The organism is Paenibacillus sp. FSL R5-0810 (genome assembly GCF_038002285.1).
In the GTDB taxonomy this organism is placed as follows: domain Bacteria; phylum Bacillota; class Bacilli; order Paenibacillales; family Paenibacillaceae; genus Paenibacillus_AQ; species Paenibacillus_AQ lactis.
The window spans coordinates 3,347,301-3,404,971 of the sequence record NZ_JBBOCF010000001.1 but is presented as its reverse complement, the minus strand read 5'-3'; the positions used below and the strand labels follow the sequence as shown (position 1 = coordinate 3,404,971).

46 protein-coding genes, 2 tRNA genes and 1 other annotated feature (2 of these 49 cut by a window edge) are annotated in these 57,671 nt (G+C 53.7%); of the genes, 42 read left to right on the top strand and 6 right to left on the bottom strand.

Features of this window, described 5'->3' with window-relative positions:
- From MKX76_RS15425 to MKX76_RS15415, 3 genes are all read left to right on the top strand, one after another.
- Positions 1 to 1,439, top strand: partial view of a proline--tRNA ligase gene (locus tag MKX76_RS15425; RefSeq protein WP_341034106.1) — the 3' portion only. The gene continues 280 nt to the left of window position 1, outside the view; only the last 1,439 of its 1,719 coding nucleotides appear in the window; its start codon lies off the left edge, out of view; it ends in the stop codon at positions 1,437 to 1,439.
- A gap of 230 nt (positions 1,440 to 1,669) precedes the next feature.
- A complete protein-coding gene (locus MKX76_RS15420) occupies positions 1,670 to 2,686 on the top strand; it encodes an MBL fold metallo-hydrolase (protein ID WP_340901226.1) in 1,017 nt (338 codons plus the stop codon).
- 251 nt (positions 2,687 to 2,937) lie between these two features.
- A complete protein-coding gene (locus MKX76_RS15415; RefSeq protein WP_341034105.1) occupies positions 2,938 to 5,370 on the top strand; it encodes a glycogen/starch/alpha-glucan phosphorylase in 2,433 nt (810 codons plus the stop codon).
- A gap of 447 nt (positions 5,371 to 5,817) precedes the next feature.
- Here MKX76_RS15415 and MKX76_RS15410 read toward each other — a convergent pair whose 3' ends face one another.
- The gene (locus MKX76_RS15410) at positions 5,818 to 6,381 is read right to left on the bottom strand and encodes a phosphatidylglycerophosphatase A family protein (protein ID WP_007130766.1); all 564 of its coding nucleotides are present in this window, start codon (positions 6,379 to 6,381) and stop codon (positions 5,818 to 5,820) included.
- Positions 6,382 to 6,597: 216 nt separating this feature from the next.
- Between MKX76_RS15410 and MKX76_RS15405 the strand changes: the two genes are divergently transcribed.
- The 3 genes from MKX76_RS15405 to MKX76_RS15395 all read left to right on the top strand — a co-directional run bounded on the left by MKX76_RS15405 (position 6,598) and on the right by MKX76_RS15395 (position 9,171).
- Positions 6,598 to 7,653, top strand: coding sequence for a GerMN domain-containing protein (locus MKX76_RS15405; protein WP_341034104.1), 1,056 nt, complete (start codon positions 6,598 to 6,600; stop codon positions 7,651 to 7,653).
- Between the two features lie 122 nt (positions 7,654 to 7,775).
- The gene (gene rph, locus MKX76_RS15400; protein WP_007130764.1) at positions 7,776 to 8,534 is read left to right on the top strand and encodes a ribonuclease PH; all 759 of its coding nucleotides are present in this window, start codon (positions 7,776 to 7,778) and stop codon (positions 8,532 to 8,534) included.
- Positions 8,535 to 8,538: 4 nt separating this feature from the next.
- Complete coding sequence (locus tag MKX76_RS15395; protein ID WP_007130763.1) at positions 8,539 to 9,171, top strand: XTP/dITP diphosphatase; 633 nt, start codon at positions 8,539 to 8,541, stop codon at positions 9,169 to 9,171.
- A gap of 70 nt (positions 9,172 to 9,241) precedes the next feature.
- On the opposite strand, the gene asnB is transcribed toward MKX76_RS15395, so the two are convergent.
- Entirely contained in the window at positions 9,242 to 11,086 is a 1,845-nt protein-coding gene (gene asnB, locus MKX76_RS15390) for an asparagine synthase (glutamine-hydrolyzing) (protein ID WP_341034102.1), read from the bottom strand.
- Between the two features lie 164 nt (positions 11,087 to 11,250).
- Between asnB and MKX76_RS15385 the strand changes: the two genes are divergently transcribed.
- The 3 genes from MKX76_RS15385 (at position 11,251) to MKX76_RS15375 (ending at position 13,831) form a co-directional block, all read left to right on the top strand.
- Positions 11,251 to 11,568, top strand: coding sequence for a hypothetical protein (locus tag MKX76_RS15385; RefSeq protein WP_007130761.1), 318 nt, complete (start codon positions 11,251 to 11,253; stop codon positions 11,566 to 11,568).
- Positions 11,569 to 11,625: 57 nt separating this feature from the next.
- Positions 11,626 to 11,991, top strand: a complete 366-nt coding sequence (locus tag MKX76_RS15380) for a hypothetical protein (RefSeq protein ID WP_007130760.1) — start codon at positions 11,626 to 11,628, stop codon at positions 11,989 to 11,991.
- A 358-nt stretch (positions 11,992 to 12,349) separates the two neighbouring features.
- A complete protein-coding gene (locus MKX76_RS15375; protein WP_341034101.1) occupies positions 12,350 to 13,831 on the top strand; it encodes a stalk domain-containing protein in 1,482 nt (493 codons plus the stop codon).
- An 82-nt stretch (positions 13,832 to 13,913) separates the two neighbouring features.
- Here the strand turns inward: MKX76_RS15375 and MKX76_RS15370 are convergent, their stop codons facing one another.
- A complete protein-coding gene (locus MKX76_RS15370) occupies positions 13,914 to 14,210 on the bottom strand; it encodes a DUF4870 domain-containing protein (RefSeq protein WP_007130758.1) in 297 nt (98 codons plus the stop codon).
- Between the two features lie 154 nt (positions 14,211 to 14,364).
- Between MKX76_RS15370 and MKX76_RS15365 the strand changes: the two genes are divergently transcribed.
- The 3 genes from MKX76_RS15365 to MKX76_RS15355 all read left to right on the top strand — a co-directional run bounded on the left by MKX76_RS15365 (position 14,365) and on the right by MKX76_RS15355 (position 16,661).
- Positions 14,365 to 14,438 (top strand) — tRNA-Arg (locus MKX76_RS15365).
- A gap of 512 nt (positions 14,439 to 14,950) precedes the next feature.
- A complete protein-coding gene (locus MKX76_RS15360; RefSeq protein ID WP_341034100.1) occupies positions 14,951 to 15,964 on the top strand; it encodes a S66 family peptidase in 1,014 nt (337 codons plus the stop codon).
- A 253-nt stretch (positions 15,965 to 16,217) separates the two neighbouring features.
- Positions 16,218 to 16,661: a hypothetical protein gene (locus tag MKX76_RS15355; RefSeq protein WP_341034099.1), complete on the top strand. Its 444-nt coding sequence runs from the start codon at positions 16,218 to 16,220 to the stop codon at positions 16,659 to 16,661.
- Between the two features lie 141 nt (positions 16,662 to 16,802).
- Here MKX76_RS15355 and MKX76_RS15350 read toward each other — a convergent pair whose 3' ends face one another.
- The 3 genes from MKX76_RS15350 to MKX76_RS15340 form a co-directional block, all read right to left on the bottom strand.
- Positions 16,803 to 18,668 (bottom strand): arginine--tRNA ligase, encoded by a 1,866-nt coding sequence (locus MKX76_RS15350; protein ID WP_341034098.1) that lies wholly within the window; start codon positions 18,666 to 18,668, stop codon positions 16,803 to 16,805.
- Positions 18,669 to 18,733: 65 nt separating this feature from the next.
- Positions 18,734 to 18,960: a binding site (T-box leader), on the bottom strand.
- Between the two features lie 55 nt (positions 18,961 to 19,015).
- The gene (locus tag MKX76_RS15345; RefSeq protein WP_007130754.1) at positions 19,016 to 19,444 is read right to left on the bottom strand and encodes an EamA family transporter; all 429 of its coding nucleotides are present in this window, start codon (positions 19,442 to 19,444) and stop codon (positions 19,016 to 19,018) included.
- 179 nt (positions 19,445 to 19,623) lie between these two features.
- Positions 19,624 to 19,697: transfer RNA gene (locus MKX76_RS15340), tRNA-Arg, on the bottom strand.
- Positions 19,698 to 20,057: 360 nt separating this feature from the next.
- On the opposite strand from MKX76_RS15340, the gene MKX76_RS15335 reads away from it, so the two are divergent.
- From MKX76_RS15335 to minC, 30 genes are all read left to right on the top strand, one after another.
- Positions 20,058 to 20,897, top strand: coding sequence for a hypothetical protein (locus MKX76_RS15335; protein ID WP_213616078.1), 840 nt, complete (start codon positions 20,058 to 20,060; stop codon positions 20,895 to 20,897).
- A 145-nt stretch (positions 20,898 to 21,042) separates the two neighbouring features.
- Entirely contained in the window at positions 21,043 to 22,380 is a 1,338-nt protein-coding gene (gene tig / locus MKX76_RS15330) for a trigger factor (RefSeq protein WP_341034097.1), read from the top strand.
- Positions 22,381 to 22,652: 272 nt separating this feature from the next.
- On the top strand, positions 22,653 to 23,243 hold the full coding sequence (clpP, locus tag MKX76_RS15325; protein WP_007130751.1) for an ATP-dependent Clp endopeptidase proteolytic subunit ClpP: 591 nt from the start codon (positions 22,653 to 22,655) through the stop codon (positions 23,241 to 23,243).
- Between the two features lie 14 nt (positions 23,244 to 23,257).
- Positions 23,258 to 24,526, top strand: a complete 1,269-nt coding sequence (clpX, locus tag MKX76_RS15320; RefSeq protein ID WP_007130750.1) for an ATP-dependent protease ATP-binding subunit ClpX — start codon at positions 23,258 to 23,260, stop codon at positions 24,524 to 24,526.
- Positions 24,527 to 24,641: 115 nt separating this feature from the next.
- Entirely contained in the window at positions 24,642 to 25,751 is a 1,110-nt protein-coding gene (ispG, locus tag MKX76_RS15315) for a flavodoxin-dependent (E)-4-hydroxy-3-methylbut-2-enyl-diphosphate synthase (RefSeq protein ID WP_028407009.1), read from the top strand.
- Positions 25,752 to 27,895: 2,144 nt separating this feature from the next.
- On the top strand, positions 27,896 to 29,605 hold the full coding sequence (gene lonB, locus MKX76_RS15310; RefSeq protein ID WP_285852581.1) for an ATP-dependent protease LonB: 1,710 nt from the start codon (positions 27,896 to 27,898) through the stop codon (positions 29,603 to 29,605).
- 84 nt (positions 29,606 to 29,689) lie between these two features.
- Positions 29,690 to 32,026 carry an endopeptidase La gene (gene lon, locus MKX76_RS15305; RefSeq protein ID WP_007130747.1) on the top strand — a complete coding sequence of 779 codons (2,337 nt, stop codon included), beginning with the start codon at positions 29,690 to 29,692 and terminating at the stop codon, positions 32,024 to 32,026.
- A 19-nt stretch (positions 32,027 to 32,045) separates the two neighbouring features.
- On the top strand, positions 32,046 to 32,696 hold the full coding sequence (gene yihA, locus MKX76_RS15300; protein WP_007130746.1) for a ribosome biogenesis GTP-binding protein YihA/YsxC: 651 nt from the start codon (positions 32,046 to 32,048) through the stop codon (positions 32,694 to 32,696).
- Positions 32,697 to 32,909: 213 nt separating this feature from the next.
- Complete coding sequence (locus MKX76_RS15295; RefSeq protein WP_007130745.1) at positions 32,910 to 33,500, top strand: hypothetical protein; 591 nt, start codon at positions 32,910 to 32,912, stop codon at positions 33,498 to 33,500.
- A gap of 307 nt (positions 33,501 to 33,807) precedes the next feature.
- A complete protein-coding gene (gene speD / locus MKX76_RS15290; RefSeq protein WP_007130744.1) occupies positions 33,808 to 34,206 on the top strand; it encodes an adenosylmethionine decarboxylase in 399 nt (132 codons plus the stop codon).
- A 305-nt stretch (positions 34,207 to 34,511) separates the two neighbouring features.
- Positions 34,512 to 35,915, top strand: coding sequence for a glutamyl-tRNA reductase (gene hemA, locus MKX76_RS15285; protein ID WP_007130743.1), 1,404 nt, complete (start codon positions 34,512 to 34,514; stop codon positions 35,913 to 35,915).
- 18 nt (positions 35,916 to 35,933) lie between these two features.
- Positions 35,934 to 36,767, top strand: a complete 834-nt coding sequence (gene ccsA, locus MKX76_RS15280) for a cytochrome c biogenesis protein CcsA (protein ID WP_007130742.1) — start codon at positions 35,934 to 35,936, stop codon at positions 36,765 to 36,767.
- 3 nt (positions 36,768 to 36,770) lie between these two features.
- A complete protein-coding gene (locus tag MKX76_RS15275; protein WP_341034096.1) occupies positions 36,771 to 37,430 on the top strand; it encodes a precorrin-2 dehydrogenase/sirohydrochlorin ferrochelatase family protein in 660 nt (219 codons plus the stop codon).
- A gap of 2 nt (positions 37,431 to 37,432) precedes the next feature.
- Entirely contained in the window at positions 37,433 to 38,386 is a 954-nt protein-coding gene (gene hemC / locus MKX76_RS15270) for a hydroxymethylbilane synthase (protein WP_007130740.1), read from the top strand.
- Positions 38,387 to 38,390: 4 nt separating this feature from the next.
- On the top strand, positions 38,391 to 39,947 hold the full coding sequence (cobA, locus tag MKX76_RS15265; protein WP_028406587.1) for a uroporphyrinogen-III C-methyltransferase: 1,557 nt from the start codon (positions 38,391 to 38,393) through the stop codon (positions 39,945 to 39,947).
- A 121-nt stretch (positions 39,948 to 40,068) separates the two neighbouring features.
- Entirely contained in the window at positions 40,069 to 41,064 is a 996-nt protein-coding gene (gene hemB, locus MKX76_RS15260) for a porphobilinogen synthase (protein WP_340901201.1), read from the top strand.
- Positions 41,065 to 41,102: 38 nt separating this feature from the next.
- Positions 41,103 to 42,398: a glutamate-1-semialdehyde 2,1-aminomutase gene (hemL, locus tag MKX76_RS15255; protein ID WP_028406586.1), complete on the top strand. Its 1,296-nt coding sequence runs from the start codon at positions 41,103 to 41,105 to the stop codon at positions 42,396 to 42,398.
- The gene (locus tag MKX76_RS15250) at positions 42,395 to 43,300 is read left to right on the top strand and encodes an RluA family pseudouridine synthase (protein ID WP_340901196.1); all 906 of its coding nucleotides are present in this window, start codon (positions 42,395 to 42,397) and stop codon (positions 43,298 to 43,300) included. The genes hemL and MKX76_RS15250 overlap by 4 nt, the downstream gene beginning before the upstream one ends.
- A 244-nt stretch (positions 43,301 to 43,544) precedes the next feature.
- Positions 43,545 to 44,933 (top strand): LysM peptidoglycan-binding domain-containing protein, encoded by a 1,389-nt coding sequence (locus tag MKX76_RS15245; RefSeq protein ID WP_341034095.1) that lies wholly within the window; start codon positions 43,545 to 43,547, stop codon positions 44,931 to 44,933.
- 623 nt (positions 44,934 to 45,556) lie between these two features.
- Complete coding sequence (locus MKX76_RS15240; protein WP_007130734.1) at positions 45,557 to 48,226, top strand: valine--tRNA ligase; 2,670 nt, start codon at positions 45,557 to 45,559, stop codon at positions 48,224 to 48,226.
- 7 nt (positions 48,227 to 48,233) lie between these two features.
- A complete protein-coding gene (locus tag MKX76_RS15235) occupies positions 48,234 to 49,637 on the top strand; it encodes a bifunctional folylpolyglutamate synthase/dihydrofolate synthase (RefSeq protein ID WP_245256068.1) in 1,404 nt (467 codons plus the stop codon).
- Positions 49,638 to 49,643: 6 nt separating this feature from the next.
- Positions 49,644 to 51,017, top strand: coding sequence for a UDP-N-acetylmuramate--L-alanine ligase (gene murC, locus MKX76_RS15230; protein WP_028406582.1), 1,374 nt, complete (start codon positions 49,644 to 49,646; stop codon positions 51,015 to 51,017).
- 206 nt (positions 51,018 to 51,223) lie between these two features.
- Positions 51,224 to 52,657: an SPOR domain-containing protein gene (locus tag MKX76_RS15225; protein ID WP_341034092.1), complete on the top strand. Its 1,434-nt coding sequence runs from the start codon at positions 51,224 to 51,226 to the stop codon at positions 52,655 to 52,657.
- A gap of 127 nt (positions 52,658 to 52,784) precedes the next feature.
- Positions 52,785 to 53,027, top strand: a complete 243-nt coding sequence (locus tag MKX76_RS15220; RefSeq protein ID WP_007130730.1) for a DUF4321 domain-containing protein — start codon at positions 52,785 to 52,787, stop codon at positions 53,025 to 53,027.
- 25 nt (positions 53,028 to 53,052) lie between these two features.
- Positions 53,053 to 53,664: a Maf family protein gene (locus MKX76_RS15215; RefSeq protein WP_341034091.1), complete on the top strand. Its 612-nt coding sequence runs from the start codon at positions 53,053 to 53,055 to the stop codon at positions 53,662 to 53,664.
- 88 nt (positions 53,665 to 53,752) lie between these two features.
- The gene (gene radC, locus MKX76_RS15210; protein WP_007130728.1) at positions 53,753 to 54,442 is read left to right on the top strand and encodes a RadC family protein; all 690 of its coding nucleotides are present in this window, start codon (positions 53,753 to 53,755) and stop codon (positions 54,440 to 54,442) included.
- A 38-nt stretch (positions 54,443 to 54,480) separates the two neighbouring features.
- Positions 54,481 to 55,515 carry a rod shape-determining protein gene (locus tag MKX76_RS15205; RefSeq protein ID WP_007130727.1) on the top strand — a complete coding sequence of 345 codons (1,035 nt, stop codon included), beginning with the start codon at positions 54,481 to 54,483 and terminating at the stop codon, positions 55,513 to 55,515.
- A gap of 56 nt (positions 55,516 to 55,571) precedes the next feature.
- Positions 55,572 to 56,447: a rod shape-determining protein MreC gene (gene mreC, locus MKX76_RS15200; protein WP_007130726.1), complete on the top strand. Its 876-nt coding sequence runs from the start codon at positions 55,572 to 55,574 to the stop codon at positions 56,445 to 56,447.
- Complete coding sequence (gene mreD / locus MKX76_RS15195) at positions 56,444 to 56,974, top strand: rod shape-determining protein MreD (protein ID WP_007130725.1); 531 nt, start codon at positions 56,444 to 56,446, stop codon at positions 56,972 to 56,974. The genes mreC and mreD overlap by 4 nt, the downstream gene beginning before the upstream one ends.
- An 84-nt stretch (positions 56,975 to 57,058) precedes the next feature.
- A protein-coding gene (gene minC, locus MKX76_RS15190; protein WP_007130724.1) for a septum site-determining protein MinC crosses the window boundary here: on the top strand, positions 57,059 to 57,671 show its 5' portion. The gene runs 50 nt beyond the window's last position; only the first 613 of its 663 coding nucleotides appear in the window; the start codon lies at positions 57,059 to 57,061; the stop codon falls past the right edge of the window.

Genomic DNA, 57,671 nt, shown 5'->3' with positions numbered 1-57,671 from the left:
TCCGGCTGCATGATCGCCATGAACGCGAGTTTGTACTCGGACCGACGCATGAGGAGGTCATCACCTCGATCGTGCGCCAGGAAATCGCTTCGTACCGCTCGCTTCCGGTGAATTTATACCAGATTCAGACGAAATACCGCGACGAGCGCCGGCCGCGATTCGGCCTGCTTCGGGGACGGGAATTCTTGATGAAGGACGCATATTCCTTCGACAAGGACTGGGAAGGCCTCGATCGATCGTACCGGATCATGTACGAAACGTATGAGCGCATCTTCAAGCGCTGCGGCCTGAAGTTCCGGGCGGTTGAAGCCGATACGGGGGCGATGGGCGGACAAGGGGAGACCCATGAATTTATGGCGCTTGCCGATATCGGGGAGGATACCATCGTCTCCTGCAGCGTATGCAGCTATGCCGCCAATCTGGAGCGGGCTGAGATGAAGTATCCCGCGAATGCCCCTGACGCGGAGATTGAGGGCCGGAACGCTTTGAAACCGGTGCTGGTTCGGACGCCGAACGTTCGGACGATCGCGGAGCTCACCGCTTTTATGGGGATCGCCCCTGAACAGGTGATCAAGACGTTGATCTACCGAGCCGACGATGAACTGGTCGGGGTGCTCGTCCGAGGCGACAGGGAAGTGAATGAGCTAAAAGTGAAGGGATACCTAAAGGCCGAGAGCGTGGAGCTGGCAGGCGCAGAAGAGGTGGCGGAGGCTACGGGAGCTCCGATCGGATATGCCGGCCCTGTCGGGCTATCGCTGAAGCTGTTGGTCGACCGTGACGTTGCCGCAATTTCCGAGGGAGTCACGGGTGCCAATCAAGCCGATGCCCATCTTACGGGCGTCCGTCCCGGCCGGGATTTTCCGCTTGCGCATACTGGCGATTTCCGCAATGCGACCGAGGGGGATGCGTGTCCCCGCTGCGGCGGACGGCTGCAGTTTCATCGCGGCATCGAGCTCGGGCATGTCTTCAAGCTTGGCACCAAATACAGCGCGTCCATGAACGCGATGTTCCTGGACGCGGACGGGAGACAGAAGCCGCTGATTATGGGCTGCTACGGAATCGGCGTGTCCCGCGTCATGGCAGCGGTCGCCGAGCAGCGCATTTCCGGCGGACGGCTCGTCTGGCCGATGGCGATCGCTCCGTTTAAGGTGCACATTATCCCGATAGCGGTCAAGGATGAAGCCCAGATGCGTCTCGCCGAACAGCTGTACCATGAGCTTGCAAACGCCGGTCTTGAACCGCTGCTGGATGACCGCGATGAGCGGGCCGGCGTCAAGTTCAAGGATGCCGATCTGGCAGGCGCGCCGCTGCGGTTGATCATTGGCCGCGGGGCCGCCTCCGGCGAGGTGGAGTGGATGGGCGAGGACGGGATTAAGCTTCCATTGAAGGCGGATGAGGCCGTTCGCCGGGCAAGGGAGACTGCTGCCTCCAGCAGGTAAAGCTGATCTCCAATCCCTGACAGCAAATAGATGTACATCAGATGATTCAAATTGCGTGGCTGCACATCGGCCCGTATCCTTCAGCGGGCCGAGACGATCAAGGGAAGCGCACCTTTAAATTGCTTGGGTTCATGCGATGGTAAGCCCAAGCTTGTGTCCATGTTGGGAACGGGCTTATGATGGTAGGGATAGGAGTCGAAGCGACAGACCGATGGAGGTTTTTTATCTGTATGAATAACAATCGCAAGGGAGACCATCCGGATATTTGCCGTTTGGATGAGCACGAGCTGATTCAAGTCAAAATTACGCTGGCCAATCCGCTTCGCTGGGTGAACAGCTACGTACTGCAGGGGGAAGAAGGGGTTACCATCCTGGACCCGGGCCCGCGTACGGCTGACTCGGAGCAGGAGTGGCTGAACGCCCTCTCCAGTCTGAGTATCGGCTTCGGGGACATCGCTAGCGTGGTGCTGACCCATCATCACCCCGATCATTACGGATTGGCCGGCTGGTTCCAAGAACGGTCCGGGGCTGACGTGTGGATGTCGCAGCGGGCCCATGAGGAGGCCGGGCTGATGTGGGGGACGAACTCGAGCATGGATCGGGTGCTCCCTGCGTATTTCCGCCGTCACGGCATGCCGGAGGCGAGGCTTGCGGAGCTGCCGGGGCATTTGAACAGCTTCTTTCCCCAGGTGACCCCCCAGCCGAAGGTGTCTTTTCTTCATAAAGGGGTGCCGCTGCGCATGGGAGGCCGCTTATGGCTGCCGATCGAGACGGCCGGTCATGCGCCGGGCCACCTCTCATTCTTCCACGAAGACAGCGGGTCCCTGTTATGCGGCGATGCCGTGCTCCCGCAAATATCGCCTAACGTGAGCCTGCTGCCGGGAAGCGATCCCCGGCCGCTGGCTTCGTTCCTTGCAGGGCTGCGCTGCCTGCGGGAACTGCATGTCCGGACGGCGTATCCCGGACACCGTCACCCGTTCACGCATTTCCGTGAACGGATTGATGCGCTCCTCCTTCACCATGAGGAGCGGCTGAGTGACATCGCCGGCATGCTTGGCGCTGCCGGGCGACTCACCGCCTTCGAGGTATGCACCGCCCTCTTCGGCGATAAGCTCGGCATCCATCAGCTGCGCTTCGCCATGTGCGAAGCGCTTGCCCATCTTGCCGAGCTCGTATCCCGCGGCCACGCGGAGCAGCTGGATGCAGGGGATGGCACAAGCTATTTCGCTGTGCGGAAGCGCCCCTGATCCAGAGCGATTAACGTGTCCGTTTGCCAAGACCGCCCGTTTACGACTGTTGCTCAAGCTGTCGTAGACAGGGCGGTTATTCATGTTCTGGCGGCAAATATTCCATTGCTCTGAAAATTCCCTTGCTCGCGGGGTTTATCAGTCAGAGTTAGGCTTACTCCGCATATACACGCATATATATAGGTACGGTCGCCGCAATTGCATAAGCCTTCCGCATTGTATTGATTACGGATCCGTCAGGAGGATTTCATTTGTTTAACAACAAGGAAGCGTTCAAACAGGTCTTTACAGAGCTATTGGTAAGCCGTTTGGGAAAAGGGCTTGAAGAGGCTACAGCCGAGGATGCCTACAAAATTCTCGGCGGCATGATTCGCGAATTCGTCGGAAGCCAGTGGGCAGCTTCAAATCGGACGTACCGGGATACGAAGCAGAAGCAGGTGTATTATTTTTCGATGGAATTTCTGATCGGCCGTCTGCTGGGCGCCAATCTGCTCAATCTCGGACTGCTGGACATCGTCCGCAGCGGGCTGAAGGAGCTCGGCTGGGAGCTTGAGGAGCTTGAGGAACAGGAGCCGGATGCCGGTCTCGGCAACGGGGGGCTCGGAAGGCTGGCCGCATGCTTCCTGGACTCGCTCGCCTCGTTAAGCTATGCGGGACACGGCTGCGGCATCCGGTACCGATACGGGCTGTTCGAGCAGCGTATTATGGACGGCGAGCAGGTGGAGCTGCCCGATAATTGGCTTCGGGATGGAAACGTGTGGGAGGAGCGGCGAGCGGATAAAGCGGTGGAGATTTCCTTCTGGGGTCGTGTGGAGATTTCGGAGCGTGATGGCAAAACGGTGTTTGATACCGTGGAGGATGAGCGAATATTGGCTGTGCCGTACGATATGCCGGTGATCGGTTACGGCGAGTCGCAAGTGAATACATTGCGGCTGTGGAGCGCCGAAGCGACCGTCGATTCCGCAGCCATTCGCCTGAGCCATCAAAGCGGGTATTACCGGTATCTGGAATACGCCCGTCAGGTGGAGTCGATTTCGGAGTTTCTGTACCCGGACGATAAATCCTACGAGGGCAAGCTGCTGCGTTTGAAACAGCAATATTTTCTATGCAGTGCAGGCGTTCAGAGCATTCTTCGAACATTTGATAAGCTTGGACTTCCGTACAGGGAGCTGCCGGAGCATGCCGCCATTCACATTAACGACACACACCCTACGCTCGTAATCCCCGAGCTGATCCGAATTCTCATCGACGACAAGGGACTTGGCTGGGATGAAGCCTGGGAAGTGGCCCATCGGACGGTATCTTACACGAACCATACGCTGATGAGCGAAGCTCTCGAGAAATGGCCGGCGGGGATGGTCCGGGAATTGCTGCCCCGCATTTATATGATCATTGAGGAGATGAACAAGCGCTTCTGCGGTATGCTGCTGGCCCGATATCCCCAGCAGATGGAGCGGATATCGGAGCTGGCGATCATCGAAGGGGATCAGATCCGAATGGCAAATTTAGCGGCTTGGGGCAGCTATCATATTAACGGCGTCGCCGGGCTGCATACCGAGCTGCTGAAGACGGATGTCATGAAGCATCACTACGAGCTGTACCCCGAGCGATTCAGCAATAAGACGAACGGCATTACTCATCGGCGCTGGCTGATTCACAGCAATCCGGGACTAACGCGGCTCATCAGCTCCGCGATCGGCACGGAGTGGATCAACGATCCCTTAGCCCTGCGGGAGCTGGAAGCCTATAAGCGGGATGCCGCCTTCCAGGAACGGCTCATGCGGATTAAGCAGGACAATAAACGGCGGCTCGCGGACTTTATTGCAGCCAGGCAAGGCGTCCGGGTGGATCCGGATTCCTTGTTCGATGTTCATGTCAAGCGGCTTCACGGTTACAAGAGGCAGCTGTTAAACATTTTGAGGGTGATGCATGATTACAATGAGATGAAGGAGCGGCCGACGGTTCCTCGTGTTCCGCGTACGGTTATATTCGGAGCGAAGGCTGCGCCGGGATACGATTTGGCGAAAAGCATTATCCAGCTGATCCATGCGGTGGCCGATGTCATCAATCGGGATCCGGAGGTGAATGAGAAGCTGCGGGTGCTCTTTCTCGAAAATTATTCCGTTTCCCTTGCCGAGAAGGTCATTCCGGCTGCCGATGTCAGTGAACAAATATCGACCGCGGGGAAAGAGGCCTCCGGAACGGGGAACATGAAATTCATGATGAACGGGGCGTTGACGATTGGAACGCTGGACGGGGCCAATGTGGAGATGTACCGGATGATCGGGGAGGAGCATATGTTTCTGTTCGGGCTGCGAGCCGAGGAGGTGCTTGAGCTGTCCCGATCCGGCGGGTATTTTGCAAGAGCCTGTTATGATCAGGATGCCCGTATCGCCCGCGTGCTGGATCAACTGGCTTACCCGAGTCCCTTCAGCCGTCACGGCCGGCCATTTGGCCGCATTCTCCAGGCGCTGCTCGATCATAATGACGAATATTTCGTGCTGAAGGATTTTCATGCCTATGTCACGGCACAGGCAGCTGTTGAAAAAGCCTATGTCAATCCAAGAAGATGGGCTGAGAGCGCTATTGTCAATATCGCACATTCGGGCCGCTTCTCCAGTGACTGCACCATTGCCCGGTATGCCTCCGAGATATGGCGGGTGCTCCCAGTGAAGAAGGGATAGGACGTCCGGCTTCCGGAATGGAGCGGGATCGCACGGAGTAATAAATCTATAATCCTACGAAAAAAAGCCCCGTTACAGGATAACGGGGGGCAGCAACAGGTGCTCTATTGAATCGTTCTCATCATAGGATATGTTCGAGGTTTGAAGAATGACTAGATAGATTTACCGGTGTGGACGAAATTAAGGCCCGATTATTTCGGAATGTGCGAGACCCTATATTATAGAAGAAACCCGGCTGCAGAGGACGTTGCAGAGCTTCTGTGACCTATCCCATTCGTCTATAACTCTTTGAAATGAGGAACGTTTTGACGGTTCTTTTCTGTAAAGATTGTATTCTTGCAGCGTCTTTCGCGTTAAAAGCAGCAAGCAGGCTCGCTTTCAGAAGCGGGCCTGCTTGCTTTACTTCATATGTTGAAAGTAGCGTCCGCCAGAGGAGGTTTAATTGCACTAATCCTTCGGCAGTTCTTCGGTCGTCCCATACAATTCAAGCTCCCGTTCCGCCTGCTTGCGGTGGGCGATCCGGCTGCTGGCCGCCGCGGCAACAGCCCCGACGATATCGTCCAGGAAGGTATGGACGTCTCCGTCCGTTTTGTCGTTAAGCCGTTCAAGGACGCCGGGCTTCAGCTTGTCGATGTATCCGTAGTTCGTAAAGCCGATGCTGCCGTACACGTTAACAATGGAGAAGGCCAGAACCTCGTCTACGCCATACAGCCCTTCATCATTGGCCAGCATCTCCTGAAGGGGAGAAATAAGCTTCCCTTCCTCCGCCAGCTTGTCCAGCTGGATTCCGGTCAGCACCGCATTCTGGACCTCGCGCTTGCTTAGAACCGCGTCGACGTTCTGCATGCATTCCTCCATCGTCAAATTCGGATAATATTTCTTCTGAAGGATCATCACCAGCTCGGCGATTTCCTCCACCTTGACTCCTCGTTCCTTAAGCAGGCTTCGGGTTGCTTCCGCTACCTTTTTGCTGTTGAGACTATACGGGATGTTTGCATCCATTTCAGCCATGATGGATATCACCTCATTTTCGTAGTTTGGTAAAAGCTGCTTATAGAGGTTGTTCAAAAAGCCGTCTTTTGACTTTTTGATCTCGCGCTTAAAGACGATTGTACTTTTTAGGAACCCCTTTGTCCAGAAAGGGGAAACTGGACGGTATTTTTTTGGAAAGGGCTCGTATACATAGGAGTACAACCTGTACTAAAAATGTTAGGGGAGGAACAATACATGACCAGTAAACGTAATCTTCGCAGGCTTTCGGCCGCCGGGCTGCTTGCTGTTCCGATTATCATGTCCGGCTGCGGTCCGTTTGCGGGCAAACAGTCCGAAGCGATTGACCCGCCGCCTGCACAAGTGGAGAAGCAAATGTTGGAGAATGTGAATTCCTCGGCTGCCCAGGGTGAGATCGGCATGCAGACGACGGTATATCTTGCCGATGCCAGGGGAATGCTTGCGCCTGTGACGCTGGGCATACCGAAGGCGGAGGCCGGGAGTGAGCTAAAGGAGTCTTTGGAAGTACTCGTCAGCGGCGGACGCTATACCGGATATATTCCGCAGGGCTTCCAAGGCGTACTGCCGGCCGGAACGGTAATTAACAATGTGACCGTCGATGCGGAGAACAAAATGGCCGTTGTGGAATTCAATAAGGCATTTACCGAATACAAGCCTTCGGATGAACGGAAAATTTTGGAGGCGCTGACCTGGACGCTGACAGGGCATGAGGGTGTTGAACAGATGCAGGTATGGGTAGAGGGGACACGCTTGACCGAAATGCCGGTGAATAAAACGCCGCTGGACCGCCCGCTCTCCCGCTCGATGGGCATCAATCTGCAGAAGGCCGACGATGCGGTGTATTCCGCTTCTTCCCCGGTTACCGTATATTTCTCCTCGGTTACTCCGTCCGGGATCCAGTACTATGTCCCGGTTACAAGACTCGTGCCGAGCGGTCAAGATGCGGTAACAGCCGCGCTGAACGAGCTGATCCGCGGCCCGCAGTACGGTGACGGCCTGGCGGAGGTCATTCCGGACAATACGAAGGTAAAAACTATCGAGAAAGGGGAGGACGGTTCGGTGACCGTATCCCTTGAAGACGGCATGTTTGTCGAAGGGGATGCGGTTCCGGTTGAGCTGCTTCAAGCCGTCGTATTGACGGTATCCGAAAACGCGAACGACGCGAAGGTCAAAATCCATATGAATGATCTGGCCGAGGTCATCGGGGAAGACAGCCGCAACTACAGCGAGCCTGTAAGCGCGCCGGAATTCATTAACGAAATATCGATTTAAGAGCCGGGCATTTGCTGACGATACGGGGACTGTCTCTCGTCCAAAAAGGTGCTTTTATGCCAACACTTTGGTAGAATAGGGGATGCTAATCAGGATTGCGATATGAAGTAGGAGGCAAACAAATGAGATCTAACGGACGTAAGAGCGATGAGCTTCGCCCGATGAATTTATCAACCCATGTGAATAAATATGCGGAAGGCTCTGTGTACATCGAGATGGGGGACACCAAGGTATTGATTACCGCTACCGTGGACGAGAAGGTTCCCCCGTTCCTGAAGGGACAGGGAAAAGGCTGGGTTACGGCCGAATATTCGATGCTGCCGCGCGCAACGCAGTCCCGCAATCAGCGGGAAGCGAACCGCGGCAAGCTGAGCGGACGGACGATGGAAATTCAGCGGCTGATCGGCCGTGCGCTCCGGTCCGTTGTAAATCTGAATGCGCTTGGCGAGCGGACGATTACCCTGGATTGCGATGTTATCCAGGCGGACGGCGGAACGCGGACGACTTCCATCACGGGTGCATTCGTTGCGCTGGCCATCGCGGTCAATAAAATTGCCGAGCAGCATAAGCTTGCGGTATTCCCGATTACCGATTACCTGGCATCCGTCAGCGTCGGCATTGCGGGCGGACAGGCGCTGCTTGACCTGAACTATGAGGAAGACTCCAAGGCGAAGGTGGATATGAACCTGGTTATGACGGGCAGCGGAACATTCGTCGAGGTTCAGGGAACCGGGGAAGAGAGCCCGTTCTCCCGACAGGAGCTGGACCAAATTTTGGAGCTTGGGCAAAAAGGAATCAACGAGCTGATCGCTAGACAACAGGAAGCGCTTGGACCGATCGCGGCAAAGATTGGATCGGTGAACGCGGGAAGCGGAGTGTAAGGCGATGGCATTCGTACTAGGAGATACACTTATCGTAGCTACGCGCAATGCGGGGAAAGTGAAGGAATTCGCCCATGCATTCGCAGCTTTCGGCACGGAAGTAAAAAGCATGTATGACTTTCCCGACCTGCCGGATGTCGTCGAGGACGGAGCAACGTTTGAAGAGAATGCCTTCAAGAAAGCCAAAGAGGTCGCCGAAGCGCTGGGGCTGCCCGTGCTTGCGGACGATTCCGGTTTGTGCGTCGATGCGCTCGGGGGAGCGCCCGGCGTGTACTCTGCCAGGTACGCCGGAACGCACGGCGCCGACGAGGATAACAACGCGAAGCTTCTTGCCGAGCTGGAGAAGCTGAAGCTCGGTGAGGACACGGAGCAGCCGCTGCTCAGTCCGGCCCGGTTCGTCTGCGTTTTGGTATTGTATGATCCGCAGTCGGGACGTAAGCTTACGGCTGAGGGAACGGTGGACGGCTGGATTACATCCGAGCCGGCCGGTGGGGGCGGCTTCGGCTATGATCCGCTCTTCTACCTGCCGAGCCATGAGAAGACGATGGCGGAATTGACCATGGAAGAGAAGCAGGCTATCAGCCATCGCGGCGAAGCGCTGTCGAAGCTTGTGGCCCAGCTGAAATCGGAAATGTAGGGAACGTAAGGAAACCATGCCCTGGCGAGACGGGCATGGTTCCTTTTTTTTTTATGCTGAAAGGCAATCGTCAGCGTATCGAGACATTGTACTCCTTAAGCCAATAATGTACCTGTGCCAGGTATGCAAACAATTGCGGGCCGGACATCAGCTGCCCGAACCAAGGAAGGTTGGACGAAGCATCCGGTGAGGATGCCAGCTCGCGGATCCGCGTCTTGTCGATAAGCGGCAGCAGCGGTGAGGAGGCATCGTCCAAAATGCGGAGCACCTGAGCCTTGACCGCCGCGAGATAGTTCGGGTTATGGGTTTTTGGATACGGACTTTTTTTCCGATAGAGCACATCGTCTGGAAGAACGCCTTCGAGCGCTTTTCGGAGAATGCCCTTTTCCCGGTTTCCGGTCGTCTTGATGCTCCACGGAATATTCCATACATATTCAATCAGCCGGTGGTCTGTATAAGGAACCCGGACTTCCAATCCAACGCCCATGCTCATCCGGTCCTTCCGATCCAGCAGCGTCGGCATGAAGCGGGTGATATTAAGGTATGACATGACCCGCATCTTCGCCTGCTCCCCGGTTTCGCCGTCCAGCTTCGGAACCTCGGCCACCGCATCCGAATAACGATCCCCGAGGTATTCCAGCGGCCGGATCCATTCCCGGATTTCGGGAGACAAGAGACTTGCCCGCATATCCGGTGCAACCGACCAAGGAAAGGTGCCGGAATTGAGCATTTCTTCCCGGTGAAACCATGGATAGCCGCCGAATATTTCATCGGCAGCCTCGCCGGATATGGCGACCGTTGCGCCTTTTTTGATCTCGCGGCAGAAGAGGAATAAGGAAGCATCGACATCCGCCATTCCCGGCAGATCACGCGTCCTTGTTGAATCATCCAGCGCCTCGACCAGCTCGGGCGTGTCAAACTCGACCCAATGATGATGGGTCCCGAGCTCCTCATGCATGCGCTTGATCCACGGTCCATCGGCGCCAGGCTGGAAGGAGTGGGACTGGAAATGCTTGCTGTTGTCGACATAATCGACGGAGTAGGTATGCACTTGTCCTTGGCCTGTTCGCCGGTAATAGTCTACGGCCAGCGACGAGAGCGCGCTGGAATCCAGCCCTCCGGAGAGCAGCGAGCAGACCGGAACATCCGATACGAGCTGGCGTTCTACCGTATCGCGGAGAAGGCCCTGCAGGTAGCTTGCCGTGCGTAGGACATCATCCTCATGGGGCTTGCTTTCCAGCTTCCAGTACGTATACTTTCGCAGCCCTTCCCGGCTAAAGATCATGGCCATGCCAGGACGAAGCTCGGAAATATCCTTGTAAACGCCATGCCCAGGCGTTCTTGCAGGGCCGATAATGAACACTTCGGCAAGCCCTTCCGCCCCGACCACCGGCTCGACCTTGGGGTGCTGCAGCAGTGCCTTCGGCTCGGAGCCGAAGATTAGCGTTCCATCGATATAACTGTAGAACAAAGGTTTAACCCCGACCCGGTCACGCGCCAGAAATACCTGTTCACGCGCGCTGTCCCAAATGGCAAACGCAAAAATACCGTTAAGGCGCTCCAGGCAGTCGGGGCCCCATTCGATATAGGAGACCAGGAGAACCTCGGTATCGCATTTGGTGCTGAAACGGTGTCCGCGTCGTATGAGATCCTCTCGAAGCTCGACTGCATTATATAATTCCCCATTGTATACAATAGCGTAGACTTCATCTTCCTGATGAATGATCATCGGCTGTGCTCCATTTTCGGGGTCGATCACGCTGAGTCTGCGGTGACCGAATGCGCACGGGTTTGAAATCCAGGTGCCGGATCCGTCAGGTCCGCGGTGAGCCAAACTCTCTGTCATTTTTACCAGCAGCTGCGAATCCTGCGTCAAATCGCCGTTCCATTGTATAAAACCGGTTATTCCGCACATGACGGTTCATCCTCTCTTTGTCTTTGTCGTACGCTGTCCCATCTTTTTACTCCCTTAGTCGCCAAAGTGATACCAGATATATGCCGAAGCAGGGCATAAAATGTCTGTCCTTTTACGAAAACTAAGGAACGACGGCGAATTCAAAGCGAAGGAGAGAAGCGTCCATGGACAAGTCAACCTACTATGTGTCCGTGCAAAGCCGCTCGGTTCTAACCGAACAAGGGGCGAGTCCGTACGAATGGGAGATCGAGGCCACGCCCGAAGAGGCGGATCAGGTCCGGATTGAGCTGGACATGCTGCAGGAGAAAGAAGAGGAGGCGTTTCCGGGATATGTCTTCCCTTGGCCGGATACTCCGGAGCAAAGCACAAATACTTTGTTTCAGACCTCGCTGGACAGAGTATACCGGACCATCTACCGTCTGGGCACGCCAGAAACGCGTCAACAGATGGAGGAGCTGCGGCTGCTATCCGAGCTGACTTGAAAAATATGAAGGATGCTGAGCATGGAAGCTGCGCATCCGGGTAAGGAGAATGGAACCATGTATGCAATTAGAGATGCTAAAATACGGCGAATTACGGAAGTGAACGGAGCGCCTTGCGCCGAGGTTGAGGTTTATCCGCAAGAGGAGGGAGAAAGCGCTTTGCTGGCCTATTTGACCCCATCGTCTCCTCTGGGAGGCTATGATCTGGTCAAAATCGTACGCAGCAATGCCAGCTTGGAGGTGGACTGGTATGATAACAGCATGCATGATGCTTTTGTGGATGCGACGGATGTGGCGTTCGAGAACAGCGCGGCGTCTACAGCAGAAGAAGACCGGGATGCCTTCAAGCAGCAGCTGCTCTCCACCGGACAGCTGTACGAACAGCTGAATCAACGGCTGAGCGAAGGTCCGCTTTATTTTTAGGCAAGTCACATAAAACAATAAAGCGCTTGTGTCAAAACCCTGTAAAAAAGCCTGGTCCGTTTGGACCAGGCTTTTTCATGTCACATGGCCCATGTAAAGGGGAAGCTGCCGCCGTAAGCACAACATTTCTCGGATGCCTTTGCGTTTCATTACGCAGTTCTGCAAGCGAAAGGCCGTCTGAATATAGGATGCTGGTGGAGGAGCCCATCGCTCTGGGGAATAGGGACCAATGACGGCTGTGGATTACGCAAAATTAAGAAATAGGACTTATCCTCTATTTGATAACAGGGGAATCTTGCCTATAATGTTAGATTAGTGTAAGCATGATTCTAGCATATTTGACAAGGGGAGATTGGATTTGCGCAAAACAAACAGAAATTTGACGAAGCTGCTGGGCGCGGGACTGCTCGCTTTTTCGCTCATCTTCGGACCCGTTCAGGGAGCTGTGAAGGCAGAAGGCACTGAAGGAATTAGCATACTTGAATCATCCCATGAGCTTATTAATGGCAAAATGCGCGTTACTGCCGATGTTCGCAATGGCGGTTCCGGCAAAGAGGGCGGCTTTTATGTCGTAGGTTATGACGAGAACGGCAATGCGCTGGAGGTTGCCGGCAACTCGGAATATTTCATGAGCGATGAGATCAATACATATGAAGTGGATCTTGACAGCGGAAGCAGCATCAAGCGGGTAGAAGTGCTTCCAGCCGGTCCGGCAGGTAATGAAGCCAAGCTGCTGGCATCCGGATCGTGGACCAATAACGGAGTGGTCAAGGTAACCGGCGTCGTTCAGAATGGAACCGAGGGCCGCAATGTGGGCATGCTGGCTGTTGGATACGACGCTTCCGGCAAAGCGGTTGAGGTTACGTCGGCAGACGGCTACTTCACCGGCAGCGAGGTTTCTACCTTCGAAGTCGAGTTGAAAGCAGCCAAATTGATTAAAACGGTTAAAGTTTCCGCGATTGATCCGGTAGAGGACGCTGTGAAGCTGCTTCAAACCGGAAGCCGTCTCGAGAACGGGAAGCTGATCGTAACCGGCTCGATCCAAAACCGTAAAGAAGGCGGCCGGGTTGGAGTAATCGTCGTCGGCAGCAATGGCAGCGGCAAGGTGCTGGAAGTGAACACGACCACCGGTTACCTTAGCGGCAGCGAAATCGCGAATTTTGCGGCTGAGCTGGAAGCGGGCAAAGCGGCCAGCAATATCAAGGTGTTCCTGACCGGAAGCAGCCAAACGCCGAAAATTATCGCCGAAGGCCGGATGACCGTTAACAACAAGCTGGTCGTTACAATCGGGATCGAGAACGGGGATACGTCCCAGCGCATTACCGTCAAATCGACGGCGTACGATGCCAAAGGACGCTCCTTGGGATCGGAGTCGAACTCTACGTTCTTGTCGGCTCATGAGACCACAACGCTGCGGATCGACTATGATTCCCGTGTGAAGAGCGTGAAGCTGAAATACTACGATCAATCCGGAAGAGAAATCGGCCAAATGCCGATCCGCATCAAGCTGAACGGACAGCTGCAATCTTATGCGCAGGCACCTGTTATGTCCGGCGGCAGCGTGCTGGTGCCGATGCGCGCGATTTTCGAATCGCTTGACGCTTCCGTGAAATGGGATCAGAAGACGCAGACCATAACCTCCGTCAAAGGCTCCTCCCAAATCAAGCTGAAGATGGGATCAAAGCAGGCCGTGGTGAACGGAAAGAACGTTACGCTTGATTCCGCACCGCGCATGGTAAAGGGCACTACGATGGTACCGCTTCGATTTGTCGCTACGGCTCTCGGCGCTGACGTCAAGTGGGACAGCAGCGAGAAAATGGTGCACATTACAACGAAATAATAAATAAAATGAACCATGCCGGACGATTGCGGCATGGTTCTTCTTTTAGGTCAGGATTTTGCGAAATCCTCAGATAAAAGCATCAGTAGCTCGGTTCGCGGAGAACCTGAATACCCAGGACGATATTATACACGAAGCTGCCGAAATAAATGATGCCGAACAGAATCAGGTACCCGATCACGGAACCGAAGGAGCCTGAGGTTACCGCCATATAGATGAGCGGGATGGCTGCAAGAAGCGGGAAGAGATGAGAGAAAAGGGCGCGGCGCGCATGCTTCGCCACATAAGCATCTTGGGATAGAATCCACACCAGGATCGGGAGAATAAAGGGCGCAAAGAAAATGCTGAAGTACGATAATGAGGATAGCAGCTGTCTCACGGGTACCACCTCCTGAAAGGTTGTTTGATATTACAATACCCTGCGAGCGAACGGCTGATTCCCCGAATGATTCCTTTACAAAAAAAATCTTTGAAAAATGACGAAGATGCGATATAATGTATTTCGTTACTGTTTGAAAAAGATGTATACATATGTCCCAGTAGCTCAGCTGGATAGAGCAACGGCCTTCTAAGCCGTCGGTCAGGGGTTCGAATCCCTTCTGGGACGCTTTCTAAGAAATCGCCAAACGGCGATTTTTTGCGTATTCCAGAAGGTGAGAACCCCAGTTAGGGGGGCGTCGGAGCATCCGCTTCGGGAGGTTGACTTCGCAGTCGGCCTGAAAGGCCGCATCCCTTCTGGGACGTAAAATAACACCGCCTTAATGGCGGTGTTTTTGCGTTCCATGAGGATGAGAACCCCAGTTAGGGGGGCGTCGGAGCATCCGCTTCGGGAGGATGACTTCGCAGTCGGCCTGAAAGGCCGCATCCCTTCTGGGACGTAAAGATAACACCGCCTTAATGGCGGTGTTTTTGCGTTCCATGAGGATGAGAACCCCAGTTAGGGGGGCGTCGAAGCATCCGCTTCGGGAGGATGACTTCGCGGTCGGCCGAAAGGCCGCTCCCTTCTGGTACGCTCTAGATGTTAAGATTAGTATATAATCGGAAGAAGGCATCTGAAGTCTGTACAACCGAGAAGGCTTGTAGGCAGGAAGCGATACGTATGAGAGGGGAAGATAACCAATGATCCATTATCCGTTCTTGCAGGAAGGGGCGACCATCGGCATACCCGCTCCGTCATCGGGCGTAGAGGCCGAATTGCATGGTTTATTGAGGCAAGCGATCAACCGGATGGAGTCGAGGGGATTTCGCACGATTGTTGGAGATACTGTCTGGACACAGGAAAAGGCTAAGTCGGCTCCTGCGCGTATTCGGGCACAAGAGCTGAATGCGATGCTTCAGAATGAAGCGATCGATCTCATCATTCCTCCATGGGGCGGGGAGCTATTGATCGAAATCCTGGAGCATATCGAATTTGACCAAGTAAGCCCAAAATGGATTCTCGGCTACTCGGACACGAGTGTGCTCCTACTGGCACTCACGTTGGTAAGAGGCATCGCCACTGCGCATGGCACGAATCTCATTGACCTGCGCGGGGAGCAAACCGACCCGACGACTTCACGATGGCAAACCGTGCTGTCAACGTCCAGAGGCGGATCCGTCGCCCAGCAATCTTCCGAAAGCTATCAGAAGGAATGGCAGCATGACAACCCGACTCCATGGATCTACCATTTGACGGAGCCGACGGAGTGGAAATCCGTCACAGGCGCTCCTGCCCAAATGAAGGGACGACTGCTTGGGGGCTGCATCGATGTGATCCGCCATCTGATCGGCACTCCCTACGGCGACGTGACGAGTTTTCAACAGCAGTTCATCGGAAATGAACCCATCCTCTGGTACTTCGAGAACTGCGAGCTATCCACGACCGATTTACGCAGATCGCTTGTTCAGATGAAGCTTGCCGGCTGGTTCGCGAACTGCTCCGGCATTCTGTTCGGCAGAAGCGCTGCCAATCGTGCCATCGAGAATTACGAGGCGGAGGATGTATACCAAGACCTTGCCGAGGAGCTTGGCGTTCCCATCGTTTATGATATGGACTGCGGACACGTTCCGCCGCAGATGACATTGATCAATGGGGCATATGCCGAGGTGGATGTAAAGGACGGCAAAGGGATGGTCGTTCAGACGTTTCGATGAGGTTGACAGACGGATCATAACCGCTTTGTTTAGACGGTACTGGGAATCGGGAGAATGGCTTAACCTTTTTGCGGTAGGAATCGGTTCATTTTTGCAGAAAGCTGGGGTATTATGAGATTAAGTCCTTTAGCAAGTACATAAGCGATGGAACGTTTAGTTTATATCTTGCGAAGCTTCCCCGTCTCACATCATTGCGAGTCTTATAATAGTAGAAAATGATTTTTTTTCATCCTTGAGGAGGCCTTAATTTACTATGCAGCTTACGAAAATATCGCAAAACACCGCCATTCTATTGGAGCATGCCAAAAATTCAGGAATGTCATCCGCCGATCTCTTGGATGCCGTTCGTTCACGGGAGGTTGAACGGTTCGGGACGGCCCAAACCGGCCATTTCCATTACGATGAATTGTTCTCCTACGCCGAGGAGCATGGGGAGGATCTGGAGAAGGCTGTTCAGGAAGGCTACAGAATTACATTTAATACGCGGAACGGCTTGAAAATATGGCTGGAGGAAGCGTTTGGCATCAGCTCCGAATCCGACTTTCGCGTAGGCGAAGGGATCATAGATCAGCTGCAGCTGACGGAGGATCAGCTGGGCCGTTTGAAGGATACGCTCGCTGTTAATTGGACCATTCAAGAAGAACCTCTGACAGGCGGGAAGATTCAGGTTAAGCTTACGGTTAGAGGGCTGCAATAGAAGGGAAAATAGCCGTCATCCATCGGGATGGCGGCTATTTTTTGAGGACTGATTCCTGGTCCTTTAGAACCTAAAAGCCTAAGCGTTTACCAGGCAAGTTTCTAGGAAGAAGGAGAGCGGGCGGATGCTCTGCATGCGATTTTACATCCGGCTTGGCGTAGGCAGCCCGAGGACGTCCAGCGCATCGCCCAGCGTCTCTTTAAACACCGAGGTCAGCCATACACGGAATTGGAGGACCTCCTCCTCCGCCTTCAGGATCGGGCATGCCGAATAAAAATTGTTAAACCATGAGCACAGCTCGTAAGTGAAGTTGCAAATGGCGCTTGGAGACAGCTCGCGTCCGGCCGTGACGAGGGTGTCCTGCCAAGTGCTGATGTGTCTCAGCAAGGCGTGCTCGGCTTTTTCCATGGCAGGAAAATGTACAGGTCTTACTGGCTCCACACCGGATGCCTTCGCTTTATTCAGGACGCTCAGGGCGCGTGCATAGGAATAGAGCAGGTATACCCCCGTATTGCCGGATATTTCGGTTGCCTGCTTCAGATCAAATACGACCTCGGTCTGAAGTGCAAAGCGAAGCAGATAGTAACGGATGGAGGCGATCGCGATTTCGCGGCTGGACAGTCCGTTTTTATCCGAGCGGGTCTCCTCAATGACCTTCTCCACCTGTCCGATGAGCTCCGTAATTTTAATACCGATCCCTTGACGCCCGGACATCGCGTAGGAGGCCTTGCCGTCACTCGTATCAATCCCTAGGTCAGCAGCAGCCGACGGACTGAGGGAAACGACCCAGTAACTCACATGACGGAGCTTCTCCGCTTCCTTGACGAACCCCAGGCTTTCGAGCGCCTGCTTGACCATCGCCTGCGGATATTGCTGCCTGTAATCAATAACATTGATTACCATAGTGGCTTTGCCGAACGGCTGCTGCTCGCCGTCAGCGCTTGTTGTCCACACATGCTCCGTAAATTTTTTGTAGGCAAAATCCTTGGCCAAAACCCCGTATTTCCACAAGTGGTACGCGATGTCCTTGGCCGTGTAGGTCAAAATGCCGTTGGAGCGGACAAGCACCTTATCCATGCTGTGCTCGGCCTCCGGATTTCCCGCAGCGTCTTCGCCGCCGGATTGCTTCAGCACCCAGCATCCAGCCAGCCTGCCCTCGGTTTCCTGCTGGAACAGCGGCGTATTCTTCAGCAGCTCGAATGCATAATCCCAGAAGCCCTCTCTTACGATGCTGCTCTCCCACACCAACAGATCATACTCGATGCCGAACTGCTTCATCTCCTCCAAATGCTCTTTAACGATCCGCTCCGCCACGAGGAGTCCGATCCACGCCAAGTTCTGGTGTCCTTCCTCCAGAGCGTGAAGCACTTCGGTTCGATGCTGCACGAGCGAAGGATCCTGCGTATAAGCCCGATTGGTGGCAGAGTATACATCCCAGCAATAATCCCCGAACCGGGCATGCTCTTGTGTGAGCGGAGTATGAAGAAGACCGACGACCGTATCTGCCAGCTGATTCCCCAGATCGTCGATATAGTTATGGACCTCGACTTCATAACCGAGCCTTCTCATCAATCTGACCAGCGTGTCGCCGATACAAGAATTTCGCAGATGGCCGATGTGTGCCGATTTATTCGGGTTGATGGATGTGTGTTCAATGACGATTTTTTCATCCGGGGCAGCCGGCAGCTCGAAACGCAATCCCGCCCACGCCTCCCAGCGGATGCGGAGATTCAGAAAGCCTGGTGCCGCTACCTCAACGGAAGCTATAAGCTCGAGGAATGGCTCATGCTGCTGAAGCTCCTGCTGAATCAGCCCGGCGATTTCAATGGGTGCCTTGCGCAAAACTTTGGCAAGCTGCATGGCGATGTTGGTCGCATAATCTCCATGCTCCATGCTGGCAGGCTGCTCGATACGGACCTGTACGGAATCCGGCAGCTTCGTGCCGAAGCTTTGGCACACCTTGTTTACGGCTTGTTCCAGGCTTTCAATGATAAAGTGACTTAACATAATGGTGAAATCCCCCTTTTAACAGTGACAACCATGTCTGAAAAAATAAAAAAAGTCCGCGTCTCCTAAGAGACGAGGACTTATGCTCGCGGTACCACTCTTGTTGTCAACCCCTGAAATTGGAAGGCTGACCCCTTTGCTACGATAACGGTGTAAGCCGGGTCACCCTACTGAAAGTTTCGGATAACCGTCTCCTGGGCCCGTTTCACTGGCGGCTTCGTACCGGTTCCCACCTGTCCCGGCTCGCTTGGACTGAAGCGCGTGCAGCTACTCTCCCAATCACAGAACTTCAAAATGATCGAGTTTTCCATATTATAACCAATCTGCTTCGAAAAGCAATACGATTTTTATTTCACCGCAACCAGCAGCGCGCCGACAGCAATCAGAGCAACGCCGGCTGCGTTGATCCAGGAGATTTTCTCACCCAGAAAAACAAAAGCAAGAATGACCGCCATCACGACGCTCAATTTATCGATCGGCCCTACCTGCGATACTTTGCCGTACTTCAGTGCCAGGAAGTAGAACAGCCATGATAAGGCACCGGCGATCCCGCTGAGCACAATGAAGCTGAGCGCCTTTTTTTGCGTTAGAATATCGCCGAGCTGCGAGAATTTCCCCTGAACCGCTATGACCCCGAGCAAGAACAAAGCCATGATGACCGATCGTATAGCGGTTGCGGAATTCGCGTCGATGTTCTGCAGGCCGATCTTGCCGAAGATGGCCACGAGCGCAGCGGCTACGGCAGACAGCAGCGCGTATATAAGCCACAAAGGCATACGCATCCTCCTCTTTTATGTATGTAGCTTGGCATCACTTTCGAATCTGACAGGGATTCTTTTTTTATAGTATAGGGTTATTGGGAAAAAGCCATTATTTTTTAATTTGGGTATCCCATGGAACGCAAAAAGGATCCCAAGGAACGCAAAAACACCGCCCTAAGGCGGTGTTATCTTTACGTCCCAGAAGGGATTCGAACCCCTGACCGACGGCTTAGAAGGCCGTTGCTCTATCCAGCTGAGCTACTGGGACACATTTTTTTCAAGCAAAAAATATATTATCATATGCTCTGGAATATTTCAACTATATATTTTTGAGAATAGAAGATTTTTGATGCGATTAGATTATGACTAGGCAATCCGGGGTTATATTGATAAAATACGGTTGCTCTTTACTTGATCGGTGATCCCGATCCCTCTAAGTAAGAGAAGGAACCCATGGAACCCGCGCTTTTTTAATCTTGGCGGTACATATGCTATAATCAACGAATATTAAAAACAGGACTAGAAAGGAGGTGTCCTTATCAAGGACTCTTACTCCCCCGAACAAGAGGATAAGAACATCATCCTGTTTCCGAAGACGCTGGATTATTATCAGATTCAGCTAACGGTTATGCTCGAGAATGAACGGTACGGCGAAGCGATGGAGGTGCTGCGGTTTCTGCTGCAATGCAGCGGACAGAATGAGCGGAACTATGAGGAATGGCGGGCCCTTCTGGAATGGCTGGAGGCAGCCTTCCCCGAAGCAGCCGTGCCCCGTGAGAATGATGCCGATACCGAGGAGATCGACGATCCGGACGAAGCGGAAATGACCCGCCAGATGGTTAACGATAAGGTAGCACAGGATGCAGGATATGCGGATAAACTTCTTGCTTCGGTCATGAACGGACCTTTGACCGAGCAGACGATCCTTGCGCTTGAACAGCTGGCCTATCTGGACCGTCCGGAAATCGATGCGGCTCTAGCGGATTGGCTTAGCGAGACCCCGCTTCATCCTCTGCTCCAATTCCGCGTGCTGCAGACGCTGCGCAGACGTGGCATGGAAGGGAGCGTAACGCTTAAGAGAGGACAGGAGGCCGTCGAAATCGAGATTGACTCGGTACCGCTCGATCCATCGGAATTCCCGCCTGCAATAACGAAAATATTGGAACGCGTTGCCGATCAGACAGAGGTTCACGAGCCGACGCTGTTTTATTTCGCTCAGGAATTATGGTCGCAGTTCATTATGGCCATTTACGGAACCTTGGATTACGAGTCCATGCTCGACGAGGATGAGTCTACGCTCGATATTTGGGCGGCAGCATTGCACGACATCGTGTCGGAGAGTTTAAAAGGGTTCCGGAATGAGGACGAAATCCGGCCGTTGTACGGAATTACGGACACCATGCGTTTTCGCTATGAGGGAGCATACCGTTCGTTAAAGCAATTCGTAGCTGCCGGGGCGGAGGAATAGGCAGAGATGGAAAACGTTTACGGTATCGCTCCATAAGGGTACGCCCTTGAAAAAGCATGTAATGTTGTTTATACTATAGTGGTTATTCGGTACGTGATAGATTATTGCGCCGACCACGTGAACTATTTTGGAGGGGAAAGCATAAATGAAAGCAACTTGGGAAAAAATAGAGAAGAACCTTGGCGTTCTTGACGTTGAGGTTGATGCGGATCGCGTTGCGGCCGCCCTCGACAAAGCTTTTAATAAAGTAGCGAAACAAGTAAATGTACCTGGATTCCGTAAAGGTAAAGTACCGCGCCCGATCTTTGAAGCTCGTTACGGCGTAGAGAGCTTGTATCAGGATGCAATCGACATTCTGCTTCCTGAAGTATACAGCGAAGCTGTTGAGCAAGCGGATATTTTCCCGGTAGATCGTCCAGAAGTAGAAATCGAGCAGTTCGCTAAAGGCGAAACCTTCAAATTCAAAGCGAAAGTAACCGTGAAGCCAGAAGTTAAGCTTGGCGATTACAAAGGACTTGAAGTGGCTGCTGTAACAGCTGAGGTTTCGGATGAGGAGCTGAACCAAGAGCTTGAGCGCCTGCAACAGCGTCATGCTGAGCTGGCTGTCATCGATGAAGGTTCGGCTGAATCCGGCGACATCGTCGTGATCGATTTCGACGGTTCCGTGGACGGCGTTCCTTTCGAAGGCGGACAAGCCGAGCGTTATTCCCTGGAGCTTGGAAGCAACACCTTCATCCCTGGCTTTGAAGATCAAGTGATCGGCATGGCTACGGGTGACTTCAAAGACGTGGAAGTGACATTCCCTGAAACCTACCACGCGGAAGAGCTGGCCGGCAAACAAGCGGTCTTCAAAGTGAAAGTGCATGAAATCAAGCGCAAGCAGCTTCCTGAGCTGGACGACGAGTTCGCTAAAGACGTAAGCGAGTTCGATACGCTTGATGAGTACAAGGAAGATCTGAAGAAGCAGCTTCTGGCCCGCAAAGAGCAGGAAGCTCAAGGCGTCCGCGAGAATGAAGTTGTTGAAAAAGCGGCAGCTAACGCCGAAATCGATATTCCGGAAGCGATGATTCAATCCGAAGTTCAGAACATGATGCGCGATTTCGACAACCGTCTTCGCCAGCAAGGCATGAACCTCGAGATGTTCCTCAGCTTCTCCGGCCAAACCAATGCGGATTTGGAAGGTCAGATGAAGGACGATGCCGAGAAGCGCGTTCGCAACAACCTTGTGCTTGAAGCGATTGCGAAAGAAGAGAAGCTTGAAGTTTCCGAAGAGGAAATCAACAAGGAACTGGACAATATGGCTGAAACGTACAAGCGTTCCGCCGAAGAAATCCGCAGCATCCTGTCTGCCAACGGTTCCCTTGACAGCCTTAGCGAAGAGCTGCTTCTCCGCAAGACGATTGATTTCTTGCTGGAAAACAGCGTAGAAGGCGCTCCAGTTGAGAAGAAGGAAGAAGCTGCAGAAACTGCGACTGAAGAATAATAACAACAGGCGGCTGCCGAAGCTGCCGTTACATGAGATAGGGCACGTACTTTATGCGTGCCTTATTTTTACCTAAGAATAGCCAATTTTCAACTAAATGTGACATGAATTGGTTATTTTTTCGACATACATAATGAGACAAGTTGGCTGGATATATTCCTAGCGAAGTTCATAGAATGTAATCAGGGTTAAAAAATGACATTGCGCTTTGAACATGTTAGAATAACTTTTGTAACGCATAAGTAAATTTTCAAGGAAATGAGGTTGGTCGCATGAGTCTTGTACCTATGGTGGTGGAGCAAACCAGTCGAGGCGAAAGATCCTACGATATCTACTCAAGATTACTGAAGGATCGCATTATATTCCTCAGCAATGCGATCGATGACGATGTAGCCAATCTCGTCATTGCCCAGCTGCTCTTCTTGGCTGCGGAAGATCCGGAGAAAGACATCTCTCTGTACATCAATTCTCCTGGCGGTTCGGTGACGGCCGGGATGGGTATATATGATACGATGCAGTTGATTAAGCCTGATGTGTCCACTATTTGCGTCGGCATGGCCGCCAGCATGGGCTCGCTGCTGCTCACCGCCGGAGCGCCCGGCAAACGGTATGCGCTTGAGAACAGCGAAGTCATGATCCATCAGCCGCTTGGCGGAATTCAAGGTCAGGCATCCGATATCCAAATCCATGCAGATTGGATCATCAAGACCAGACAGAAACTTAACCAAATCTATGTGGAGCGCACGGGTCAGCCCCTTGAAAAAATCGAACGCGATACAGACCGTGACTTTTTTATGAGCGCGGAGGAAGCGAAGGCGTACGGTATTATTGACGAAGTTCTGTCTTCACCGACCAAATCATAAGGGGTGGTTATTGCATGTTTAAATTTAACGACGACAAAGGGCAGCTGAAATGCTCCTTCTGCGGCAAATCGCAGGAGCAGGTTCGCAAGCTGGTTGCGGGGCCCGGTGTTTATATATGTGACGAGTGCATTGACTTGTGCTCGGAAATCGTAGAGGAAGAACTCGGCCATGAGGAAGAAGTGGATTTGAAGGATATTCCGAAGCCGCGTGAAATTCGGGATATTCTTGACCAATACGTCATCGGACAGGACCAAGCGAAGAAGTCCTTATCGGTTGCCGTATATAACCACTACAAACGGATCAATACGCAAAACAAGATTGATGACGTTGAATTGCAGAAGAGTAACATTTTGCTGCTGGGACCTACAGGTTCAGGTAAAACATTGCTTGCGCAAACGATGGCTAAAATCTTGAACGTTCCGTTTGCCATTGCCGATGCCACCTCGTTGACGGAGGCCGGTTACGTGGGCGAGGATGTCGAGAACATCCTGCTCAAGCTGATCCAAGCCGCCGACTATGATGTGGAGAAAGCGGAACGCGGCATTATCTATATTGATGAAATTGATAAAGTGGCCCGCAAATCCGAGAATCCGTCCATCACTCGTGACGTTTCCGGCGAAGGGGTTCAGCAGGCGCTTCTGAAAATTCTGGAGGGAACGGTCGCTTCCGTTCCGCCGCAAGGTGGGCGCAAGCACCCGCACCAGGAGTTTATTCAGATCGATACAACCAACATTCTGTTCATTTGCGGGGGCGCATTTGACGGGTTGGAGCAGTACATCAAACGCCGGATCGGCAAGAAGGTCATCGGCTTCAACGCTTCCGCTGAAGGCCAGAAAGATCTGAAGCCAGGCGAATATTTGACGATGGTGCTGCCTGAGGACCTGCTCAAGTTCGGTCTCATTCCGGAATTTGTCGGCCGTCTGCCGGTTGTTTCCACATTGGAACCACTGGATGAGGCGACGCTGGTACGGATTCTGTCCGAGCCGAAGAATGCCCTCACCAAACAATACCAGAAGCTGCTTGAGCTTGATAATGTCAATCTCAAGTTCGAACGCGGCGCTCTCGAAGCCATTGCCCAGGAGGCAATCAAGCGCAATACCGGCGCGCGCGGACTGCGCTCCATCATTGAAGGCATCATGCTGGATGTAATGTATGAAGTGCCGTCCAGAGACGATATCAAGGATTGCGTCATCACCGAACAGGTCGTTCGTGACAGAGTGATCCCTGAGCTGATGCAAGGCAAGGGAACGGAAGATGACAAGAAACAGGAAGAAAGCGCCTGAGGCGTTCTAACGCTGCGGACGTGATATAAATTTACGCTGATCCTCTCCACTTCCAGTTATGGCCATGAGCCTAGGCTGGAGTGGAGCTTTGGCGTTATACGGGAGAGATCGTACCATGTTTTTGAGACAAGACACACGGCCCGTTAAGGTGGGGAACCTCACCATAGGGGGAAATAACCAAGTCATTATTCAAAGCATGTGCACCACCAAAACAGCGGATGTCGAGGCGACCGTCGCGGAAATTTTGCGTCTGGAGGAAGCCGGATGCCAAATCGTCCGGGTAACGGTCAACAATGAGGAAGCCGCCGCTGCCATTAAGGAAATCAAGAAACGCATTCATATCCCGCTTGTCGCGGATATTCATTTCAACTATAAGCTTGCCCTTCTCGCCATAGAGAACGGCATCGATAAAGTCCGGATTAATCCCGGCAACATCGGAAAACGCGAGAAGGTCGAAGCGGTCGTAAAAGCGTGCAAGGAGAAAAGCATTCCGATCCGGATCGGCGTAAACGCCGGTTCGCTGGAGAATCATCTTCTTGAAAAATACGGCTATCCGACGCCGGAAGCGATGGTGGAGAGCGCCCTGTACCATATCGGTATTCTGGAGGAGCTCGATTTTCATGACATCATCGTATCCTTGAAGGCATCGGATGTTCCGATGGCTATTGCGGCGTATACGAAGGCTGCCGAGGTGATCCCTTACCCGCTTCACCTGGGCATTACGGAAGCCGGTACGCTGTTCTCCGGAACGGTGAAAAGCGCGGCCGGACTCGGTGCGCTCCTGTCGATGGGCATCGGCAACACGATGCGGATTTCGCTCAGCGCCGATCCGGTAGAGGAGATTAAAGTCGGACGCGAGCTTCTCAAAACGTTCGGATTGATTTCCGATATGGCGACGCTCGTATCCTGCCCGACGTGCGGACGTCTCGATATCGATTTGTTCTCCATTGCCAATGAGGTCGAGGAGTATATCTCGAAACTGAGAGTGCCGATCAAGGTATCCGTTCTTGGCTGTGCCGTGAACGGACCGGGTGAAGCGAGAGAGGCCGACATTGGAATTGCCGGCGCTCGCGGAGAGGGACTGCTGTTCCGTTACGGCGAAATGATTCGCAAGGTTCCGGAAGCCACGATGGTGGAGGAGCTGAAGAAAGAGATCGATAACATTGTGAAGGTGTACGAGGAGACGGGCGAAATCCCTGGCCGCAAGCATAAGTCCACGGTCTGAGCTTGATGGTATGCAATGTCAGTCACACATGGCCTTGTCATCGGTGGTTGCGATGTAACTAGAAGCCACATACCGTAACGCTAAGCATTGTGTCGTGATTCCAAACACCAGGCAGGAGATCCATACATCTTTGCTTGGTAATTCAATAGCGTTTGCCTTAAGCGGCAGCCTCTGATTCAGGAGGCTGCCGCTTTTTGTTATTCTTCATCGGGATCGTCCTCGGATTCAGCCGAATTGCGTTGCGTGGACTCAAGTTGGGGGAACGACCCTTCTGGTGAGCCACGAGTCAATGCAAGTACTGGGAGAACGTGAGAGCCGTCGCAAAGTGACACGATTGCAGAAAAGGAGCAAGCAGGTCCCACAAAGGGACTTGAAGAGGGAAGGTGGGCTCGGAAGGAGCAAGCAAGTCCCACAAAGGGACTTGAAGAGGGAAGGTGGGCTCGGAAGGAGCAAGCAAGTCCCCAAAAGGGACTTGTAGAGTGAAAGTGGGGTCCAAAGAAAGAAGCAAGCAAGTCCCCAAAAGGGACTTGCCCACCAGGAAAAGCTTCAGCGGAGCAAGCGGAATTGTTCAGAAGAAGCGAAGCGTTCTCCTTTGCCCTCGGATTTCCTCATAGGAACCCAAAAATTCAAAGAAATCCGAGGGCAACAGAGATCGTAAGAACAATCCGCATGCGGAGTGCTGATTAAGCTCACAAAGGTCCTACTAGCTGTGAAGATGTCCCCAAAAGGGACTTATAGAGTGAAAATGGGCTCCAAAGGAGCAAGCAAGTCCCCAAAAGGGAATTGCCCGCCAGGAGAGCTTCAGCGGAGCAGGCGGAGTTGTTCTGAAGAAGCGAAGCGTTCTCCTTTGTCCGCGGATTTCATCAATAGGAACATAGAATTCAAACAAATCCGAGGACAACAGAGATCGTAAGAACAATCCGCAGGCGGAGTGCTGATTAAGCTCACAAAGGTTCAACTGGCTGTGAAGAAGTCCCCTAAAGGGACTTATAGAGGAAAATGGGCTTCAAACGAGCAAGTCCCCAAAAGGGACTTGTAAAGCGAAAATGGGCTCCAAAGGGGCAAGCAAGTCCCAAAAAGGAACTTGTAAAGCGAAAATGGGCTCCAAAGGAGCAAGCAAGGCCCCAAAAGGAACTAGTAGAGCGAAAGTGGGCTTCAAAGGAGCAAGCAAGTCCCCGAAAGGGACTTGTAGAATGAAAGTGGGGTCCAAAGAAGCAAGCAAGTCCCCAAAAGGGACTTGCCCACCAGGAAAGCTTCAACGGAGCAGGCGGAATTGTTCAGAAGAAGCGAAGCGTTCTCCTTTGCCCTCGGATTTCCTCATAGGAACCCAAAAATTCAAAGAAATCCGAGGGCAACAGAGATCGTATGAACAATCCGCAGGCGGAGTGCTGATAAAGCTCAAAAAGGTTCAACTGAGTGTGAAGAAGTCCCTTAAAGGGACTTATAGAGGAAAATGGGCTTCAAACGAGCAAGCAAGTCCCAAAAAGGAACTTGTAAAGCGAAAATGGGCTCCAAAGGAGCAAGCAAGTCCCCAAAAGGGACTTGCCCACCAGGAAAGCTTCAGCGGAGCAGGCGGAATGGTTCAGAAGAAGCGAAGCGTTCTCCTTTGTCCGCGGATTTCATCAATAGGAACATAGAATTCAAAGAAATCCGAGGACAACAGAGATCGTAAGGACAATCCGCAGGCGGAGTGCTGATAAAGCTCACAAAGGTTCAAATGGCTGTGAAGAAGTCCCTTAAAGGGACTTATAGAGGAAAATGGGCTTCAAACGAGCAAGCAAGTCCCAAAAAGGAACTTGCCCGCCAGGAAAGCTTCAACGGAGCAGGCGGAATTGTTCAGAAGAAGCGAAGCGTTCTCCTTTGCCCGCGGATTTCATCATAGGAACTCAGAATTCAAAGAAATCCGAGGGCAACAGAGATCGTAAGAACAATCCGCATGCGGAGTGCTGATTAAGCTCACAAAGGTTCAACTGGCTGTGAAGATGTTCTTTTAAGGGACTTGTTGTGAAAAAGCCCCTTTACAAATTGTTCCCGCATTGGCGTTTTACCTGCAAACGAATCGGCAATACTACCAAGTATTAACGTTGGATCTTGACATAATGGAGAAACAGGAGGAATGACTTGTGAATCTGAGTATCGTGATTATGCTGGTGCAGCTGTTTTTTGCAGTCATCATCGGCATTTATTTTTGGAACTTATTGCGTGGGCAAAAGACCAGCAAGACCGCAGTGGACCGGGAGTCGCGCAAGGAGCTCGATAAGCTGCGCAAGCTCCGGTCGGTGTCGTTGACGAAGCCGCTTGCGGAGAAGACGAGACCTCAGACCATGGACGACATCGTCGGACAAAAGGACGGACTGCGCGCCTTGAAGGCCGCCCTGTGCAGCGCCAATCCGCAGCACGTCATTATCTATGGCCCGCCGGGGGTGGGCAAGACGGCGGCAGCGCGCGTGGTGATGGAGGAAGCGAAGAAGAATCCGCAATCGCCGTTTAAATACGATGCAAAGTTTACGGAGATCGATGCGACCACCGCCCGTTTTGACGAGCGTGGTATTGCCGATCCGCTCATCGGGTCGGTGCACGATCCGATCTATCAGGGGGCTGGCGCGATGGGCGTAGCCGGCATTCCGCAGCCGAAGCCGGGCGCAGTGACGAAAGCGCACGGCGGCATTCTGTTCATTGACGAAATCGGCGAATTGCACCCGATTCAGATGAATAAGCTGCTAAAAGTACTGGAGGACCGCAAGGTCCTGCTTGAAAGTGCATATTATAATTCAGAGGATGCCAATACGCCAGCCTATATTCACGATATTTTTCAAAACGGACTTCCAGCCGATTTCCGCTTGGTTGGCGCGACCACGCGCTCCCCGGAAGAAGTTGCGCCCGCTCTTCGTTCACGCTGCATGGAGATCTTCTTCCGTCCGCTGCTCCCCGAGGAGATCGGTAAAATCGCGGAGGATGCCATTCAGAAGATAGGCCTTGGCGCAGCGCCGGAAGCGGTGGACGTCGTGAAGCAGTACTGCTCCAATGGACGCGAGGCCGTCAATATGATTCAACTCGCCGCAGGACTTGCATTAACGGAAAAAAGAGACTCCATCCGCGCCTCGGATGTAGAGTGGGTAGCGAGCAGCAGTCAGCTGCAGCCCCGCCCGGACCGCAAGGTGCCGGAGAAGCCGCAGATCGGCGTTGTCAACGGGCTGGCCGTATACGGTCCGAATATGGGGGCGCTGCTCGAGATTGAAGTGTCAGCGGTGCCGGTCGAGAAGGGACAGGGCACCTACAATATTACCGGTGTCGTGGATGAAGAAGAGCTTGGCGGGGGATCGCGCAAGCTGCGGCGCAAGAGCATGGCCAAGGGATCGATTGAGAACGTCCTGACCGTGCTGGAAGCGATGGGCTTCTCGCCGAAGGATTATAATCTCCATATCAATTTCCCGGGGGGAACCCCGATTGACGGCCCGTCCGCCGGTATTGCTATGGCAACGGCGATCGTATCGGCGATTAAGGGAATTGAGGTCGATAATAAAATTGCGATGACCGGTGAGATGAGCATTCACGGCAAAGTGAAGCCGATCGGCGGGGTGATTGCCAAAGTGGAGGCAGCGTTCCAGGCCGGAGCAACCCGTGTCATCATCCCGAAGGATAACTGGCAATCGTTATTCCAGGATCTGAGCGGCGGCTTGCGGGTCATTCCGGTCGAAACGGTCGACGAGGTGTTCCGCCAAGTATTCGGCGGCTCGCTGGCGGCGGACATCGTGGAGCTTCCGAACACCGACATCTATCCGGCCTCCTCGGCATCGCTTCTGCAGGCCACGCCACCGCGCAATGGCAAAATGACCGATGCCGGCGGCGTTTAAGTTTCCCGTTGTTGGTTTTTTATACGCAGATTTGATAAAATAGGAATAGTGTCAACATTGAGAGCCATTGGAGGTGCGAAAGCGATGGGACCAAGTAAAACCAAAGGTCGTCGTTTTCCTTTATTGCCTTTAAGAGGTCTTCTTGTCTACCCGAGTATGGTGCTTCATTTGGATGTAGGCCGGGAGAAATCCGTAAAGGCTTTAGAAAAGGCGATGGTTGAAGACAATTTGATTCTCCTGTGTTCTCAATCGGAAGTGAACATTGAAGAACCGACGCAAGAGGATATTTTTCGAATTGGAACCGTTGCGAATGTACGCCAGATGCTTAAGCTTCCAAACGGTACCATACGCGTGCTTGTGGAAGGTATGGAACGGGCGGAAATTATTCAATATACGGATCAAGCGGATTACTACGAGGTCATCGCGCGCGAGCTTCCGGAGGAAGAGAACAATGACCCTGAAGTATCCGCTTTGATGCGGACGGTGCTGTCACAGTTTGAGAATTATATCAATTTGTCCAAGAAAGTTACGCCCGAGACGCTTGCGGCCGTCTCCGATATCGATGAGCCGGGGCGTCTGGCGGATGTCATTACAAGCCACTTATCGTTAAAGATCAAGGATAAACAGGAGATCCTTGAGACGATCGACGTCCGCAAACGGCTGGAAAAGCTGCTGGATATTTTAAACAACGAGCGCGAAGTGCTGGAGCTGGAGCGAAAGATCAACCAGCGGGTTAAGAAGCAGATGGAGAAGACCCAGAAGGAATACTATCTGCGCGAGCAGATGAAGGCCATCCAGAAAGAGCTTGGCGATAAGGAAGGCCGTGCCGGGGAAGTCGAGGAGCTGCGCAGTCAGCTGCAAGAGCTTCAGCTTCCGGAACGCGTCCACGAGAAAGTCGAGAAGGAAATCGACCGCCTCGAGAAGATGCCGGCCAGTTCGGCAGAAGGCGGCGTCATCCGGAATTACGTCGATTGGCTGCTTGCCTTGCCGTGGACGAACAAGACCGAAGACGATCTCGACATCGCAAAAGCCGAGCAGGTCCTGGATGAGGATCACTACGGGCTGGAGAAGCCGAAAGAGCGCGTGCTGGAATATTTGGCCGTGCAGAAGCTCGTAAAGAAGATGAAGGGGCCGATTCTGTGCTTGGTCGGACCGCCGGGCGTCGGCAAAACGTCGCTGGCCCGTTCCATCGCCCGCTCCCTGGAGCGCAAATTCGTCCGCATTTCCCTCGGCGGCGTGCGGGATGAAGCCGAAATTAGGGGACATCGCCGGACTTATGTCGGGGCCATGCCCGGCCGAATCATTCAAGGCATGAAGACCGCAGGCTCTTTAAATCCGGTATTCTTGCTCGACGAAATCGATAAAATGGCTTCGGATTTCCGCGGCGACCCGTCTTCGGCGCTGCTGGAGGTGCTCGATCCGGAACAGAACAATACGTTCAGCGATCACTTTATCGAAATTCCGTTTGATTTATCCCAGGTCATGTTCGTGACGACAGCCAACGCTCTTCATAACATTCCAAGACCGCTGCTCGATCGGATGGAGGTTCTCTATATTCCGGGTTATACGGAAATCGAGAAGCTCCAGATTGCGAACCGCTATCTGCTGCCGAAGCAGAAGAGCGAGCACGGGCTTGAGCCCGAGCAGCTCCAGGTAGACGAAGGGGCGCTCCTGAAGGTGATCCGTGAATATACGCGGGAGTCCGGCGTCCGGAATCTGGAGCAGCAGGTGGCGGCTCTGTGCCGGAAGGCCGCGAAGCGGATTGTTACGAACGAATCCGATTCCATTGTGATCGGTGCGGACGATATTAAGGATTATCTCGGCATTCCGAAGTTCCGCTACGGTATGGCCGAGCTGGAGGACCAAGTCGGAACCGTAACCGGTCTTGCGTGGACCGAGGTTGGCGGCGAGACGCTGACCATTGAGGTTACCGTCGTTCCCGGAACCGGCAAGCTGACGCTAACGGGCAAGCTGGGCGATGTAATGAAGGAGTCGGCTCAGGCAGCTTTCAGCTTTACCCGTTCGAAGGCCGCAGAGCTCGGCATCGACCCGGATTTCCACGAGAAGCTGGATGTCCACATCCATATCCCCGAAGGAGCCATTCCGAAGGATGGTCCGTCTGCAGGCATCACGATTGCTACGGCCCTTATTTCATCCTTAACGAAGCGCCATGTTGCCCGTGACGTGGCGATGACCGGAGAGATAACACTCCGCGGACGCGTGCTGCCGATCGGAGGGCTTAAGGAGAAGTCCTTGGCCGCTCATAGGGCCGGCTACAAAAAAATACTGCTCCCGAAAGATAACGAGAGGGATTTGCGCGACATTCCGGACAGTGTCAAGAATGACGTCGAATTCGTTCCGGTATCCCACATGGACCAAGTTCTCGAGCATGCGCTCGTAGAGCAGGCGGGAGTGCATTAGAGAGGAACCTTTAAAAATCATGAAAGTAACAAAAGCCGAATTCGTCATCAGTGCGGTCGGTCCTGCTCAATATCCTGAAGACGCCTTGCCGGAAATTGCTCTGGCAGGGCGTTCCAATGTGGGCAAGTCCTCACTGATCAACCGTATGATATCGAGAAAGAACTTGGCCCGTACGAGCGCAACGCCAGGCAAGACGCAGCAGCTCAATTATTACCGGGTCAACGAGGATTTGTATTTGGTCGACTTTCCGGGGTACGGATACGCCAAGGTATCCAAAAGCCAGCGCGCGGCGTTCGGCGAGATGGTCGAGAAATATTTGCTCAGCCGGGATGAGCTGAAGCTCGTTCTGCTGGTGGTCGATATGCGCCACCCGCCTACAAAGGACGATGTCAGCATGTATGAGTGGCTGCAGCATTACGACCGACCGGTGTGCGTCGTCGCGACCAAAGCGGACAAAATCCCGAAGACGCGCAGACAGAAACACGTCAAGATTGTAAAGGAAACGCTTGGCTTTCAGCCTCATCATTCATTCGTCATGTTCTCTTCGGAGTTAGGGCTTGGTAAAGAGGAGCTATGGGAAATCATCGAATCACATATCGGATACCGTCAAGAAAACGGCGAAGGGGACAACGGTGATTTCCGGGATGCAGCCGTCGAAGAAGACGAATAAGCGTAATCGAGCGGATTTGCCTGATTTTTTGAGTAATAGAGGGAATCGGTGTATTCTTGACAGGAAAGTGAGCATGTTGAGGGAAATCTCAGTCTGATTCCGGCTAAAACCGTTTTTTTATGAAATATGATGAATAATCTCGTTCGGACGACAGGAAAGACCGCTGGGATGTACAGTATAATGGGAGTAAGTTAAAAGAATTGAGGGATTTTTATGGCTCAGCGGTTAGCCACAGAATATGTTAATGCCACAATGCAAATGACGGATGTTCAAATGGATCGATTTCTGCAAGGGACCCACGCTTTCCGGGTGAGCAGCCGAGTGAAAGTGATGGACGGCGGAGAGCATGAGTTCGTGCTTGAAGATGAAAGCGGGGAAGAAGTTCATTTGCCCTTTGAACGCAAGAATGGCCTGTACGTCTGTGAGCTGTCGTGCCGATTGGTAACTCCCCATCTGGCCGATGCCGTACGTAAGCTGTTTACGGCTTTTAAGGGGTCGGGGAAGGTAAATCGGATCTATCGCGGCTTTACAATGAGCTATGATTACCACGTCGGAACGGTTCACCGAATCACCCAGATGACCGGGAACGAGAGTATCGTCATATACGAGTACAAGAATACGGCCGGAGAGCTGCTGCGCCTGTTTAACAGCAAGGAAGCTGAGAAAGAGATCGAATCCATTCAGCGGAATATTAATCTTCTTCTGGACCAGCGGATTGCGGCAGGCAATGACATGTCTAAGATCCAATCGATCGATGAACAGCTCCGGAGCTACAATCAGCGGCTATTCGTTCTCGAAGCATAAGACTAGGTTAGGCTGCCCATAAATGGGCGGCTTTTTTATTTGCGGAAGGGGAGTAATCTTAGTCACAGCTTCGGAATTTGGCACATATATTGAGCTGTAAAATTATTTATTAGGTTATTTTTGAAAAAGGTGTTGCATTTCGCTGTCATAGATGTTATTTTTAATCTCGTTGAAAAGAATATAGGAACCAGGATTCACTCAGGACATGTAATGTTGCGAGAGATTATTCCCTCGGGAAGTGAATGACGTAGGTCCTAGCGGATGAAATTTTCAAACATTTTATTCCTAGGAAGGGGGAAACCGGAAGATGGAATACTCAACTTTCGGAAGACACGTTGCTGTTGATACTTGGGGAGTCGATTTTGAACTATTGAACAGTGCAGAATTTTTACAAGCTCAGATGGTCGAAGCCGCTGAAGCATGTGGAGCAACGGTATTGTCCGTCCAATCCAAGCAGTTCGAGCCACAAGGAGCTACGGTGCTTGTATTGCTGTCGGAAAGCCATCTCTCGATTCACACATACCCTGAGAGAGGTTTTGCTGCGATTGACTGTTACACCTGCGGGGAGACGGTAGATCCGCAATTGGCTATTGACTACCTGGTATCCGTACTGAAACCTGAAAAATGCTATGCTAAGAAACTCGTACGCGGACTTGGAGAAATGAAGGTCGAGACGCCCGAGATGAAACTGGCCGAACTCGTTTAACAGGCCAACTACAAATTGTGTATACCTATAACCATGGAGTCCTCCATGGTTATTTATTTTGAGACGACCTTTTCAAGGAAAATCATACGTATATCTCCAGTGCTGAATATCCACAATAGTAAGGTGTCGGTAAACAGGAAATGAGGGGGAGTCCCCATGAACAGAATATAACGAAACATGGGGATTTCATAAACATTTCATAAAATAGACAAGGGGATTTGGCTGACTGTGATATAATGAACAAGGTCAGGGCAGACCGCTTGATCGCGGTCATACTATCGGAGAAATAGGCAGGTGAACATGCAATGCACATCGTCGTTGTTGGGTTGAATTATCGCACGGCGCCCGTGGAGGTCAGGGAACGCTTTACGTTTTCGGAAGCTGAATTGCCGGAGGCGCTGCGGGAGCTGAAATCAACCAAGAGCGTATTGGAGGGCGTCATTGTCGCTACCTGCAACCGTACTGAGATTTATGTTGTGGTAGATCGCCTTCATATGTGCGGCTACTTTATCCGCAGTTTTATGGAGCAGTGGTTCGGCATTAACCGTGAGGAATTTACACAGCATCTATATATATATGAAGATGAACAGGCCATTTCCCATCTGTTCAAGGTCACCTGCGGCCTGGATTCCATGGTGATCGGAGAGACGCAGATCCTGGGACAGGTTCGCAATGCCTTTTTAACATCCCAGCAGCATCATGCTACCGGAACCTGGTTCAATATGCTGTTCAAGCAGGCGGTAACGCTCGGAAAACGCGCCCACTCGGAAACCTCGATCGGCGAGAGCGCCGTGTCGGTCAGCTATGCGGCGGTAGAGCTTGGCAAACGGATTTTCGGCACGTTCAACGATAAGAAGGTTATGATTCTCGGCGCAGGCAAGATGAGCGAGCTTACCGTCAAGCATCTTTATGCCAACGGCGCCGCAGAGGTAATTGTGGCTAACCGGACGCTGGGCCGCGCCCAGGAGCTTGCGAGCAAGTTCAAGGGCACGCCCTGCACGATGGAAGAAGGCATGGGGCTTCTTTATGACGTAGACATCATTATCAGCTCGACGGGCTCGAATGAATACGTGCTGAATGCCGACCGGGTAAGGGAGAGCATGAAGAAGCGCCAGTCGCGGCCGCTGTTCATGATTGATATTGCCGTTCCGCGGGATATCGATCCGGCTGTCGGCGAGCTGTCGAATGTATTTTTGTATGACATTGATGATTTGGAAGGTATTGTTGAGACGAATATGGAAATGCGCCGCGTCGAGGCCGCTAAGATCGAGGTTATGATTCAGGCGGAGATGGACGCATTCCACACTTGGCTGAAGACGCTTGGCGTCAGACCGGCGATTCGCGCTCTGCAGGAGAAATCCAATACCATCCACGAAGAGACACTTGAAAGCTTATTTAATAAGCTTCCGGAATTGGACGAACGTCAGCGCAAGGTTATTCGCCGATTGACGAAGAGCATCGTTAACCAAATGATGCATGACCCGATCAATCGGATTAAAGAAATGACCGGCGGTAAGCACGGCAATGAAGCGCTCGACTATTTCACTCAAATTTTCGCGCTGGAAAGCCTGATTCATGAAAAAGAGCAGGGGACCCGCAGCCACACCAAGGACAAAGCAGCAACCAAAGCTGAAGCGATATCGAGCGCTGCCGATCGGCAGGCAGAGGAGAAGCCCATAAAGGTATCTCTTGCCCCAGCCACCCTATGAGGCGGGTGAATTCATTCCATGCTGCTAAACCTTATTTATAATACCGGCATTTGTATCTATGCCCTGAGCCTTCTGTTTTTTATCTCGGATTGCGTATCGCGCAATTCGGTGGCGAAGCGGATAGGCACAGGGCTTCTTGGCATAACGGCGCTGCTTCAGCTTGGGGGAATCGGGATCAGAGCGATGGAGGGCGGGCATTTTCATCTCCCCGTGTTTACGTTGTTTGATTTCTTGCTCCTCCTTACGTTCTGCATCACGATAACATCGATGGCACTAACGTATTTAAAGCGATCCGAGTATGCGGTGCTGCTGATCAACCTTGTCGGCTTCTGCGTCATGCTGGTCAACCAGCTTTGGTTCAAAGCCGGAGGAGATAACGCCCTATACAGCTGGGAGACTGAGCATCGGCTCCTGCTGATTCACATCGCGCTGGCGAGCATAAGCTTTGCCGCACTGACGGTAGGGGCTGTTTTTGCCGCAATCTATATGTTTCTGCACCGAAAGCTTAAGCATAAACACTGGAATGATACGGTACGAAGATTGCCCAGCTTGGAGAAGCTGGACATTTACGCTTATAAAGCGTTGATGACGGGAACGGCGATTTTGGTGCTGTCCTTGATCGTGGCAATCATGTCGGTTGCCATGGCAGGGCGATGGCAGCTGCTCCTGGATATTAAGGTACTGTCTACGCTCCTTGCGCTCAGCATGTATATTGTTTATTTCCTGAAACGCAGCCTGCTGAAACGCTCCGGCATGGAGGCCGCGGTTTGGGCGCTGATCGGGTACGGATTCATTATATTGAACTTTTATCTGAATACGTGGTCCGGATTTCACAGCTGGTCAGGAGTGTGACGGATGATGAATGATTCTAAGTATGTGCCCGTGATGCTGAAATGCGACGGGCGTTTATGCTTGCTGGTCGGCGGCGGTGCCGTGGCTGAACGGAAGGCCGCGGCGCTTCTTGATGCCGGAGCAAGCGTACATATTGTAAGCCCCGAATTAAAGAGCGGCCTGCTTCGCAGGCTGGCAGATGAAGGAGCCGTGCAATGGACCAGCAGGGTCTATGAGCCGGGGGACCTGCAAGGAGCTTTCCTGGTTTACGCCGCAACGGACGATGATACGCTGAATAAAACGATCGCACTGGAGGCCGACCGGCTTGGAATATGGGTGAACGTGGCCAGCGACGGAGAGGCGGGCTCGTTCATCAGCCCGGCGGTCATGCGCCGGGGAAGATTGACCTTAGCGGTAGCTACGTCCGGGGCAGGGCCCGCTGCGGCCGTGCGAATTCGGCATCAGCTCGAAGAGCAGTTCGGCCAGGAATACGAGGAATATCTCGATATATTATACAGCATGCGCTCGGCGATTAAGGCACAAGCGGCATCCGCTGAGGCGCGCAAACGGCTGTTGGACCGATTATACCGATTGGATATTCTCGGCGATATTCGCCGCGAAGGTTATGCGTCCTGGAATACGGATAAAATCAAGCTATGGATTGAGAACAATCAGGAGGAATGAATATGCGCACGATCGTGGTTGGCAGCAGGCAGAGTGCTCTTGCACTTACACAAACAGGACAAGTTATCGATGATTTGAAGCGGTTAGCGAAGGAACATGGATTAGAGTACGAGTTTACCGTCAAGAAAATCGTCACGAAAGGCGATCGCATTGTCGATGTCACCCTGTCCAAAGTTGGCGGGAAAGGACTGTTCGTAAAGGAAATCGAGCAAGCCATGCTGGACGGGGAAATCGATATGGCGGTGCACAGCATGAAGGATATGCCGTCCGTTCTTCCGGAAGGCCTGGTGTCCGGTGCCGTTCCTAAGCGGAAGGATCCCCGCGACTGCCTCATTTCCATGGAAGGCTCGACATTGGATGATCTTCCGCAAGGGGCGAAGGTGGGGACAAGCAGTCTGCGCCGCTCCAGCCAGCTGAAGGCGTACCGGCCGGATCTGAAGATTGACTGGATCCGCGGCAATATCGACTCCCGGATCCGGAAGCTGGAGAGCGGGGAATTCCAGGCTATTATTCTCGCAACGGCAGGTCTTCAGCGGATGGGCTGGGAGGATCGGATCACGTCCTATCTGCCAATCGATATCAGCTTGCCGGCCGTGGGACAAGGCGCGCTCGGAATCGAATGCCGCGAGAACGATGCGGAGCTTCTGCATCTGCTATCCCTCTACAACGATGAGGTGACAGCACGGACCGTATCGGCAGAACGCAGGTTCCTGAGCGAGCTGAACGGGGGCTGCCAAGTACCGATCGGAGCGTATGCTGTCATCAAGGAGGATTCAGGAGATTCCCGCGGAGCTCAAAACATTATACAATTAACAGGTATGGTAGGTTCTCCGGACGGCGAAATCATCCTTAAAGAAACCGCCGAGGGAACCGATCCTGAATCGCTCGGAATCGAAGTGGCTGAGAAGCTGAAGGCTAAGGGAGCAGAGAAGATTCTGGCACAAGTTAGGGGATGAGGGGATGGCAGGTAAGGTTTATCTCGTAGGAGCGGGTCCTGGCGACGCGCGCCTGATTACAATTAAAGGCAAGGAATGTATAGAGAAAGCCGATGCCATTGTATATGACCGGCTTGCGAGCCCAAGGCTGCTTAAGTGGGCAAAGCCGGGCGTCGAGAAGGTGTACGTCGGCAAGCTGCCCGACCGGCATACGATGAAGCAGGAGGAGATCAACCAGCTGCTCGTTGATTTGGCGCTGGAAGGCAAGGTGGTCGTTCGTTTGAAAGGCGGCGACCCGACCATATTCGGGAGGGTCGGGGAGGAAGCGGAGCTGCTTAGGCAAAACGGCATTTCATATGAGATCGTGCCGGGAATCACGTCGGCGATCAGCGTGCCGGCCTACGCGGGCATACCGGTCACCCATCGCGAGCATGCCTCTTCCTTGTCCATCGTGACCGGTCATGAGAGTCCGGAGAAGCTCGATCGAATGATTCAATGGGATAAAGTGACCAACGCAACCGGGACGTTGATCTTCATGATGGGAGTGGCAAAGATCGGCTACATCAGCCGTCAATTGATCAAGCATGGCCGGTCTCCGGCAACCCCCGTAGCTCTGGTAAGATGGGGAACCCGCGCCGAGCAGGATACGCTGACCGGCACGCTGGCCGACATTGAGGAGAAGGTCCAAGCGGCCGACTTCCAGCCGCCTGCCGTTATTGTCGTTGGGGATGTCGTCCTGCAGCGGGAGCGGCTGAAGTGGGCCGAGAAGCTGCCCTTATTCGGCAAGCGAATTCTCGTAACGAGAACCCGGAGCCAGGCCAGCTCGCTTGTATCGAAAATCGAGGACCTTGGCGGAGAACCCTATGAATTTCCCGTCATCGAAACGATCGCGCCGACATCGGATGAGGCTGTTGCCGGCCTGCGGTCCGCGCTGGACAAGCTTCCGACCTATGATTGGGTCTTCTTCACGAGCACCAACGGGGTGGAATTCTTCTTCCGTCATTTAAAAGAATACGGGCGGGACATCCGCTCGCTAGCCGGTGCACGGATCGTTGCAGTCGGCCCGGCTACGGCCGAAGCGCTTCGCGATTACGGCATAGCGCCTGAGGTGCTGAAGGAGCGGTTTCAGGCTGAAGGCTTGATCGATGCCTATGGCCCCGAGCTTGCTGCCGGCCAGAACGTACTGCTTCCCCGAGGGAATCTGGGCCGTTCATGGCTGCCAGAGAAGCTGACCGAAATGGGGCTGTCCGTTACGGAAGCAACCATGTACGAGAACGTATTGTGCGGGGAGGATGACGAGGAGCTGATGAAGCTGTTTGCCGAAGGCGGAATTCATGCCGTTACGTTTACGAGCTCCTCAACCGTTACGAACCTGCTGAAGGTGCTTGAGCGGATGGGGGCCGAGAACCCTGTTGAGCTGCTGAAAGGCTCAGCCATCGCTTGCATCGGTCCCCTCACGGCCCAAACCGCGGCCGAGGCCGGACTGGACGTTACGATGATGGCGGAGGAGGCAACCATCGACAGTCTGGTGGAGGCACTCTGCAGCTGGAATCAGCAGGAAGACGATCCTCGCACGCGATAGGGCTATTATTCATTTAATTTCCATATATCGCTTGTAATCTCCTAAAATTGCGAGTTCAAAAAGTCGGGTTTTCAAAGACGACTTTTTGAACAACCTCTAAAAAAGAAAGGTTGTCACAGCTATGAGTTTTCCAATCGTACGCCACCGCCGGCTGCGTCAAAATGCCGGCATCCGCAGCATGGTCCGCGAGACCGTGCTGCATCCCGAGGATTTGGTGCAGCCGATCTTCGTTACCTACGGCAGCGGCGTGAAAACCGAAATTTCGTCGATGCCTGGCGTCTTTCATTTTTCGCTCGATACGTTGAAGGACGAAGTGGATGAGATCGTGCAGCTGGGCATTCCGGCTGTGCTGCTGTTCGGGATACCGGAGACGAAGGACAGTATCGGCACCTCGGGGTTTGCCGACGACGGAATCGTTCAGGAAGCGACCCGGCTTATTAAATCGTGGTACCCGGATCTTCTCGTCATTGCGGATACCTGCCTGTGCGAATTTACGGATCACGGGCACTGCGGCATGGTCCATACGTATGAGCGTGACGGCCATGTGTGCGGCGACGTCCTGAACGACGAATCCCTGGAGCTGCTCGTCCGTACCGCCGTATCCCAAGCCAAGGCGGGCGCGGATATTATCGCGCCGTCCAACATGATGGACGGTTTCGTACAGGCTATCCGTTCGGGTCTTGACGATGCCGGTTTCCAGAACGTGCCGATCATGTCGTATTCGGTTAAATATGCGTCGGCGTTCTACGGCCCGTTCCGGGAGGCGGCCGACTCCGCGCCGCAGTTCGGGGACCGGAAAACGTACCAGATGGACCCGGCGAACGTGAGGGAAGCACTGCGCGAGGCGGAATCCGACGTGCTGGAAGGTGCGGACATGCTGATGGTGAAGCCGGCGATGGCCTATCTTGACGTTGTAAGATTGCTGCGAGATCAGTTCGACTTGCCGATCGTGGCTTACAATGTCAGCGGGGAATATTCGATGATCAAAGCCGCCGCCCAGCAAGGCTGGATCAGTGAGAAGGCGATCGTTATGGAGCTGCTGACCGGAATGAAACGCGCCGGCGCCGATATTATCATTACGTATTTCTCCAAGGATGCGGCACGCTGGATGCGCTAACCCGTAACGATACGATTATACAGTTAGGAGTTGCTAATATGAGCCAAGGTTTGAGAAAAGAAGAATTGTCGCGCTCTGCCTTTGAAGAAGCCAAGAAGTATATTCCCGGCGGTGTCAACAGCCCTGTCCGCGCGTTCAAGTCGGTGGGACTGACGCCGATCTATATCGAGCGCGGGGAAGGAAGCCGCGTTTATGATATCGATGGCAACAGCTTTATCGATTATGTCGGATCCTGGGGCCCGCTGATTATGGGACATGCGCATCCGGAAGTGGTCGAAGCTCTCCAAGAGACTGCGAAGAAAGGGACCAGCTTCGGTGCTCCGACGCTTCTGGAGACGGAGATGGCCAAGCTGGTCTGTGAGCGCGTGCCGTCCATCGAGGTGGTGCGCATGGTGAACTCCGGCACGGAAGCGACGATGAGCGCGATCCGTCTTGCCAGAGGCGTTACCGGCCGCAGTAAGATCATCAAATTCGAAGGCTCCTATCACGGTCATGCGGACAGCCTTCTTATCAAAGCCGGTTCAGGTATCGCCACGCTCGGCCTGCCTGACAGCCCGGGCGTTCCGGAAAGCGTAGCTTCCAATACCATTGCGGTGCCGTATAATGATTTGGAATCCGTTCAGCTTGCCTTTGAACGGTTCGGCGAAGAGATTGCCGCCGTCATTGTAGAGCCGGTTGCCGGCAATATGGGCGTCGTGCCGCCGCAGGAAGGTTTCCTTGCGGGCCTCCGCAAGGTGACGGCCGATTATGGCAGCCTGCTTATTTTCGACGAAGTCATGACCGGATTCCGTGTCGGCCTGAACTGTGCGCAGGGTCGTTATGGCGTTACGCCGGATTTGACCTGCCTCGGCAAAGTGATCGGCGGCGGCCTGCCGGTTGGCGCTTATGGCGGCAAGCGGGAGCTGATGGAGCAAATTGCACCGGCGGGTCCGATCTATCAGGCGGGAACGCTCAGCGGAAATCCGCTGGCGATGGCGGCAGGCTATACGACGCTGAAGCTGCTCACGCCTGCGGTCTATGATCAGCTGGAGGAGCGCGGTGCACGCCTGCAGGCCGGCTTTGAACGCAATGCAAAGGAATTCGGCATTCCGCTCACGATTAACCGGATCGGCTCCATGGTCTGCCCGTTCTTTACCGATGTGCCGGTCGTTAACTTCGACACCGCCAAAACAAGCGATTTGGCGCGGTTCAACCGTTATTTTGCCGCGATGGTGCAGGAGGGCGTCAGCGTGCCGCCGTCCCAGTTCGAGGGCATGTTCATATCCGCGGCGCACACGACGGAGGATATCGACGCAACGATCGAGGCGAACTATAACGCCTTCAAGAGCTTATGAGCTATCAGGGAAGCTGGGTCCGGCGGGGCGAATGGCTTGAAATGACGCCGGGCAAAGCACTGACCGGACAAGCGGACCGGGAGGAAGCCGCCGGCCGGTGGCTGCTGGATACCGTGGGGATGCCCGAGAAGCTGTATCGCAAGCTCCGTCAGGAACAGGGAATACGATGGAGAGGGGACCGGCTGTCGCTGGTCCTTTTTCCTTACCGGGAATATGGGATCGAGCCGAGGTGGCATGAGCTTGACGTGCTGTACGAGGATGAATTTTGCCTCGTCGTGAACAAGCCTGCGGGGATGTCCGTTCATCCCGCAGACCCTGCCAGCCGGGAGATCACGCTCAATCACGCGGTTGCGGCTTATTATGAAACGGCTGGAATCCGCGCGGCCGTCCGGCATATCCACAGGCTGGATAAGGATACGACGGGGCCGGTATTGTACGCCAAGAATGAATACGCCCAGCTCAAGCTGGATGAAGCGATGCGGAAGAAGGAGATCGTCCGCATCTATGCCGCCATCGTTCAAGGCCGGGTAGGGGATGACTTGAAAACCATCGCCCTGCCGATCGGGAAGGATCGCCATCATTCGGGCCGCCGCCGGGTTTCGCTTACCGGACAGCCGGCCATTACCCATATTATTTCATCGGAGATCTACCCGGGCACGAGCTTGCTGCATGTAAGCCTTGAAACCGGGCGGACGCATCAAATCCGGGTTCACTTGAGCCATATGGGGCATCCGCTGCTCGGGGATACGATGTACGGGGGCCGCGCCATCGGCCTTGGCAGACAGGCGCTTCACGGGGAAAGACTGCATTTTTCCCATCCCTTCACCGGCGAAGAGCTGGAGATCCATGCGCCGTGGCCGGAGGATTTAACAGCGCTTCGGAGACAATTCGCGCACGAGTGAATCGAGCATGAAGGCATGTATACAAAGCTGTTGCTCTAGCGGCCAAGCAGCCCTGTCGACAACCCTTCAGGGCGCTGCAGATAAGGCTGCCTGCCGGTCGGATCCAGCACCAAGATTCAGCCCCAATCCGTAAAAAAGTCATGCACTCCTTTTTCCCGCATATAAATAAGTTGAGTGGCAAAAAAATGGCTCATGCCGTGAACGACAGATCACGGATAGTATATGCCGAAAGGAGGACATTCCCGTGTTTGACCAGTCCTACGGATTGCGGTTTGATATTTATGAGCGTATTAATTTGGCGGAAGAGCTGCCGGGAATCGAAGAATTAGAGGAAGCGGAACTGATCCCGCATATTCAAGTCATCAGTCAGCAGGATCAGGCTACGCTCCGGGGGCATCTGCTTCTGGCGGGCGTGTATAAAGGCGATACCGAGACCGGAGAATCGGAGCCGCTGGAGCACTGGATTCCGGTCGAAATCACCGTCCCGATGAACCGGGTATCGTCGCTGGATGACATTGCAGTCGAGATCGAAAACTTCGATATTGATCTGTTATCGAGGCGTAGTCTTAACATCACCGGCGTTCTGTCGCTCAGAGGCATTCAGGCAGCGGCCCCGGGAGTCCGGGATCAGGCTTGGGCGAATGAGGAATTCACGGTGGTACATGCTCCCGAGCCGTCCGGCACGCAAACGGCTGGAGAACCGGCGGCAGAGGCGGGGTACGAGCCGTTCCAAGCCAATGAGGAGCCTTCCGGGAGCAATGATGCTGCTGCCTCGCATCCAAGCGAAACAGCGCCTTTTGTCAACTTCCGGGCCAGCATCCAGGAGCAGGAGGAGCGGACGCAGCAGTATTTGGCATCATGGGCCCAGTACGAGAATCAAATCCGCCGCGAAGAAGAGCCGGCTTCGGACACCCGCAGGCCGGCAGCAGCTGATGATGCCGATGCGCGTGATACGGTGGAATACGCCTTACATAATGATCCGGAGCCTGCCGCCCAGGAAGCGGAGCCTTCGGTTCCAAGTGTATGGCAATTTGAACGCAAGGCGGAGCCGGAGCCTGCTCCTGAAGCGCAAGCAGAGGAAGTGGCATCGGCGTTTCCGGGCGTAGTCGACCGCAAGGGGGACGGCGTGGAGGCTGTGCCGGACCTGCAAGCTGTTGATGCAGGGGTTCAGGAAACGTACGAAGCGCCGGAGCCTGCTGACAGCGCGGCAGAGGAGGCGGAAGTTGTCCTGAAGGCCGAGGAGCCGTCCGATCCGGGCAAGCCGGAGCTGAAGGTCGCATTTTCGACGAAGGGCAGCGATGCTGCAGCCTCTTCAGGCGTAGGATTTTCTTCACTGCTGCATTCCAGCCGGCTTGTGCAGGACCAGGAGATTGCCGCCCTGGATGAGGAAGAGAAGGCCGAGGAATTGGCGGAGCCCGCCTCAACCGAGGATGTCGAATGGAAGAGCTTGTTCCTGGGCAACCGCAGGGAGGAAACGCCGTTCCGGAAGGTGCGGATGTGCATCGTTCAGCGGGAAGAGACGCTGGATACTATTGCGGAGAGGTATCAGCTTTCGCCGCGCGAGCTCTTGCTGTACAATCGGATGTCCGAGCAGAATGTGGAGGAAGGGCAAGTCCTTTACATTCCTCAGTAAATCTGCAAAAACCCGATCGCAGGACAAAGCCTGCGCTGCATCAGAGCGTTCCCTTGCATGGCATTTGCAAGGGAACGCTCTTTTTTTATTTCGGCCATTTCCGAGCGCAAGCAGGTATGGAGCAGCAAAATGCCGGAAATACTCGATATATTGACTATATTGCACAACCGCGTTATATTTGAATAGAATATGTACAGGTATTTCTAAAGTGAACAACGTTGAACGGGAAGAGTAGGAAGATATGGCCTTCAGAGAGCGGAATTGCTGTAATAGGCGCTGTGAAATTCCGCAGGAACCAGCTTGCCCAATGTCGCCCGGGAGTTGCGTGCTTGAACCGGAGCATCCATGATGCTAAGCCGGTCAGAGCCCGCCGGCTGCAGCCGTTATCTGCGTAAAGTGTCGCGCTTCAAGCTCTTCATTGATACAGCACGGTAAGGAACGGAGTTCCTGACGGCTGCTAAGCGCGAAACAAAGGTGGTACCGCGAGAGAACAGTCTTTCGTCCTTTGAGGACGAAGGGCTTTTTTTGTTTTCACGCCGCCGATGTGATATTAACGCCCTGCTTGGGCGGCTAAAACATTTTGGGATGGCAAAACTGATTAACAGTGACGGAGGTACGAAAATATGGAAGAAAAGCAAACGCAATCTCAGACGCAAATGCCGACGACGTATGACCCGAAGGCTGCGGAGCAAAAATGGTACCCTTATTGGAAGGAAGGCGGCTATTTCGAAGCGGGCAAGCGTCCGGACGCGAAGCCCTATACGATCGTAATCCCGCCTCCGAACGTGACGGGAATGCTTCATATCGGCCATGCTCTTGATTTCACGCTGCAAGATATCCTGATCCGCTTCAAACGCATGCAGGGCTACGATGCGTTGTGGCTCCCCGGCTCCGACCATGCGGGAATTGCTACGCAGGCGAAGGTAGAGCAGAAGCTCCGTGAGGAAGGCGTTACCCGCTACGATCTCGGCCGCGAGAAATTCCTCGAGAAGGTATGGGAGTGGAAGGAGCTGTACGCCGGCACCATTCGCGATCAATGGTCGAAGATCGGTCTGTCCCTCGATTACTCCAGGGAACGCTTTACGATGGACGAAGGGCTGTCGGACGCGGTTCGCCAGGTGTTCGTCAAGCTTTATGAAAAAGGGCTGATTTACCGCGGCAAGCGGATCATCAATTGGGACCCGGCTGCCCGGACCGCCCTGTCCGATATTGAAGTAGAATATAAAGAAGTGAACGGGCATCTGTATCATCTGGAATATCCGCTCAAAGACGGCAGCGGCTCCATCACGGTCGCGACGACCCGTCCGGAGACGATGCTCGGCGATACGGCTGTCGCCGTTCATCCGGAGGATGAGCGCTATAAGGATATGATTGGCAAAACTTTGGTTCTGCCGATCGTGGGGCGTGAAATTCCGGTCATTGCCGATGAGTATGTGGAGAAGGAATTCGGCAGCGGCGCCGTGAAAATTACGCCTGCGCATGATCCGAACGATTTTGAGATGGGACTGCGGCATAATTTGCCTCAAATTACGGTGATGGACGAGTCGGGAACGATGAACGAGTTTGCCGGTCGGTATGAAGGTCTGGACCGCAGTGAATGCCGCAAGCAAATCGTCAATGATCTCAAGGAGTCCGGCGTTCTTATCCGGATCGAAGACCATGTTCACCAGGTTGGACACAGCGAGCGAAGCGGTGCGGTGGTAGAGCCTTATTTGTCAACGCAATGGTTTGTTAAAATGCAGCCGCTCGCCGAAGCGGCAATCGAGGCACAGAAGTCCGGCAATGGGGTAAACTTCGTTCCTGAACGGTTCGAGCGCACCTATCTGCACTGGATGGAGAACGTCCGCGACTGGTGCATTTCCCGGCAATTGTGGTGGGGGCATCGGATTCCGGCCTGGTATTCCGAATCCACCGGCGAAGTCGTTGTCGCAATGAACGAGGAAGAAGCGCGCGCGAAGCTCGGCAAGGATGATCTGAGACAGGATGAGGACGTGCTGGATACGTGGTTCAGCTCGGCATTATGGCCGTTCTCGACGATGGGCTGGCCGAACGAGGACAGCGAGGACCTGAAGCGCTACTATCCGACCAGCGTACTCGTAACCGGATATGACATCATTCCGTTCTGGGTATCGCGGATGATTTTCCAAGGGCTTGAATTTACGGGGCAAATGCCGTTTAAGGATACGTTGATCCACGGCTTGGTTCGTGACAGCGAAGGCCGCAAAATGTCGAAATCGCTGGGCAACGGCATCGATCCGCTTGAGGTCATCGAGAAGTACGGCGCAGATGCGATGCGTTACATGATTTCGACAGGCAGCACACCGGGGCAGGATCTGCGGTTCCGCTGGGAGCGCGTCGAGCAGGCACGAAACTTCGCGAACAAAATTTGGAACGCATCCCGCTTTGCGCTCATGAATCTGGAGGGCTTCACCGCCGCCGATATTGATATTTCCGGGGAGCTCGGCACCGCCGATCGCTGGATTCTGCATCGACTCAACGAAACTTCCCGCGATATTACGCGTCTAATTGATGCCTACGAATTTGGCGAAACCGGTCGACTGCTCTACAATTTCATCTGGGATGATCTGTGCGATTGGTATATTGAATTTGCGAAGCTGTCTCTCTATGGCGAGGATCAGGCAGCCAAGAAAAAGACGCAATCGGTGCTTGCTTACGTGCTGGATCGCACGATGCGCCTGATTCATCCGTTCATGCCGTTCATCTCGGAGGAAATCTGGCAGCATCTGCCGCATGAGGGCGAGACTGTGATGCTGGCTTCCTGGCCGGTCTATGATCCGGCGTTCGAGAATCCGGAGTCGGTTGCGGAAATGAATCTGCTGATGGATGTCATTCGTGCGGTCCGCAACATCCGGGCCGAAGTGAATGTGCCGATGAGCAAAAAGGTCGAGCTCCTGCTCAAGCCGGTGAATGAGCAGATCGCGGGCATTATCGACCGCAACGCCGATTATATCCGCCGATTCTGCAATACGTCGGAATACCAATCCTCGCTCGGGCTGGCAACGCCGGAGAAGGCCATGACTGCGGTTGTTACCGGTGTTGAATTATTCCTGCCGCTGGCGGGATTGATCGATATTGCGCAGGAGATCGCCCGTCTGGAGAAGGAGATTCAGCATCTGAACAGCGAGGTCGAGCGGGTGGAGAAGAAGCTGAACAACCCCGGCTTCGTGTCCAAGGCGCCTGAAAAAGTCATTGAAGAAGAACGCGCGAAGCTGGCAGATTATTCGGATAAACGCAGCAAGGTCATCGCGCGTATTGAAGAATTGAGAGGCTAAACAGCTTATGAATCTGGACCAGAAGGTGAAATCGATGGGGGATCATTCGGGAGCTGCCGTTGCAGCTCCATTCCAAACGTATGAGGAAGCGGTAGATTGGATCAACGGGTTAGTGGCATTCGGGATTCGTCCGGGCATGGAACGGATCCAGCAGCTGATGCAGCGGCTTGGCCATCCCGAGCGCCGCTTGAAATTTATCCATGTGGCCGGGACGAACGGCAAGGGGTCGACCTGTGCGTTTCTGACGAAGACGCTGCTCCAAGGCGGATTCTCCGTCGGAACGTATACGTCCCCTTATATCACGAAGTTTACAAACCGGTTCCAATATAACGGCGAAGACATTCCCGAGGAGACGCTGCTTGCGCTTGCTAACCGCTTGCAGCCGCTCGTTGAGGAAATCGCGCAATCAGGCCTTGGTTCACCGACCATGTTCGAGGTGTCTACGGCACTGGCCATCCTGTATTACGCCGAGGTGAGCTATCCCGACGTCGTGGTATGGGAGACCGGGCTGGGCGGCCGCCTCGATGTGACCAACATCGTGCATCCGATCGTATCGGTGATCACGAATATCGGGATGGATCACACCGACGTTCTGGGGGACACCATTGAGGAGATCGCAAGGGAAAAGGCCGGCATTATTAAGCCCGGCGTGCCGGTGGTAAGCACCGTCACGCAGCCTGAGGCCATAGCGATTCTGAAGGAGACGGTGGAGCGGAACCGGACGACGCTGTATCTGGCCGGTGAGCAATTCACCTATGAACGCCTTCGCAGCGATGAAGAAGGCCAGACCTTCCATTTCCAAGGACCGTTCCGGAGCATGGATATCAATATATCCATGCAGGGAGAGCATCAATGCGCGAATGCCGCGCTGTCGATGATGACTTTGGAAGTCCTTCGCCAGTACATGGCTTTTATCGTGGAGGATGATGATCTGCGCCAAGGCTTTAAGGAGACATTCTGGGCGGGAAGACTGGAGCTTGTGCAGAGCTCGCCGCGGATCGTTCTCGACGGGGCGCATAATCCGGAAGGGGCGGAGGCGCTGGCCAAAAGCCTGCCGCAGATCTATAAATACCGGAAGCTGAACTTGATGATGGGAATGCTGGCGAATAAGCATCATGATTCGTATTTGCAGCATATACTGCCAATAGTGGATACGCTTATCCTGACCGAACCGGATTTCCGGAAGAAATTGGACGCCAAGGCGTTAGGGGACATCGTAGAGCAGGTGAGGGAGCAATATGCGAAACGTACACTGCAAATCATCATAGAACCAAATTGGAAAAACGCACTTGAAGAGTTGAAGTCACGGACGGAAGCGGAGGATCTTGGGGTGGTGTCGGGCACGTTGTACCTGATTGCCGACGTGCGTTCCAGCCTCCTGGGCCTTTCCGATTCTGAAAAAGGTTGGTGATATCTGTTGAATACATCAGAACATGTTCATTTCATCGGAATTGGCGGCTATGGGATGAGCGCCATTGCACGAGTTATGCTGGAGATGGGTTATAAAGTCACGGGTTCTGACGTGGCATCTCAGGAATTGACAGAAAAGCTGGCGGCCAAAGGCGCCAAAATATATATCGGACATACGGCGGAGCAGGTGAAGGGAGCAGATCTCGTCGTCTACTCGACCGCATTGTCCAAGGATAATGTGGAGCGAGTCGAGGCGGAGAAGCTCAATATTCCTGTTCTTCACCGCGCCCAGATGCTGGCCCGCCTGCTGAATGAACGCAAGGGTGTGGCCGTTGCGGGGGCGCACGGCAAAACGACCACTTCATCGATGATCGCCCTCGTCATGGAAGAGTGCGGAGCGGATCCGACATTCATCATCGGCGGCGAAATCATGAACGTCGGCACGAATGCCAAAGCCGGCGAAGGCGAGCATGTCGTAGCGGAAGCGGATGAGAGCGACGGCTCATTCCTGCAATATCATCCATGGCTTGGCGTCGTGCTCAATATCGAAGCCGATCATCTTGAAAATTACGATGGCGACTTCAATCGTCTGAAAGCGGCCTATGTGCAGTTCCTCAGCCAGATCAAAGAGGACGGCACGGCGGTCGTATGTGCGGACGACGCGAATATCCAGGCCATTCTACCGGAGCTGCGCTGCAACGTGACGACGTACGGCATTCATTCGGATGCCGATTATACGGCGACCCAGCTTGTGCTGGGCGATCGTCATGTCAGCTTCAAGATGCTTCACCGTGGACAGGAGCTGGGAACGGTCGAATTGTCCGTGCCCGGCAAGCATAATGTTTATAATGCGATGGCAACGGTTATCAGCTGCCTGAAAGCCGGCATTTCATTCGAAGCGATCGCAAGAGCGATCGTGAAGTTCAACGGGGCGAAGCGCCGTTTCCAGGTGCTAGGGGAATCGAACGGCATCCTGGTGATCGACGATTACGCTCATCATCCGACGGAGATTGAAGCGACCATCAGCGCCGCCAAAGCGACGGGCAAGCGAATTATTGCCGTCTTCCAGCCGCAGCGGTATTCAAGAACCTTCTTCCTCCTGGATGCGTTCAGCCGAGCCTTCGGTGACGCGGATGAGGTGATCATTACGGACATTTATTCCCCGGCCGGCGAGAAGCAAATCGAGGGCATCAGCTCGGCAAAGCTGGTCGAATTGATCGTGCAGAACAGCAATCCGGGCGCGCGCTATTTGCCGACGAAGGAAGATGTCCTGAGCGACTTGAAGGACCGGGTCAAGGACGGAGACCTTGTCCTCACGATGGGGGCAGGCGACATCTGGAAGGTTGGAGCGGCACTCGCGGAATCCATAAAAGGCAAGTAAGATTACGATTAAACCATGCCGTCAGGCGCGAGCTTATGCACTTCAGAGCATAGCTCACCGGATCCTGACGCGTCAGGGCCCGTTTTCCTTTGTTCGGACACGAACACGGTGAAACGGGCCCTTATTTGTTCTTTTCTCAGCCGCACATAACTTGCCAAGCCCTATCATATAGCTAGGTATAGAGAGGACAAGTGAGGTGTGTGAATATGAACAAAGCGCGGATGACCATCCGTTTTGACCATGACCCTCCCAAACCGAATCATCGGAACGGCAGGGGCATGCAGGAAGAGCCCTGCACGAATGAACTGGGGGTTTCAAACTGGAATACGCCCAGCGATTGGGATTTCGAGAGACTGGGGATGGAGGATGATGGAGCACCCGGAAGCTGGAATTCAAACGGCTTCATCGACCATTCGGCTTCATCGGCCGATCCCAAACCAGAGCATCTGCGCGTTGTTCATCCCGAGGCAAAGACGGATCAGCCGGATGCGTTGGATGATCGGAGGCTGCGCAGCAGCCGGGACTCCTCGCGAAGAGGACGGCTGGCCGAGGAGAGAAGGCGGCTTCAGGCTGCCAATGAGCAATTGGCAGGCAATGGCAATCCGGAGCACCCGGATCCATATCAGGATCTTCCTGAGGTATGGGATGGCGGCGCGATTGACTCCCACTCCCGTACGGGAAAATTCTCAGCAGTACCTCCGCAGCAAGATCCATGGGAAAGCGGACAACAGGACGGGGTTTTCTATGAGGGAACACAGGGAGATGATTACAGCTATTACCGGACGAAGCGGCCGACGTCCTTCTGGAAGATGGCGGCTGCGGTCAGTGCAGCGGTCATCACCGGGTTAATGTTCGGGTACATGGTTCTGACGATGTTTAACGGCGGCGCCGGCAGCAGTACCAATGGGGATATATCGGCGCCAGGGACGGGCAGTGAGACGGTGATTGAAAACGAAGCGGGAACGGGAACGGGTGAAAGCACGGGGGCACCGGCACCTTCCGGACAACAGCCTGCCACGGCCGTGCAAATTCCGGGATCGACCTTCTATATGCTGCAGTACGGTGTTTTCAGCACGCCCGAGCGCGTGGAGCAGGCGAAGAGCGAGCTGCTGGCGGCAGGAATCGCGGCCGGAGGGGATCCGAATGAGGAAAATCGGGTCTATGCGGGCATATCGCCGGATCGGGAACAGGCCAAGCTGCTGAGCAATCAGCTCAAGGCCGAAGGGGTCGAGCTCTACGTGCGGGAAATTTCCTTGCCGCAGGCCGAGCCCCGGGTGTATTCCGGTGAAGCGAAGACGCTTACGGACTATTTTACGGTCAGCGGCCAGCTGGTCTCCGAGCTGAGTGCGCTGTCTGCTTCTCTATTGGGCCAACAGGAGGGGGGAGGGCCGGCAGCTGCGGAAGCGATGAAGAGCGTGACAAACCTCCATCAGCAGTGGATCCAATCGGTCAAGCAGCTGTCTGAAGGACTGGGACCGGAGTCTCTGGCCGTGCTCCCAATGATGGAACAATCCATGAATGGATCGGTTATGGCGCTCTCCGAATATATCAAAAATCAATCCAAGGGGCATTTGTGGGAGATTCAAACAGGCATGATGAACTATATCATGGGCCAGAAGAAGCTCCTGGACGGCCTATAATTTCAAATCATCGTAAAATCCGGCAAGGAATTGGAAATAGTTCCCCCTGCCGGATTTCTGTTTGTATTGCTTATCGATTCACCGTATAATAATTAGGGTGTCAAAAAATGGCGAGGGAAGAGGATGCATGAAGAAAAATAAAGGAATGCTCATCTTATTTTTGCTGTTAGGGTGGCTTGCCGGCACATGGATCGCGAAGGCGCTTGAGCCGGTTAAGGCGGTGTCGTTTCTAACGGCGTCTACGCCCATCAAGTGGTCCCCTTCAGCCGACCTTGACATCATCATTTACGACATTAACCTTGAACTTCATTTCAGCCTGCTTAGTCTGCTGGGCATCATTGCAGCGATCTGGCTATACCGCAGGCTCTAAGACATGACAAAGGAGACTATCCCCCTTGAAAGAGAAGAGAAATCGCCGTATAATACTGGCTTCGACCTCTCCTCGGCGCCAGGAGCTGATCGCCTCCCTTCGAATTCCATTCGATATCGTGCCGAGTGAAGCGAATGAGGATACGCCTGCAGAATGGTCCCCGGACCGGATTGTAGAATCGCTGGCTCTGCGTAAGGCGGATGCGGTTCACCGCAAGCTGAATACGGACCAGGGCGGCGGGATTATCGTCGGAAGCGACACGGTTGTTGTACTGGAGGATCTCGTGCTGGGGAAACCGGTGGATCATGACGATGCGGTGCGAATGCTGACCATGCTTCAGGGACGCGCTCACCGGGTATTTACGGGAGTTGCATGCATCGATCTGGCATCGGGCGCGATCAAGGTGTCTCACCGCGAAACCAAAGTGAGCATGAAACGCTTGAGTCCGGATGCGGTTGAAGCTTATGTAAGGAGCGGCGAACCGATGGACAAGGCCGGTGCGTATGCGATTCAGGGCCTTGGAGCAACGCTTATCGAAGGTATTGAGGGCGACTATTTTAATGTCGTCGGCCTTCCGCTTTCTCTGCTGTCGGACATGCTGTCTGAGATGGGGATGGATGTACTAACCGAATCGTAGATATAAAGGCTGATCGGTTCGCTGTCCTTGGGAGCACCCGGGGCAAGCTGAAACCGATTGATTTTATTCTTAGAAAGTAGGGGAATCTATGGAGTCGCCAACATTATTGCTGCGCGACATCCCCCATGACGAACGACCAAGAGAACGCATGATGCATTATGGGGCGAGCGCACTGAGCCATGCGGAATTGCTGGCGATATTGCTTCGAACAGGAACCCGCCAGGAATCTGCCGTACATATAGCGCAGCGGCTGCTTAAGGAAGCCGGAGGAATCCGGCAGCTCGTGGACCTCAGCATCGAAGAACTTACGCAAATTAAAGGAATTGGAACCGCCAAGGCCGTTCAGCTGAAGGCTGGCATAGAGCTTGGACGGCGATTGGCGGCATCCAGGCATGTGGAGCCTGTCATTATACGCAATCCGCATGATGCAGCGGAGCTGCTCAGTGAACAGATGCGATATTTGCAGAAAGAGCATTTTGTCTGCTTGTTTTTAAATACGAAGAATCACGTCATTGCCCAGGAAACGTTATCGATGGGGAGCCTCAACGCTTCCATCGTTCATCCCCGCGAGGTGTTCAGAGCGGCTATCAAATGCAGCAGTGCGTCGCTGGTATGCGCGCACAACCATCCAAGCGGAGATCCGACGCCCAGCCCGGAAGACATTTCCCTTACCTCCCGTCTGGTGGAGGCGGGACAGATTGTCGGGATCGACGTGCTGGATCATCTGATTATCGGGGACGGATCGTTCGTAAGTTTGAAGGAACGGGGCTTGATGTAATATAATAGTTCAGATTGAGGAAGAAAGGGAGATACATCATGTTGGGTGGTTTTACAAAAGATTTGGGAATCGATTTGGGGACGGCGAATACGCTGGTCTATGTCCGCGGTAAAGGAATTGTCGTGAGGGAGCCGTCTGTGGTTGCACTGCGTACGGATACAAAGACGATTGAGGCGGTCGGCGAGTCCGCAAAGAAAATGATCGGACGTACGCCGGGCAACATCCGTGCCATCCGTCCGATGAAGGACGGCGTCATTGCTGATTTTGATACGACGGCAACGATGATTAAGTATTTTATTCGCCAAGCGCAGAAGCAGCGCTCCGTTTTCCCGCGCCATCCGAATGTGATGGTCTGTGTTCCTTCGGGCATTACGGCGGTTGAGCAGCGTGCGGTAGAGGATGCGACCAAGCAAGCCGGCGCACGCGAGGCGTATATCATTGAGGAGCCGTTCGCGGCCGCGATCGGTGCGGACCTGCCTGTATGGGAGCCGACCGGCAGCATGGTAGTTGATATCGGCGGCGGCACCACCGAGGTTGCGGTTATCTCGCTCGGCGGCATCGTAACGAGCCGTTCGGTTCGGGTTGCCGGCGATGAGATGGATGATTCTATTATTTCCTATATCAAACGACAATATAATCTGATGATCGGTGAGCGCACCGCCGAGCTGTTGAAGATGGAAGTCGGCTCCGCCATGCCGCTTGAAACGGTGGAAACGATGGAAATCCGCGGGCGCGACCTGGTAACCGGTCTGCCGAAGACCATTACGATTACGTCCGATGAGATTAGCGAAGCGCTGGCTGACACGATCAACGCCATTGTGGATGCGGTGAAGGTTACGCTGGAGAAATGTCCTCCGGAGCTTGCTGCGGATATTATGGACCGCGGTATCGTCCTGACCGGCGGCGGCGCGCTGCTGCGCAACCTGGACAAGCTGCTTGCCGAAGAGACCGGCATGCCGGTGATCGTTGCCGAGAATCCGCTGGACTGCGTGGCGATCGGTACGGGCAAGGCGCTCGAAAACATCCACCTGTTCAAATCCCGGAGCAGCTCTGCCGTCCGTTCCAAACGGTAGACCCAAGATGCGTGTAAACCCCTAATGTTGGGAGAGAAAAACAGTAAGGTTAGAGGGTGTTGCAACTGTTTAAGCTGCTAGGCAACAAGCGCTTGTTCATCATGCTCATCGGGCTCGTGGCGTTTATCGCGATCATGGGATTTACGCTCGGTCCGAGAGCTTCTTTATCTTGGCCTGAGAAATTCGTTAAAGATACGGTCGGTTTTGTGCAAAGCGTATTTTACAAGCCCGCTGCCTATATAGCGGGTTTCTTTGAAGACGTGCGGAATATGAAGGCGGTCTATGAGGAGAATGAAGAGCTTCGTAGGGCGGTTGCGCAGTATTCGCGAGAGAGCGCGAATTACAATACGATAAAAGCGAAGTACGAGAGGCTTCGGGATAATCTCCGATTTACGCAAAACCAGAAAAACCGGGATAAATACGATTACCGTACGGCAGAGGTGATCGCTGTCAATTCGGATCCGAACAACCGGACGCTTGTCGTCAATTTGGGCGAGCGCGACGGCATCCGGCCGAACATGTCGGTCACTACGGTTGACGGCATGGTGGGCATCGTAAGCAACGTGAGCAATTTCACCTCCACGGTGAAGCTGCTGACAACGATGGATGCCCAGGACCCGAATCCGCAGCCGATCTCGGTTACGGCGATCGGCAAGGAGGACAAAACCTTCGGCATCGTGGAAACTTACGACGAGAAGACCAACACGCTGCTCATGACACGGGTTGCGGAGGATGATCCGATTGCGGAAGGAGACAAGATTATTTCGTCCGGCGCGGGCGGCGTCATTCCGCCGGGCCTGATCATTGGAACCGTAGATAGCGTCCAGATCAGCCAATTCGGGCAGAGCAGAACCGCAACGATTACGCCTGCCGCCAAATTCGAGGACTGGAGATATGTCATTATCGTGGTTACCCCAGAGGAGCCGAAATGATGGCGCGCAAGCAGATTCTCATTCTCCTGTTGTTCGTTTTGTTCATCCTGCAAGGCACGGTGTTCTTCTGGTTAACGCCGAGCTCGCTGCAGCTGCAGATCTATCCTAATTTTGTTCTGGTCGCCATATTTTTCGTCTCGATCTATTATCACCGCCATACCGGCCTTGTGCTCGGACTTATATTCGGTATGCTTCATGACATCGTATACTACGGCGAAATGATCGGCACTTATTCTTTTGCTATGGGCATATCCGCATATTTGCTGGGACTTGTGTTCAAGGCGCCGCGTGCTCCGCTGCCGATGATGATGACGATCGTCATCTTGGGAAGCCTGCTGTTCGATAGCACGCTGTTTGGTATCTACAAGGTATTCCGGCTTAATCCGACCTCTTACAATTGGTCGCTGCTGCATCATATGCTGCCGAATCTCCTCGTTCACTTTGCCTTTGCTTTGGCGATTTATGTCCCGGTCCGCAAGCAGCTGGAGCTGATCGCGAAATATCAGCGAAGAAAGACTGCTTCCTAAGCCCACGCCAAGACATTTTACGAAGACTAGCAGGAACTTGAAGGTTTGAGCGCGAAATGTACTAGGATGGGAGGGACAGGTCTTATGGCTGTAAAATCCAATCATGTGACGATTAAGGGCATTAAGGATGGCCTGGTATTCCTGCTTGACGATCAATGTGAGCTCGACGAGCTGCTCCAGGAGCTTAGGTATAAGCTGGAGCACAGTCACCAGAATATTTTGACCGGACCGATCATTCATGTGGATGTAAAGCTGGGATCCCGTAAAGTATCCGAAGAAGAAAAACAGATGATTCTCGATATATTGAAGCAAAAAGGAAATCTTCTAATCCGCAATGTAGAGTCCCCGCCGATCGAGCCGGAGACCCCTCCCGGCAGCCAGCTGGAGCTGATGACGGGAATCGTGCGATCAGGGCAGGTGCTGCACCATGATGGAGATCTCCTATTCCTAGGAGACGTCAATCCCGGGGGCGTCATTACGTGCACCGGAGATATATACATACTGGGCGCGCTGCGCGGAACCGCGCATGCCGGTGTGGACGGCAACGAAGAAGCGATTATTGCCGCTTCGTATTTCGCTCCTACCCAGCTCCGGATTTCTCAAATGATCAGCCGGCCGCCGGACGAATGGGAGACGCGCGAGACGGTCATGGAATTTGCTTATTTGAAGAACGGAAGCATGGAGATCGACAAGATCA

Bases quoted from the DNA above. Each gene is read 5' to 3' on its own strand.
- MKX76_RS15295 (WP_007130745.1), top strand. From the start codon at position 32,910: ATGGCTCAGCGGTTAGCCACAGAATATGTTAATGCCACAATGCAAATG.
- rph (WP_007130764.1), top strand. From the start codon at position 7,776: ATGAGATCTAACGGACGTAAGAGCGATGAGCTTCGCCCGATGAATTTA.
- MKX76_RS15385 (WP_007130761.1), top strand. From the start codon at position 11,251: ATGGACAAGTCAACCTACTATGTGTCCGTGCAAAGCCGCTCGGTTCTA.
- hemA (WP_007130743.1), top strand. From the start codon at position 34,512: ATGCACATCGTCGTTGTTGGGTTGAATTATCGCACGGCGCCCGTGGAG.
- yihA (WP_007130746.1), top strand. From the start codon at position 32,046: ATGAAAGTAACAAAAGCCGAATTCGTCATCAGTGCGGTCGGTCCTGCT.
- clpP (WP_007130751.1), top strand. From the start codon at position 22,653: ATGAGTCTTGTACCTATGGTGGTGGAGCAAACCAGTCGAGGCGAAAGA.
- MKX76_RS15225 (WP_341034092.1), top strand. From the start codon at position 51,224: ATGAACAAAGCGCGGATGACCATCCGTTTTGACCATGACCCTCCCAAA.
- radC (WP_007130728.1), top strand. From the start codon at position 53,753: ATGGAGTCGCCAACATTATTGCTGCGCGACATCCCCCATGACGAACGA.
- ccsA (WP_007130742.1), top strand. From the start codon at position 35,934: ATGCTGCTAAACCTTATTTATAATACCGGCATTTGTATCTATGCCCTG.
- MKX76_RS15360 (WP_341034100.1), top strand. From the start codon at position 14,951: ATGATCCATTATCCGTTCTTGCAGGAAGGGGCGACCATCGGCATACCC.
- MKX76_RS15250 (WP_340901196.1), top strand. From the start codon at position 42,395: ATGAGCTATCAGGGAAGCTGGGTCCGGCGGGGCGAATGGCTTGAAATG.
- MKX76_RS15395 (WP_007130763.1), top strand. From the start codon at position 8,539: ATGGCATTCGTACTAGGAGATACACTTATCGTAGCTACGCGCAATGCG.
- asnB (WP_341034102.1), bottom strand. From the start codon at position 11,086: ATGTGCGGAATAACCGGTTTTATACAATGGAACGGCGATTTGACGCAG.
- ispG (WP_028407009.1), top strand. From the start codon at position 24,642: ATGTTTTTGAGACAAGACACACGGCCCGTTAAGGTGGGGAACCTCACC.
- MKX76_RS15350 (WP_341034098.1), bottom strand. From the start codon at position 18,668: ATGTTAAGTCACTTTATCATTGAAAGCCTGGAACAAGCCGTAAACAAG.
- MKX76_RS15335 (WP_213616078.1), top strand. From the start codon at position 20,058: ATGCTCGAGAATGAACGGTACGGCGAAGCGATGGAGGTGCTGCGGTTT.
- MKX76_RS15220 (WP_007130730.1), top strand. From the start codon at position 52,785: ATGAAGAAAAATAAAGGAATGCTCATCTTATTTTTGCTGTTAGGGTGG.
- tig (WP_341034097.1), top strand. From the start codon at position 21,043: ATGAAAGCAACTTGGGAAAAAATAGAGAAGAACCTTGGCGTTCTTGAC.
- MKX76_RS15405 (WP_341034104.1), top strand. From the start codon at position 6,598: ATGACCAGTAAACGTAATCTTCGCAGGCTTTCGGCCGCCGGGCTGCTT.
- hemC (WP_007130740.1), top strand. From the start codon at position 37,433: ATGCGCACGATCGTGGTTGGCAGCAGGCAGAGTGCTCTTGCACTTACA.
- MKX76_RS15345 (WP_007130754.1), bottom strand. From the start codon at position 19,444: ATGCCTTTGTGGCTTATATACGCGCTGCTGTCTGCCGTAGCCGCTGCG.
- MKX76_RS15240 (WP_007130734.1), top strand. From the start codon at position 45,557: ATGGAAGAAAAGCAAACGCAATCTCAGACGCAAATGCCGACGACGTAT.
- MKX76_RS15355 (WP_341034099.1), top strand. From the start codon at position 16,218: ATGCAGCTTACGAAAATATCGCAAAACACCGCCATTCTATTGGAGCAT.
- lon (WP_007130747.1), top strand. From the start codon at position 29,690: ATGGGACCAAGTAAAACCAAAGGTCGTCGTTTTCCTTTATTGCCTTTA.
- cobA (WP_028406587.1), top strand. From the start codon at position 38,391: ATGGCAGGTAAGGTTTATCTCGTAGGAGCGGGTCCTGGCGACGCGCGC.
- MKX76_RS15205 (WP_007130727.1), top strand. From the start codon at position 54,481: ATGTTGGGTGGTTTTACAAAAGATTTGGGAATCGATTTGGGGACGGCG.
- speD (WP_007130744.1), top strand. From the start codon at position 33,808: ATGGAATACTCAACTTTCGGAAGACACGTTGCTGTTGATACTTGGGGA.
- MKX76_RS15235 (WP_245256068.1), top strand. From the start codon at position 48,234: ATGAATCTGGACCAGAAGGTGAAATCGATGGGGGATCATTCGGGAGCT.
- hemB (WP_340901201.1), top strand. From the start codon at position 40,069: ATGAGTTTTCCAATCGTACGCCACCGCCGGCTGCGTCAAAATGCCGGC.
- MKX76_RS15380 (WP_007130760.1), top strand. From the start codon at position 11,626: ATGTATGCAATTAGAGATGCTAAAATACGGCGAATTACGGAAGTGAAC.
- lonB (WP_285852581.1), top strand. From the start codon at position 27,896: ATGCTGGTGCAGCTGTTTTTTGCAGTCATCATCGGCATTTATTTTTGG.
- MKX76_RS15410 (WP_007130766.1), bottom strand. From the start codon at position 6,381: ATGGCTGAAATGGATGCAAACATCCCGTATAGTCTCAACAGCAAAAAG.
- MKX76_RS15275 (WP_341034096.1), top strand. From the start codon at position 36,771: ATGATGAATGATTCTAAGTATGTGCCCGTGATGCTGAAATGCGACGGG.
- hemL (WP_028406586.1), top strand. From the start codon at position 41,103: ATGAGCCAAGGTTTGAGAAAAGAAGAATTGTCGCGCTCTGCCTTTGAA.
- clpX (WP_007130750.1), top strand. From the start codon at position 23,258: ATGTTTAAATTTAACGACGACAAAGGGCAGCTGAAATGCTCCTTCTGC.
- MKX76_RS15420 (WP_340901226.1), top strand. From the start codon at position 1,670: ATGAATAACAATCGCAAGGGAGACCATCCGGATATTTGCCGTTTGGAT.
- mreD (WP_007130725.1), top strand. From the start codon at position 56,444: ATGATGGCGCGCAAGCAGATTCTCATTCTCCTGTTGTTCGTTTTGTTC.